Raw genomic sequence first — 57671 nt, 5'->3', positions numbered from 1 at the left:
ACGGGCGCGGCCAGGATCGCCCCGACCGGGTCGGCACGGCCGACTTCCAGCAGGCGACCAAGATCGGCAGCGGCCAGGTTCGGACGTGCGGCGTCGTGCACCAGCACGAAATCGTCCGCGCGCACGTCATCGGGCAACGCCTGCAGGCCGGCCAGCACCGAGCCGGCGCGGGTCGCCCCGCCGATGCAGGTCAGGATGGGTTTGTCCGCCAGTGACTGCCAGCCCGGCCAGTCGGCGTCGTTCTCGGCGACCACCACCATCACCCCGGTCACGACCGGGTGCGAGAGCAGCGCCTCCAGGGTATGGGCCAGCAACACGCGGTCGCCGGCCAGCAGATACTGCTTGGGTGTGGGCCCGCCGAAGCGGGTGCCACGGCCGGCAGCAGGCACCACCGCCCAGATGCCCGCCATCAGGGCACATCCTGGTGCGGCGCATCCGGATCGGTGACGGCCGTCGGCGCACGCGGCGGCGGCACCGGCGCGTCTTCGACCACGCGGTAGAACTTCTCGCCGGGCTTGATCATGCCCAGCTCACTGCGCGCGCGTTCTTCGATGGCGGCCTCGCCTTCCTTGAGGTCCTTGACCTCGGCAGCGAGCGCATCATTGCGCTGCTGCAGGCCGGCGTTGTCCCGCTTCTGGTTCTCGACCTGGGCCTCGAGCGTCATCACTTCGCCCGAGTTGCCCGGTCCAAACCAGAAGCGGTACTGCAGCCATGCGAGCAGCAGCGCGAGCACCAGCAGCAGCCAGCGCCAGTTGCGCATGGGATCAGCGCTTCAGCGACACGAACGCGTCACGACCGGCGTAACGCGCGCCGGCACCGAGGGCTTCCTCGATACGCAGCAACTGGTTGTACTTGGCCACGCGATCGCTGCGGCACAGCGAGCCGGTCTTGATCTGGGTGGCGGTGGTGGCCACGGCGATGTCGGCGATGGTGGTGTCTTCGGTTTCGCCCGAACGGTGCGAGACGATCGAGGCATAGTTGGCCGCGTGCGCCATGGCGATCGCTTCCAGGGTCTCGGTCAGGGTGCCGATCTGGTTGACCTTGATCAGGATCGCATTGGCGGTGCCGGACTCGATGCCTTCCTTGAAGATCTTCGGGTTGGTGACGAACAGATCGTCACCCACCAGCTGCACCTTGCTGCCGATGCGGTCGGTCAGCAGCTTCCAGCCGGCCCAGTCGTTCTCGGCCAGGCCGTCTTCGATGGTCACGATCGGGTACTGCGCGGCCCAGTCGGCCAGGAAGTCGACGAACTGCTCGGAGGTCAGGCGCTTGTTCTCGCCGACCAGGTTGTACTTGCCGTTCTCGTAGAACTCGCTGGAGGCCACGTCCAGGCCCAGCAGCACGTCTTCACCGGCGGTGTAGCCGGCCTTGCCGATGGCTTCCAGGATGGTGTCCAGTGCCTCGACGTTGCTGCGGAAGTCCGGCGCGAAGCCGCCTTCGTCGCCCACCGCCGTGCTCAGGCCGTGGCCCTTGAGCACCGACTTGAGCGAATGGAAGATTTCGGTACCGGCACGCAGCGACTCGGAGAACGAGGTGAAGCCGACCGGCAGCACCATGAATTCCTGGAAGTCGACGTTGTTGTCGGCATGCGCGCCGCCGTTGATGATGTTCATCATCGGCACCGGAAGGGTGACGTCGCGGCCGTTGGCCAGGTGCTGCCACAGCGCCTGCTTCTTCGAGGCGGCCACGGCGTGGGCATTGGCCAGCGAAACCCCCAGCAGCGCGTTCGCGCCCAGGCGGCCCTTGTTCTCGGTGCCGTCCAGATCGATCAGGCGGCGGTCGAGGCCTTCCTGGTCGGCGGCATCGAAGCCCTTCAGCGCGGTCGCGATGGTGGTGTTGACGTTGGACACGGCGTTGCGCACGCCCTTGCCCAGGTAACGGGTCTTGTCGCCGTCACGCAGCTCCACGGCTTCCTTGGTGCCGGTCGAGGCGCCCGAGGGCACGGCGGCACGACCGAAGGAGCCGTCCTCGAGGATGACTTCGGCTTCCAGCGTGGGGTTGCCACGGCTGTCGAGGATTTCACGGGCGTGGATGCTGCGGATCGTGGTCATAGCGGGCCGGTTACCAGTCAGAGAGGGAAGGCGCCGCCAATGCAGCGCCGAATAAAACATGCCGCGTGATTATCCCTGCACACCCGTCACTTGCCAAATCGGCGTGGGCGCGGACAGCCTGCCAACCACACTGGAGGTGCTCGGAACCAGCGACGGGATCACCAGCACCACCAGCAACAACGCCAGCAATGCCAGCGCCACGCCGCCACCGGCCGGTTGCCGGCGCAGCCGGAACGCCAGCACGCTGGCGATCACACAGGACAGCGCGGCGGTGCCGGTCAGCGACAGCGTCACCAGCAGCATCGGCATCACCGAGCGCAATGCGTTGTCGCCATCGCCGGGCGAACCGACGCTGGCGAACATCAGCACGACCTGCAGGAACACCCCGCACCAGACCGCGATCGCCGCGCCCAGCGCGATCCAGCCCCAGGCCCAGCCACGCCAGCCGCGGCGCACCGCGGGTGACGCCGGAACGTCACCCGTCATGCGAAGCGCGAGAACCCGTGCTTCTTGGTGACCGCGTCGAGCTCCATCAGGGTTTCGAGCAGCTCTTCCATGCGGTCCAGCGGCCATGCGTTGGGCCCATCGGACAGCGCCTTGGACGGATCCGGGTGGGTCTCGGCGAACAGGCCCGACACACCGACAGCGACCGCCGCACGCGCCAGCACCGGCACGAACTCGCGCTGGCCACCGGAGCTGTTGCCCTGCCCGCCCGGCAGCTGCACCGAATGGGTGGCATCGAACACGACCGGGCAGCCGGTATCGCGCATCACCGACAGCGAGCGCATGTCGCTGACCAGATTGTTGTAGCCGAAGCTGGCACCGCGCTCGCAGACCATGATGTCCTGGTTGCCGGTGGCTTTGGCCTTCTCCACGACAGGCTTCATGTCCCACGGGGACAGGAACTGACCCTTCTTGATGTTCACCGGCTTGCCGGTGGCGCACACCTTGGTGATGAAATCGGTCTGGCGCACCAGGAACGCCGGGGTCTGCAACACGTCCACCACCGAGGCCACTTCATCCATCGGGGTGTATTCGTGCACGTCGGTCAGCACCGGCACGCCGATCTGCTTCTTCACTTCGGCCAGGACCTTCAGGCCTTCTTCCATGCCCGGACCGCGGAAGGCGGTGCCGGAGGTGCGGTTGGCCTTGTCGAAGCTCGACTTGAAGATGAAGTTGATGCCGAGGCGATCGGTGATCTCCTTCAACTTGCCCGCCACGTCCAGCTGCAGCTGCATCGACTCGATCACACACGGGCCGGCGATCAGGAACAGGGGCTGGTCCAGCCCGACGTCGAATCCACACAGTTTCATGGCATTTCCTTGTTGTCCGGCAAACGCTGGCCAGGCCAGCCGCCGAGGGTGATTAATGAGGCCGCGATCAGGCCGCTGCATCCTGCGCCAGCTTGCCACCGGCCTTGCGCTCGCGCGCGGCACGGATGAAGCCGATGAACAGCGGGTGGCCCTCGCGCGGCGTGGACAGGAACTCCGGGTGCGCCTGGCAGGCCAGGAACCACGGGTGCTGGTCGCGCGGCAGTTCGATGACTTCCACCAGAGTGTCATCCATCGATTTGCCGGCGATCACCAGGCCCGCATCTTCCAGCTGGGTGCGGTAGCGGTTGTTGAACTCGTAGCGGTGGCGGTGACGCTCGGACACCACGTCCTTGCCGTACAGCTCGCGGGCCAGCGTGCCCGGCTTCAGGCGCTGCTCCTGCAGGCCCAGGCGCATGGTGCCGCCCAGATCGCTCTTGTCGTCGCGCTTCTCGACATCGCCGGTGGCGGTGCGCCATTCGGTGATCAGGCCGATCACCGGGTTGGGCGACTGGCGGTCGTTCTCGGTGCTGTTGGCGCCCTCCAGGCCGGCCACGTGGCGGGCGAAATCGACCACCGCGGCCTGCATGCCGTAGCAGATGCCGAAGTACGGCACGTTCTGCTCGCGGGCGAACTGCGAGCTCAACACCTTGCCTTCGAAGCCACGGTCGCCGAAGCCGCCCGGCACCAGGATGCCGTCGACGTCCTTGAGTGCGGCCAGGTCGCTGTCTTCCAGCTCCTGTGCTTCGAGCCACTTCAGGTTGACCTTGGTGCGCTGGCGCAGGCCACCGTGCTTGAGCGCCTCGCCGACCGACTTGTAGGCGTCCTGGTGATCGACATACTTGCCGACCACCGCGATGGTGACCTCGTCCAGCGGGTGCAGCGTGGCATCCACCGCCGCTTCCCACTCGGCCAGATCGACCGGGCCGGCCTTGTCGCCGAGCTTGAGCTGGTTGACGACGATGTCGTCCAGACCCTGCGCGTGCAGGCCCATCGGGATGCGGTACAGCACGTCCACGTCCGGCACGCTGATCACGGCGCGCTCGGAGACGTTGGTGAACTGGGCGATCTTGCGGCGCTCCGAATCCGGCACGACCTGCTCGGAACGGCACAGCAGCACGTCCGGCTGGATGCCGATCGAGCGCAGTTCCTTGACCGAGTGCTGGGTCGGCTTGGTCTTCAGCTCACCGGCAGCGGCGATGTACGGCACCAGGGTCAGGTGCATGAACAGCGCCTTCTCCGGGCCGCGCTCGGTGCGTACCTGGCGGATCGCTTCCAGGAACGGCAGCGACTCGATGTCGCCCACGGTGCCGCCGATCTCCACCAGCGCCACGTCGAAGCCTTCGGTGGCCTCGTCCATGCAGCGGCGGATTTCATCGGTGATGTGCGGGATGACCTGCACGGTGGCGCCGAGGTAGTCGCCGCGGCGCTCCTTGCGGATCACGTTCTCGTAGATGCGGCCGGTGGTGACCGAGTTCTTGCGGCTCAGGCGGGTGCGCACGAAGCGCTCGTAATGGCCCAGATCCAGGTCGGTCTCGGCGCCGTCATCGGTGACGTAGACCTCACCGTGCTGGAACGGGCTCATGGTGCCCGGGTCGACGTTGATGTACGGATCGAGCTTCATCATCGTCACCCGCAGGCCGCGGGCCTCGAGGATGGCGGCAAGCGACGCGGCGGCAATGCCTTTGCCGAGCGAGGACACTACGCCGCCGGTTACGAAGATCAAGGGAGTCATGGCTGGGGGTGTCCTGTCAGGAAGGGGGAAACGGCGCCGGCGCGCGGGGCGACGGACGACGTAAAGGGGGAAATCGAGAGGATCCGGCTGGCGGCGGCGTCTTCACGCGCCAGGACCGGGATCAGGGGGGATACGGTGCGGGAGTGGGTCAGCGACGTCGGGTCAGCCGTGCCGGCCGCTGTCTGGACCGTCACCTCCTGCCTACCCTGCTGGCGATCGCGCACGATCAGGCCAGTCCATTCGCTGATGGATGACACGCACTACTCCCGGAAAGCCATAGTTTACAGATTGACGGCCTCCAGCCCAAGGGGCGGAGGACGGTCTTCACATAAAAAGAAGAGCCCCGGCGCGATACCGGGGCTCATGTTGGATACTTTTTCAGCTCCCCAGGTCTCTCTGGTGGAGAGCCCCCTTGGAGTTCAAGGGGGCGCGCCGACAGGCGCGGGGATGTGGAGGAGGGGGTGAGCGGGGCCCACGGTTTGCCGCGCAAACCGTGGGGAAGCGTCAGCGCGAAGCGCTTATCGCTTCTTCCGCGCTTCTTCCTCTTCCTCCTTCTGCGGGGCCTGCTCGCCCTTGGCCTTCATTTCGGCCGTGGCGGCGGCGCGGCGCTTGGCCTTGGCGTCCGCCTCGGCCTGCGCTTTGTCGGCCTGTTCGCCCTGCTGCGGCGTGGGCTGGCCCTGTCCGGCGTTCTGGGCCAGTGCCATGGGCACGGCCACGACGGCGGCGGCGATGGCAACGATGGTCAGCAACTTCTTCATGGGGTGCTCCTCGCGGTATGGCATGGAATGGGGCGCCGGAGGCTCCGGTTTCCCATCCAGCACAGTCTATCGCGCCCCGGTCGGCCGCCCCCTGAACGTGTGGCGTGCAAAAAACCCGTCCAGACCGCAAACTTCGCCGTCGCATTGCGCTTTATGAAGACAGATGAACGCCCGCTATAACGCCGCCGATATTGAAGTCCTGTCCGGCCTGGACCCGGTCAAGCGCCGCCCCGGCATGTACACCGACACCGCGCGCCCGAACCATCTGGCGCAGGAAGTCATCGACAATGCCGTCGACGAAGCCTTGGCCGGACACGCCCACACGGTCGACGTCACGCTGTTCAAGGACGGCAGCTGCGAAGTCAGCGATGACGGCCGTGGCATGCCCGTGGACATCCACCCCGAGGAGAAGATCCCCGGCGTCGAACTGATCCTGACCCGCCTGCACGCGGGCGGCAAGTTCAACAACAAGAACTACACCTTCTCCGGCGGCCTGCATGGCGTTGGCGTCAGCGTAGTCAACGCGTTGTCCACCCTGGTGGAAGTGCACATCAAGCGCGAGGGGAGCGAACACCGCATCACCTTCCGCAACGGCGACCGCGCCACCCCGCTGGAAGTGGTCGGCAGCGTCGGCAAGAAGAACACCGGTACCCGCGTGCGCTTCTGGGCCGACCCGAAGTACTTCGACACGCCCAAGTACAACCTGCGTGGGCTGCGCCACCTGCTGCGCGCCAAGGCCGTGCTGTGCCCGGGCCTGACCGTGAAGCTTCTCGATGAAGCCACCGGCGAGCAGGACACCTGGTACTACGAGGATGGCCTGAGCGATTACCTCAAGGCCGAACTCGGCGAGCGCGAGATGCTGCCCGCCGACCTGTTCGTGGGTCACCTCAAGAAAGAAAACGAGATCGTGGACTGGGCCCTGGCCTGGATCCCCGAGGGCGAACTGGTCCAGGAAAGCTACGTCAACCTGATCCCGACCGCCCAGCACGGCACCCACGCCAACGGCCTGCGCACCGGCCTGACCGAGGCGCTGCGCGAGTTCTGCGACTTCCGCAACCTGCTGCCGCGTGGCGTCAAGCTGGCCCCGGAAGATGTCTGGGACCGCGTGTCGTTCGTGCTGTCGCTGAAGATGACCGACCCGCAGTTCAGCGGCCAGACCAAGGAACGCCTGTCCTCGCGCCAGGCCGCGGGCTTCGTCGAGGGCGCCGCGCACGATGCCTTCAGCCTGCTGCTCAACCAGAACGTCGCATTGGGCGAGCAGATCGCGCAGCTGGCGATCGAGCGCGCCAGTGCGCGTTTGAAGACCGAGAAGCTGGTGACCCGCAAGAAGGTCACCCAGGGCCCCGCCCTGCCCGGCAAGCTGGCCGACTGCATCAGCCAGGACCTGTCGCGTACCGAGCTGTTCCTGGTCGAAGGCGACTCCGCCGGTGGCAGCGCCAAGCAGGCCCGTGACAAGGACTTCCAGGCGATCCTGCCGCTGCGCGGCAAGATCCTCAACACCTGGGAAGTGTCCTCGGGCAGCGTGCTGGCCTCCGAAGAAGTCCACAACCTGGCCATCGCGATCGGCTGCGACCCGGGCAAGGACGACATCGCCGGGCTGCGCTACGGCAAGGTTGTCATCCTGGCCGACGCCGACTCGGACGGCCTGCACATCGCCACTCTGCTGACCGCGCTGTTCCTCAAGCACTTCCCGGCGCTGGTCGATGCCGGCCACGTGTTCGTGGCGATGCCGCCGCTGTTCCGTGTCGACGTGGGCAAGCAGGTGTTCTACGCCCTGGACGAGGAAGAGAAGCGCACGATGCTGGACAAGATCGAGCGCGAGAAGATCAAGGGCCAGATCAGCGTGACCCGCTTCAAGGGCCTGGGTGAAATGAATCCGCAGCAGCTGCGTGAGTCCACCATCCATCCCGACACGCGCCGCCTGGTGCAGCTGACCATCGATGACGGCGAGCAGACCCATTCGCTGATGGACATGCTGCTGGCCAAGAAACGCGCCAGCGACCGCAAGGGCTGGCTGGAAAAGAAGGGCGATCTGGCTTCACTGGAGGTCTGATCGGCCGCTTGTGATCCTGAAAAAACCCGCCTTCCGGCGGGTTTTTTCTTGACGCGGAAGCACCCCCGGCATGGATGCACGCGGTAGGAGCGGCTACCTTGGCCGCATCACGATCACAGGAACCCGCATGCCGTTCGACCCGACCCTGCAGCTGGACAGCGAACGCTTGGTGCTGACGCCGATCCGCGCGACAGACGCCCAGGCGCTGTTTGCGATCCAGTCCGACCGTGCGGTGATGCGCTACTGGAACCATCCGGCGTGGACCGACCTGAAACAGGCCTACGTGCAGATCCTCGACGATCTGGCCGCGATCGATGCCGGCACGCAGCTCAAACTGGCGATCCGTGAACGTGCGGACGGGCCGCTGCTGGGGGTCGTGGTGGTGTTCGCGATCGACGAAACGTCCAGGCGCGCGGAGATCGGGTATCACCTTGCCCCGTCGGCACAGGGCAAGGGCTACATGCACGAGGCGCTGTCACGGTTCGTGGCGTATCTGTTCGATGTGCTGCACCTGCGGCGCCTGGAGGCGGAGATCGATCCGCGCAACGGGCCCTCGGCGAAGGTGCTGGAGCGGCTCGGCTTCCTGCGCGAAGGGCTGCTGCGGGAACGCTGGCGGGTCGCCGGCGAGGTATCCGATTCAGCCCTCTACGGCCTGCTGGTACGCGAGTGGCAGGATCGGGCCGACCCAGCGCCGCGTTAGAACCGGCGCGACGCCATCCTGCGTGTACCGGCCTCACCCCGCCCGGTCCGGCACGCTCACTCCCACGAAAAAGCCCGCCTTCCGGCGGGCTTTTCGATGTTCAACCGTGCGGACCGATCAGGCCCAGCCGAACAGTTCGAACAGACGCAGGATCAGGTACGCACACCCGCCGGCAGCCGGGATGGTCAGGATCCACGCCCACACGATCCGCTCGATCACGCCGAAGCGCAGCGAACGCGGGTTCTTGGCGAAGCCCACGCCCATGATCGCGGTGGAGATGCTGTGGGTGGTCGAGACCGGCATGCCGAAGTGCGCCGCCACGGTCAGGATCGTGGCCGAGCTCGTTTCCGCGGCGAAGCCGTGGATCGGATGCAGCTTGACCATCTTGTGGCCCAGCGTCTTGATGATCTTCCAGCCGCCCGAGGCGGTACCGGCGGCCATCACCACGGCGCAGGTCAGCACGATCCACATCGCGATGCCGTCACCGGCGCTCGCGTCCGGGTGCATGAAGGCCAGCCAGGACGGCAGGTCGTTCAGCGCACCGGTTGCCTCGGCACCGATCAGGGTCATGGCGATGATGCCCATGGTCTTCTGCGCATCGTTGTGGCCGTGGGCGAAGCCCATGTAGGCCGCCGACACGATCTGCGCCTTGCCGAAGAACGCATTGACGATGCGCGGGCGGGCCAGACGGCCCAGGAAGCCACCGATCTTCGCCATGCCCGCGATCATGCCCCACAGCAGCAGCATCACCGCGATGCCGAGCAGGAAGCCGGCGATCGGCGAGGTGATCATCGGCAGGAACACCTTCCACAGCAGGCCCTTGTTCTGGGCCCAGGTGCCGATGCGCTCGGACCAGATCAGGGCATCCCAGTTGTTGTGGGCAGCGGCCAGGCCAGCGCCGCACAGGCCGCCGATCAGGGCGTGCGATGACGAGGACGGCAGCCCCTTCCACCACGTGATCAGGTTCCAGATGATGCCGCCCAGCAGCGCACACAGGATCACCTGCGGGGTCACATCGACCACGTTGGTGTTGAGCAGGCCCGAGGCGATGGTCAGCGCGACGGCGGTGCCGGTCAGCGCGCCGATCAAGTTCATGAATGCGGCGAGCATCACCGCCCAGCCGGGCGAGAGCACTTTGGTCGCCACCACGGTGGCGATGGAGTTGGCGGTGTCGTGGAAGCCGTTGATGAACTCGAAAACGAGTGCGGCCAGGATCACCACCAGGACAAGGGTCAGCATGCTGTGGCGTCCGTCAGCTGTTCTTCAAGACGATCTGGTACGCCACCACGCCGGCCTCGCGGCAACGATCGATGGCCTTTTCCAGGATCTCGAAGAATTCCTTGAGCAGGAACATCTGCAGGCTGTCCAGGCGGCCGGAGTAGATGTCGCGGTACAGCTCGAGCATCAGGCGGTCGGCTTCGTTTTCCAGCGAACGCAGCTTCTCGTTGAGCGCGGTCATCCGGTCCAGGTTCATGTGGCGCAGGTCGTTGACCATTTCCACCACCACGCTGGCCGCCTGTTCCAGCATCGCCGCGCGCGGCGCGAAATCGATGTGTTCCAGATGCTGGGTGGCCAGCGAATAGCGATCGGCGAACTTCTCGATCTGCTTGGGAATCTTGTACAGCGCCGAGCCCAGCGCTTCGATGTCTTCGCGCTCGATCGGGGTCATGAAGCTGTCGACCAGCGCCTGGCTGATCTTGTCCGAGGCCGCGCGCTCGCGCAGGCGGGCCAGCTTGAAGGCGTCCAGCGCCGGCTGGCGGTCCGCTTCGCGCAGCATGGAGTGCAGCGCCTTGGAACTGTCCTGGGCGGCCTGGGCAGCCTCGTCCAGCAGGGTATAGAACTGTTTGCCGGAGCCAAAAATGGTCTGCAGAGAGAACATTGAGAAACCTATTCGCCGTCGAGGAAGGACGGCACCGGGCGGAATTATGACGGTTTGATGTCTGTTCCGGGTACTCCCCCCCTTCTTCACGCCGGGACGGCCCCGTCTGAACGACTCTGTTTGCACCCCTGCCCCGGCCTTTTGTTAAGATGCGCGGGCACCTTCGGGTGCACTCTATGGACGACGACCCTTACCCCCCGCCGCACCGCCGCGCTTACGCGCCCTCCGGTAGCCGACATCGCTTGAACACGCCCTCCCTGCCACCAACCGGGGAAGTCGCCCGTGTTTGAACTGATTATTGTCCTCGCCCTGATCCTGCTCAACGGCTTCTTCGCCATGTCCGAGATGTCGGTCATGACCTCGCGCAAGAGCCGGCTGAAGCAGATGGCAGGGTCCAGCAAGCGCGCCGAGCGCGCCCTCGCCCTGTCCGAGAAGCCGGAGAGCTTCCTGTCCACGGTCCAGATCGGCATCACCCTGATCGGCATCCTGACCGGTGTGTTCGGCGGTGAGGCGATCGGCCTGGCCATCGCCGAGTGGCTGCACGGCATCGTGCCGGCCTTCGCCTATTCCGCGGAAGTCGGCAAGGCGCTTGCGGTCGCCCTGATCACCTTCCTGACGCTGATCTTCGGCGAACTGGTCCCCAAACGCCTGGCGATCACCCGTTCGGAGGATATTGCCGGGCTGGTGGCATGGCCGATGGGCTGGCTGTCACGTATCGCCTTCCCGGCGGTGTGGCTGCTCTCGCACAGCACCCGACTGGTGCTGCGCGTGCTGGGCCTGGGCAAGGACGAGGCCGCCTCGGTCACCGAAGAGGAAATCCGCATGCTGGTGGCCGAAAGCCACGAGGCCGGCGTGATCGATGCCCATGAGCGCGACATGATGAACCGCGTCATGCGCCTGGGCGACCGCACCGCCGATAGCCTGATGACCCCCCGCAACCGGATTGCCTGGCTGGATACGCAGGCCGATCCGGAGAAGAACATCGCGACCATGCGCGAGAACGAGTTCTCGCGTTACCCGGTGTTCCGCGACAACGACCAGGACATCGTCGGCGTGCTGGAGGTCAAGAGCCTGGTGACGCGCCTGGTGCGCGATGACCATTCGCTGTTCCAGAACCTGCGCGAGCCGCTGTACGTCTCCGAGTCCACCCATGCGATGAAGCTGCTGGAGATTTTCCGCGAGGAACAGCAGTCGATGGCGCTGGTGGTGGACGAGTACGGCGAGATCCAGGGCCTGGTCACCATCAGCGACCTGATGGGCGCGGTGGTCGGCCGCCTGCAGTCGGTGGAGAACGTGGACGAGGACGCGCTGGTCGTGACCCGTGAGGACGGCTCGTTCCTGGTCGATGGCTCGCTCTCGATCGAAGACCTGCGCGAACTGATGGGCAACGCCGAGCTGCCCGATGCCGACGATGGCGACTACTACACGCTGGCCGGCATGTGCATCCACTATTTCGGCCGCATCCCGCATGCGGGCGAGTACTTCGATTGGGCCGGCTGGCGCATCGAGATCGTCGATCTCGACGGTGCCCGTGTCGACAAGCTGTTGCTGCGCACCCTGAGCGAAGACGAGACCGATGACATCACCGGCTGAGCCGACGCCGCCGGACCCGACGCGGCCCCAGTACCGCAACGAGGGTATCCGTACCCTGCTGGCGATGTTCGACCACGGTGACCCGGAGGAACGGCTGCTGCTCGGCCAGATCCTGCAGGATCTGCAGCAGAGCGCGTTCGGTGTGTTCCTGTTCGTGGCGATCCTCCCGGCCTTCATCCCGATCCCCGGGCTGGGCGGCGCGGTCAGTGGACCGCTGGTGGTGCTGATCGGCGCGCAGATGCTGTGCGGCATGCGCCGGCCCTGGCTGCCCGGCTTCATCCGCAACCGCGGACCCAAGCGCGGCACCATGCATCGGTTCCTGGAGCGCATCGACCGTCCACTGCGGCGGCTGGACCGCCTGCTCAAGCCGCGGATGCGCGGCCTGCTGGTACCGCTGCCCGCACATGCCTTCAGCGGCCTGCTGCTGATACTGATCGGCGTGCTGCTGTCGCTGCCGATCCCGCTCACCAATTATCTGTTCGGCTTCCAGCTGCTGCTGTTCGCGCTCGCATTGCTGGAACGCGATGGCGTGCTGATGCTGCTCAACTGGATCGGCGCGGTCGCCGCCGTGTTGTTCTTCGGCGTCAGTTCGGGGCAGCTGGTGGGCTATACGGTGGATCTGTTCCAGCGCTGGTTTGGCTGAGCAGGCGGGGCCGCGTCGAGCGCGGGGCTCGGCTGACCGAGCGAAGCAAGGCAAGAGACCACGTCAACAAAAACGGCGCTGCCCCTTTTCGGGGTAAGCGCCGTTCTTGCGGAGCGAACAGCATCCGGCGCGTGGCCGATGCGTTGAACCTGCTTAAACGCCGGGCTTGAGATCCACCGTACCGGTGTCGGACATGGCGCCCGGATCATCGGTGACCGCCGACAGCACGAAGTACAGTGCCTTGCCGAGCAGGCCACCGGGGCCATCCCAGTACTCGGCCGATTCGGCGCTGACATGGATCAGGCGCAGGTTCGGGTCGTCCTTGCCGCCGGGGAAGAAGATCTTCATCGCCGGGGACCAGAGCTCATCGATCTTGGCGCGGTCATGGACCACGCGCGCGGTGCCCGAGACGGACACATAGGTGTTGCCCGACGGCGAGGCATAGGCCACGTTGACGCGCGGGTTGGCGGTGATCTCCGCGATCTTCGGGCTGTCGGCCCCGGTGGCGAACCACAGGTCGCCATCGAATTCGACTTCCTGCGTGCCCAGCGGACGGCTGAACAAGCGCCCGTCCGCGCCGACCGTGGTGAACATCGCGATGTCCACATCGCGGATCAGTTCAGCCAGTTGTTTGATGTGCTGCTGGCGGTCGAGTTCGGCCATGAGGTGGCTCCTGTAAGGGGAGCCCCATCACAGCCGATCGGCAGCTACGGCGACGTGAACCGCGCGGTCACGCCTTCTTCGCACGCCGCGCCGATGTCACACCTGCAGCGCGCGCCATGCCTGCATCGCCAGACCGAACGAGCGCTTGCGCGCGGCGTGATCGTAGATGTTGGCGGTGACCAGCACTTCATCCGGCTTGTGTCGTGCCACGAATGCGGCGAGGCCTTCCTGCACCTGCTGCACGTCGCCGACCACGGCACAGGCCAGCGCGTTCTGGACGCCGGCCTTTTCGTGCGGCTGCCAGAACGCTTCGATGTCGTCGATCGGCGGCGGGATCAGACCCGGCAGGCCACGGCGAAGATTGACGAAGCTCTGCTGCTGGGTGGTGAACAAGCGCTTGGCCTCGGCTTCGGAATCGCTGGCGACCACGTTCAAGCCCAGCACCGCGTACGGCGCCTGCAGATACTGCGAGGCACGGAACTCGCGGCGGTAGACCGCCAGCGCTTCATCCATCGCGTCCGGGGCGAAGTGCGAGGCGAAGGCGAACGGCAGGCCCATCGCCGCCGACAGCCGCGCACTGAACAGACTGGAGCCGAGCAGCCACACCGGCACCGGGATGCCCGCACCGGGCACGGCGCGCACGGCCTGGCCCTTCTGGGCCGGCTCGAAGTAATGCAGCAGCTCACGCACGTCCTGCGGGAACTGGTCGGCACTGTCGAAGTAGCGGCGCAATGCGCGGGCGGTCGGCTGGTCGGTGCCGGGCGCGCGGCCCAGGCCGAGGTCGATGCGGTCCGGGTACAGCGAGGCCAGCGTGCCGAACTGCTCGGCCACCTGCAGCGGCGAGTGATTGGGCAGCATGATGCCGCCGGCACCAACGCGGATGCGCTTCGTGCCCCCGGCCACATGGCCGATCAGTACGGCGGTCGCGGCGCTGGCGATGCCGGGCATGTTGTGGTGCTCGGCCAGCCAATAGCGGTGGAAGCCCCACCCTTCGGCGTGCTGGGCCAGGTCCAGCATGTTGGCGAAGGCCTGCGTGGTGTCGCTGCCTTCGCAGACCGGCGCCAGATCAAGAATCGACAGCTGCATCATGAATGCTCGTTCCAACCAGGAGATATCCCACTGAGATGGGGCTGTCCGGCCGGTTTGCCACCGCCCACAAGGCGCAGGTGGCAAGACGCTGATTTCCGTCTCGCGACGATTCAGGACAATCAAGGCCGTGAAGACGGCTCAGGCGGCGTCGGCGTCCTGGTCGACCAGCGGCTGCAGGGCCGCATCCAGCGCCACGCGCTCATCGAAGACGAAGCAGCGGCCGTCATAGCCCTCACCACCCACGGCCTCGAAATAGCCCAGGATGCCGCCGTCCAGCTGCAGGACGTTGTCCATGCCATCGTTGCGCATCCACAGCGCCGCCTTCTCGCAGCGGATGCCGCCGGTGCAGAAGCTGACCACGGTGCTGTCCTTGAGCGCCTCGCGATGCGGGGCCAGGGCCTCGGGCAGATCGGTGAACTTGGTGATCGGCAGCACCAGTGCGTCCTGGAAGGTGCCGAATTCGATTTCCTGGGTGTTGCGGGTGTCCAGCATCACCACCGGCTTGCCGGCGTCGTCGTGCCCCTGGCGCAGCCAGCGCTGCACCGTGGCCGGATCGACCGAAGGCGCGCGCGGGTACGCCAGCGGCTGACCGTCGTCGATGCGGAAACTGATGATCTCCGGCTTGACCTTGGCCTTGAGCCGGGCGAACGGCTGCATCTGGCTGTAGCTGGTCTTCACGCGCAGCCCGGCAAACCGCGCATCGGCGCGCAGGGCGGCGTAGAAGCCGTCGATCTGCGGCTCGGCGCCGGCCAGGAACAGGTTGATGCCCTCGCCCGCCACCAGGATCGTGCCGCGCAGCTGCGCGGCGGTCGCCCGCTCCAGCAGGGTCGCGCACAGCGCGTCCGGGTCGGCGACGGGGGTGAAGTGGTAGGCGGCGGTATTGGCGATCATCCCGCCATTTTAGCCGCAGGGCAGGCGCTGCGCCTGACCCGCCCAGGAATCAGCCGCGCAGCAGCACGAACGGCAGCAGCACCAGCGCGGTCGCGACGGCCATGCCGAGCAGCACCGCCACCACGAACACCGGGCGCCGCCGGATCAGGCTGCCGAAGGTCTCGGCGGTGCCGTCGCGCAGCGCGGCCTCACGCTCACCGCGGACGCGCTCGCCGCGTGCCTGCTGGTACTCGCCCATCAGGACCTTGGCCCGAGGGTGATCGGCGTCGTCACGGATCCAGATCCCGCCAAAGGAGATCCCCCAAGGGCTGGGCTCGGTGCGGTAATGGACAATGCCCGCCTTGTCCAACAGGGCGGTGACATCCTGGATTTCATCGTCTGCGACATTGCGCAGGTTGAGCAGCAGTTTCGACATGCACCCATGATAGCGCCCGACGATGCGCTACCCTTGCGTCCCCGTTTTTTGGATCCGGAGCCCGCCCATGCGCCGTCTGCCGCGTTACCTGCTCGCCCCCCTGATGTTGTCGCTGCTGGCCGCCTGCACCCCGCCCGGCCCGCCGCCCGGTGGCAGCATCGCGCAGTTCGAGAAGATCGATACCCAGCCGGGCACCGGCGCGGAGGCCACACCCGGCAGCAAGGTCACCGTGCATTACACCGGGTGGATCTACGACGAGCGCACTGCCGATAAGCATGGCGACAAGTTCGACAGCTCGGTCGACCGCGGCGAGCCCTTCACCTTCAACCTCGGCCAGGGCCAGGTCATCAAGGGCTGGGACGACGGCTTTGCCGGCATGAAGGTGGGCGGCAAGCGCACACTGATGATTCCGGCCGAGTACGGCTATGGCGCGCGTGGCGCAGGGCCGATCGCACCGAATTCCTCGCTGGTGTTCGATGTCGAACTGCTCGACGTCAAGCCGCGTTGATCCTGCCTGCATGAGCATTGCCCTGAACACCCCACCACGCCGGGTCGCGATCATCGGCGGCGGCCCCGCTGGCCTGATGGCGGCGGAGACCGTGCGCGCTGCCGGCCACACCGTCGATCTGTACGAAGCCAAGGGGTCGCCCGGCCGCAAGTTCCTGATCGCCGGCAAAGGCGGCCTCAACCTCACCCACTCCGATGCGCGTGAGGTGTTCGTCTCGCGCTACCGCGAGCGCGCGCAGGCAGTGGGTGGCTGGTTGGCCGATTTCGATGGCGAGGCGCTGCGTGCCTGGGCGCTGGCGTTCGGCGTGGACACCTATGTGGGCAGTTCGGGACGTGTCTTCCCGGTCGACCGCAAGGCCGCCCCGCTGCTGCGCGGCTGGGTGCGCCGACTCAAGGAACAGGGGGTGCGTTTCCACGTACAGCACCGCTGGACCGGCTGGGATGACGCGGGCGCGCTGCGCTTCGAAACGCCCGAGGGCACGACCACGATCACGGCCGATGCGGTGGTGTTCGCGCTCGGCGGTGGCAGCTGGCCGGAGCTCGGCTCGGACGGTGCGTGGGTGGCACCGATGACCGCCAGCGGCATCGACATTGCTCCGCTGAAGCCGGCCAACTGTGGCTTCGACATCGGCTGGACGCCCTACTTCAGCGAGCGACAGGCGGGTGCCCCGCTCAAGCCGGTGGTGGCGCACTGGACCGATCTGCAGGGTGAGCCGCGCTCACTGCAGGGCGAATGCGTGATCACCGCGACCGGCATCGAAGGCAGCCTGATCTATGCGCTGTCGGCCGATCTGCGCGACAGCCTGGCCCGCGACGGCCAGGTGACCCTGCAGCTGGACCTGCTGCCGGGCCAGACCGAAGCGCAGGTAGCGGAGAAACTGCAGAAGCCACGCCAGGGCCGCAGTTTCGGCGAGGTCCTGCGCCGCCAGCTGGGCCTGGGTGGCGTGAAGTCGGCCCTGCTGTTCGAGGTGATGGGTCGCGAGGCCGGGCAATTGCCGCTGGACCAGATCGCGCATGGGCTCAAGCGGCTGCCGTTGGCTCTGCAGCGAGCCCGTCCTATCGATGAAGTGATCAGCACCGCCGGTGGCGTGCGGCTGGAGGCGATGGACGCGCAGTTGATGCTGCGCGAGCGCCCCGGCACGTTCTGCGCCGGCGAGATGCTGGACTGGGAAGCGCCGACCGGCGGCTACCTGCTGACGGCCTGCTATGCCAGCGGGCTGCGCGCCGGGCGTGGCGTGGTGGCGTGGCTGGCGCAAGCGTGAATCGAGAGGTGCCGGCCAGCGGCCGGCACTACCGAGGTAGTGCGCACCGTGGCGTGCCGGACCGCCTGTCAGGACATGCAATCGGTAGTGCCGGCCGCTGGCCGGCATCAGCGCCTGCGCTGCATCCGCACCGAGGCGAGCGACACGCCGCTGGGGTGCGGATAGCTTTCCTCGCGCAACGCTTCAAAGCCACAGCGACGATAGAACGGGACCGCATTGAGCGAGGCCGAGAGCACCAGCGGCCGCGCCGGATCCGCCATCGCCTGCATGGCCTGCATCAAGGTCAGGCCAATGCCACGGCCGCCACAGTCGGGATCGACGAACAACGCATCGATTTCGTTGCCGGCCAGATCGATCACGCCATAGCCCAACAGCACGCCGTCAGTGTCTTCGGCAATCACACAGCCACCGGCCGCCAACAGCGCACGGTAATGTCCCGGCGGCGGTGAGGCCGACCACGGCGCGATCACCTCCGGCGGATAGGCCACGCTGCACAGCTCACGAACGCACCGCGTGCGCAGCTCCCACAGTCTGTCCGCCTCCTCGGCACGGCCAACGCGCAAGCGCACGTCGCGCGCTGCGGTCATCGCGACTTGCTTGTCCGCAGCGCCTGGATGCGCGCTGGCGGCTGGAACGAATCACTGCGCGCATCGGCCCAGTAGTCGTGAAAGACCGCGTGGTCCGGCACTTTGCGCAGCAGCTCGCCCGGGGCCAGATAGCGGTATAGCGAGGCCAGTGAGCGGATCTCCACCGGCGAGACGCGGCGCAGGATGTGCTCCGGGCCCAGCTCGGAGGGATCGTTCAAGCCGGCCGCACACAGCAGGTCGCGCAGCGCGCGCAGGGTGTTCTCGTGGTAACTGTGCACGCGCGTGGCCTTGTCGGCCGCGTCCAGGTGACGCCAGCGATGCGGGTTCTGCGTGGCAATGCCGGTCGGGCATTTATCACTGTGGCAGCTCAGCGATTGGATGCAGCCCAGCGCGAACATGAAGCCACGCCCGGCATTGCACCAGTCCGCGCCCAGCGCGATGGTGCGTGCGATCTCGAAGGCACTGGTGACCTTGCCCGCCGCGCCCACGCGGATGCGATCGCGCAGGTCCAGTCCGACCAGGGTGTTGTGCACCAGCAACAGCGCTTCGTGCATCGGCACACCCACGTGATCGATGAATTCGGCCGGCGCCGCACCGGTACCGCCCTCGGCACCATCGACGACGATGAAATCCGGCAGCAGCCCGGTTTCCTGCATCGCCTTGGCGATACCGAACCACTCCCAGGGATGGCCGATGGCCAGCTTGAACCCGACCGGCTTGCCGCCGGACAGCTCCCGCAGCCGCGCGACGAACTGCAGCAGTTCCACCGGCGTGTTGAACGCGCTGTGCTTGGACGGCGATACGCAATCCACGCCCATCGGCACGCCACGGGTGATCGAGATCTCTTCGCTCACTTTCGCCGCCGGCAGCACCCCGCCATGGCCGGGCTTGGCGCCCTGCGAGAGCTTGATCTCGATCATCTTGACCTGATCATGGGTGGCGTTGGCGACGAACGTCTCTTCGCTGAAACCGCCGGCATCGTCACGGCACCCGAAGTAGCCCGAGCCGATTTCCCAAACCAGGTCGCCGCCCATTTCGCGGTGATACGGCGAGATCGAGCCTTCGCCGGTGTCGTGATAGAAGCTGCCACGGCGCGCGCCTTCGTTGAGGGCGCGGATCGCGTTCGCCGACAACGAGCCGAAGCTCATCGCGGAGATGTTGAACACACTGGCCGAATACGGCTTGGCGCAGTTCGGGCCGATCTGGATGCGGAAATCGTGGTGGCCGATCTCGGTCGGCGCCAGCGAATGGTTGATCCACTCGTAGTCCACCGCATAGGTGCTGCGCAGCGTGCCGAACGGCACCACGTCCATTTCATTCTTGGAACGCTGGTAGATCAGCGCACGCTGCTGGCGCGAGAACGGCACATCCTCCAGATCGCTCTGCACGAAGTATTGGCGGATCTCCGGTCCGATCGATTCCAGCCCGTAGCGGAAGTGCGCCATCACCGGATAATTGCGTCGCAGCGTGCTGCGCTTCTGCAGCAGATCCCAGGTGCCCAGCACCACCAGCAACGCCGTCACGCCGACGCCCCAGTACCAGGCGGGCCAGATCGTGGCCAACCACAGGCAGACCGGGAACAACAGGATGGCGAGCAGATACGCGAGATAGCGATGCATGGCTTTCCTCAATCAATAGCTGCCCCCGAGTCTACAGGCGGTCGTCCACCACTTCCCGGGGCCACACGGATTTGACGTCGTACACCACACCCTGCGGCTTGAGCAGCGCGCGCACCTGCGCCGCATCGAAGGCGCGGAAACGATCATGCGCCACCGCCAGCACCACGGCGTCATAGCCATCCGGATCGGGCGAGGCGACCCACCGTACATCGGCATCGGCAAGCGCCGCCGGCCCGACCCACGGATCCTGCACGTCCACCTGCGCCCCGGTGGCCTGCAGGCGCTGCGCCAGCTCCAGCGCGCGGCTGTTGCGCAGGTCCGGGCAGTTCTCCTTGAAGGTCACGCCCAGCACCAGGACGCGTGCCTGGGCGACGGCGATGTTGCGCGATGCCAGCAGCGCCAGCACGCGTTGTGCGACGTGCTCCCCCACCCGGTTGTTGACCTGGCGCGCGGTGTGGATGAGATCGGGGTGATACCCCATGCTCTCGGACTTGTGCAGCAGGTAGTACGGATCCACCCCGATGCAGTGGCCGCCGACGAGGCCGGGGCGGAACGGCAGAAAGTTCCACTTGCTGCCCGCCGCAGCCAACACGTCCTGGGTATCGATGCCAAGCCGATCGAAGATCAGCGCGAGTTCGTTGACCAAGGCAATGTTGACGTCGCGCTGGATGTTCTCGATCACCTTGGCCGCTTCGGCCACGCGGATCGACGGCGCCGGCCAGGTCCCGGCGGTGATGATGCGTTGGTACAGCGCATCCACCACCGCCGCCGCCTCGGGCGTCGAGCCGGAGGTGATCTTGCGGATGTCCGGCAGCCGGCGCTCGCGGTCACCCGGGTTGATCCGCTCCGGGCTGTAACCGCAGTAGAAATCTTCGTTGAAGCGCAGCCCCGATCCAGCCTCCAGCAAGGGCACGCAGACTTCCTCGGTGGTGCCGGGGTACACGGTGGATTCGTAGATCACCAGGTCGCCCGGCGCCAGCAGTCCGGCGATCAGCGTGCTTGCACTGCGCAGCGGCCCCAGATCGGGCTGCTCATGCGCATCGATCGGCGTCGGCACGGTCACGATGTAGACGTTGCACTCGGCCAGATCCGAGGGGTCGGCGCTGTAGCGCGCATGCACGGCGGCAGCCAGTTCGTCTGCATCCAGCTCGAGCGTGTGGTCATGGCCGCGCTGCAGCTCGGCGACGCGCGTGTGGTCGATGTCATACCCCAGGGTCGGCTGCTGCTGACCAAAGGTCACCGTCAATGGCAGCCCGACGTACCCCAGCCCGATCACACCGATGCGCGGCGTTGCCGATGCGGAAATGGCGCGCGTCATCGCTGCGCTCCACGCAGCGGAACCGGGCCGGCGATCAGCCGGGGCGTCATCAGGGAGGGCTTCATGCGATACAGGCGCCGGGGATACAGGTGTTGCAAGCCTAACGCGCCGGGCGCCGCCCCACAAAGAACAAAGCCGCCGCCCGCGGAGAGTACGGACGACGGCCAAAGGAATGATGGTCCAGCTGCGGTTACTACCCTTTCAGACAGCCTCCAAGGGCAAACCCCGCAAGACTGGTCACAGCTGGTAGGCAAAGGATAGGCGCACAACCGTGATCATTGTGTTACGGCCAACGGTGTTTTGCGTTACGAACCCAACGTGACTGCCGCCGGTTCCAACTCGCCGGAGACACCGGTCCACGCATCCAGCAGCGCCGCAAATCCGGTGGGCGACGTACCGTCCACCGACAACCGCAAGGCGAAGCCTTCCCACGGCAGGTCGATCAGTCGCGCCAGCGCGTCCGGTTCAACGGCGGCTGACGCCATCGTCCAGCGTGCGAAGTGCCGCACCTCCACCTTATCGCGGGCCAGCTCACGCAGCCCCTGATGGATGCGCGCATTGAGCACGCGCTGGAACACCGAATCCACGCCGTCTTCCGGGCCTTCGAAGTACTGCAGGAAACGACGCCCGTCGAACATCAACACGCCGGTCACGCCGGCCACTTTGTTGAAGCCCATTGCCGCACGCAGAATCTGATCAATGTCAGACGTCTCGATTCCTTCGATAGCGTCGCTGACGTAAGCGACCGCATGCAGCGGCATGGAGGCTTTCCATAGTGAACCGGAACTGACTATGCCATGAAGGCATCGCAGTGGGTAGCCGTGGCGTCAGGCTGCAGTGCCTACCGCCGTCTAGTGCCACTCACTGCTCAATCAGGCGCCTGCACCTCATAGCCCCGCGCGCGCAGCTGCTCCAGGTAGCCGCCTGGAGAGACGAGGGATGACACAGGCACGGTAGCGAACGTCACTGCATTGCGCCCGAGTGCATCGCTGGCCATGCCCAACCACTTTCGCTGCGCCTGGGCATCCACGTCGGTCAGTCCACGGCGGCGACCGAAGTCGCTGTTGGCAACGGCATCCACACAGGCCACGTATTGCCCTTCCACGGCCAGGCGCTGCAACGCCTCCACATCCCCCACCGACCAGGCGTTAGCGCGTTCGGCCAGCAGCGGCAGCCCGTGCTCGACCACGTCCAACGTGCGGCGGAAGCACTCCAGGTCCTGCAGTGCCGTACCGCGCACTTCCTTGAGCGCTTGCCGGGGGTCGGCGATCTTGATCTCGACCCGGGTCGGCACCGGCTTCAGCCCCCGCGCTTTGGCGGCCTTCTCCACCACCTTGGACACCGGCGAGGAACGGCCCAGGCCGACATCCTTCAGTGCGGCGGCATACAGCTGTGTGGCCGCCACCAGCGGGCGATCCTTCTCGATACCGCCATCGCGACCGATGTGGCGCTGTTTGAGCCGCTCCCAGCGCGCGTACAGATCCGGCGGCAGCACCTCGCGCAGTGTTCGCCCGTCCGGATCGCGGGCAGCCTTCAACGCCGAAGGCACCAGCGTCAGCCGACCGAAGAAGCCGACATCAGCATCGAAGCCCCACCCGGGTGAGCCAAGCACCTGCTGGGCACTGCCGATCACCGCCTGCACTTCGTCGGCCCGCCACTCCAGCTTGGCCGGCAGCGGCGACACCGTGCCCAGAATCCACAGCGTGTGGCCGGCGCTGTTGCGGACCTGCCACATGCCCGGGCCGGGCTGCTCGCCAGAGACCACCACCGGAGCCAGATCGATCACGTCCCCCGCCGCGGGCGTCGGCGTCGGCGCCTGCGCCTGTGCCGCGCCGCTCAGCAGCAGCGCCAGGCTCACCATCAGTGCTGTCCGTGCACGTACCGAGTTCGCCATGTCACTTGTCTTTGTCCGGGATGGTGCGCAGCGTAGGGCGGCGCGCAAAGAAATGCGTAAAGTTTGCGTTGCCCGGATCGCCGCTCCGGCAGCGACAACGAACGAGGGCAGCCCCATGGCTGCCCCCGTCTCATCGCCGCACGCCTTGATCAGGCGAGTTGCCTGCTCAGAACTCGCGCCAGTCACCGTCCACCGTGGCCGCCGGCACCTGCCGCAGCGGGGTCACCGTACCGCTGCCGGAACGCGGCTTGGCGGCGGCGGGCATTGATGTCAGTGGCGAGGCGGCACCACGCGGTGCGGCCATCGGCTGCGTCTGCACGCCGCTCTGGGTTGCCAGGCGGAAGCGCGCCACCGCACCGGTCAGGGCCATGGCCTGCTCCTCCATCGAGCGCGCCGCAGCCGTTGCCTCTTCCACCAGCGCCGCGTTCTGCTGGGTGGTTTCGTCCAGCTGCACCACTGTCTGGCTGACCTGCTCGATGCCGGCCGACTGCTCCTGCGATGCCGACGAAATCTCGGCCATGATGTCGGTGACCTTCTGCACCGAGGTGACGATCTCGGTCATGGTCACGCCGGCCTTGTCGACCAGACCCGCACCGATGGCCACTTTGTCCACCGAGTCCTCGATCAGCTCTTTGATCTCCTTGGCCGCACCGGCCGAGCGCTGCGCCAGCGTGCGCACTTCACTGGCGACCACCGCAAAGCCCCTGCCCTGCTCCCCGGCGCGTGCCGCTTCCACGGCCGCGTTCAAGGCCAGGATATTGGTCTGGAACGCGATGCCGTCGATCACCGTGATGATGTCGGCGATCTTCTTGGACGAGGCTTCGATGCCGCGCATCGTGACGACCACGTCCTGCACCACCTGGCCGCCTTCGGAGGCCACCGCACCGGCACCGATCGCCAGCTGGTTGGCCTGGCGCGCGTGCTCGGCGTTCTGCCGCACGGTGGAGGTCAGCTCCTCCATCGAAGCCGCCGTCTCCTCAAGGTTGGCAGCCTGCTGCTCGGTACGCCGCGACAGGTCATTGTTGCCGCTGGCGATTTCCACCGCCGCGGTGTTGATGCTGCCCGCCGCGACCTGGATGCTGCCGATGATGCCGGTCAACTGGCCGACCGTGGTATTGGCATCGTCGCGCATCCGGGCAAACACGCCCTGGAACTCGCCTTCCATGCGCACGGTGAGGTCGCCCGAGGCAATCGCCTTGAGCAGTTCCGAAAGCTGGCGAAGATTCTCGTCGCTGATCTGCATCATCGTGTTCAGGCGCTCGATCATCACCTTGAACTCGTGATCGAAGGCACCCGCATCGCCTCGCTGGCTGAAATCACCTGCCGCAGCCGCAGAGGCCAACCGGTGGATCTGGCCGTTGATCGCCGCCAGATTCTGCTTGGTGATGGCCATCGCCTCGGTGAAGCGCGCCTTGTCACCCGGCAGCGCTTCCAGATCCTCGGCCAGATCGCCGACCGCATAGTTGCGCACCACATCGATGATCTTCTGGGTCAGCGCGATGCTGCTGCCGACCAGTGCATTGGTGCCCGCAGCGATGCGACCGAAATCACCGGGGAATGCCGATGCATCGATACGGTAGGCCAGTTCACCCAGATCATGACGGTGCGCCATGTCCTGCTGTGCAGCGGAGAAGGACCGCAGGCGCGCGCCCATCTGATCCATGCTAGCCAGAAGCTGGCCGGTCTCATCACGGCTGGGGCGTCCCACGCTGGTGTCGAAGCGGCCGTCGGCAATCGCGCGCGAGACGTCCATGGCCCGGCGCAACGGGCCCACCAGGCTGCGCGTGATCAACCAGGCCAGCAACCCGCCGGCCACCAAGGCCAGCAGCGCGAACCCGATCAACAGCGTCCGCGAGGTCCGGATCGATGCATCGATCATGGCCGCGCTCTCTGCATTACGCCGTTCCTGCAGCGACACCGCGGCCTGGAGTGCCACAGCGCGCGCGTCCATCAGCGGCTCGGCTTCGCCGTACAGCAGGCCGATGGCGGCCGTGTCGTCGTTGGCGGTCGCATGCTCGATGATCCGGTTGTGCGTGGCCACCGAGGCGGCCTGCGCATCGGCAATAGCCTGCAGGGCCTGCTTGCCTTCCGCATTGCTGGGAAGCGCGTCCAGCGCCGCACGCGCTTCGGCGTAGCCAGCACGCGTCTTCTGGATCCGCTCCAGGATCAGGGGGCCGTTGTCAGTTCCATCCAGGATCAGATCGCGCAGATTCCGCTCGTTCTGGAAATTGGACCCCCGCATCGTCGTCAACAACGACAGCTTTTTGCCATTGGATTCGATCTCCGCCACCTGCCGACCAATCGCAGACGCCTGATACAACGCCAGCGAGGATGAGCCGATCAGCAGCACCAGAAGAATCCCGAAGCCCACGCCGAGCTTCGAACCGACGTTCATGTTTCTGACGTATTCCATTTCATTACATCCGCTATATCGTCACGTTGTGACACCGGAACCCAATGACGGCGGCATGATCGATTGCTTGAGTCAATAGCTTGCGGTATCGACTGAGCAAATACGTGACCCAGTTCGCTGCGAAACGCGAGAGGCAAGGTACTGAGCAGCAGCCCGCGCCAAACTTCCGGCGGCTGACACAGGGCACCCCTTTTTTGCTGCGGCGCAGCAAGATGTCCACCGGCGACAGAAACCGTCAGCGAACCGACACTGTGACGACCGTCCACGCTCACTTCCGAGACATTTTTCTCACTGACATCTCAGTTATGTGACCCAGTTCAAGATTCCAGGCCGTAGCGCCATGCGCCTGCGTACGTGCGTCTCCGCCGCGGAGACAATCGCCAGCGCATCGGAAAAGACGTGTGCGCAACGCTACCCACCCTCACCGGCATGAACGGCAACGACCAGCGTAGGGAATCGCGTGGGCGGCCACGCGTGCGCGTCCTGCGGGTTACGCAGCGGCGTCGATGCGATCAGCAGTCCCGCCTGACCATGTGCACTGCACAGACACTGCACAGGCCACTTCCTGTGCAGGAGGGATGACAGGCTGAACGCCTTGGTGCCCGGGGCCGGAATCGAACCGGCATGGGGTTGCCCCCGGCGGATTTTAAGTCCGATGCGTCTACCAGTTTCGCCACCCGGGCAACGGCGGGCATAGGGTGCCTGATCGCGCTCGAATTTGGAATGCGCACGCACCGCGCGCGCCGCTCAGATCGCTCTGGAGTAGCGCACCGGCTGGTCAGGACGGGCCAGGTACCGATCAAAGCACATCGCCAACAGGCGCAGCAGCGGCCGCCCGTGCGAACTCGCGCGCACCACACCGTGTTCGTATTCGGCCAGGCCATCGGCCTGCAGTGCCGCCAACGCCGGCAACGCGTCGGCAAAGTAGTGCTCGAACTCCACACCGTGGCGCGCAGCCAATGCGGCAGCGTCCACTTCGCCCTGGCACATCAACTGGCCGATCAACTCGGCGCGCAGCACATCATCCTCGTCCAGTTGCAGACCCCGCCAGACCGGCAACCGGCCGGCATCCACCGCCGCTTCCCACGCGGGCAGTTCGCGTGGATTCTGGCTGTAGGTGCTCCCGATATGGCTGATCGCACTGGCACCGAGGCCGACCAGATCGGTGTCGGCGTGGGTGGTGTATCCCATGAAGTTGCGGTGCAGCTGCCCGGCACGCTGCGCGCGCGACAGGTCCTCTTCGGGCAGGGCGAAATGGTCCATGCCGATGTACTGATACCCCGCATCGGACAGGCGCTGCACCGCCAGACCCAGCAGCGCCAGTTTCTGCTCGGGGCTGGGCAGCTCCGCATCGGCGATCTGGCGCTGCGCGCGGAACAGATGCGGCAGATGCGCATAGCCATACACCGCCAGGCGATCCGGCCGCTCGCGCAGCACCGTCTCCAGCGTCTGCGCGAACCCGGCGAGCGTCTGCCTGGGCAGGCCATAGATCAGATCGACATTGACCGACCGCAGCCCGTACTCGCGGCACGCACGCAGGATGTCCAGCGTCGCTTCCACGCCCTGCTCGCGGTTGATCGCTTTCTGTACGTCCGGATCAAAGTCCTGCACGCCGAGGCTGGCGCGGTTGAAGCCGAGCTCGGCGAGCACGGCGATGTCCGCGCGCGTGACAAAGCGCGGATCCAGCTCGATCGAGAAATCGCGCGAGGCGGCCGTGCTGAAATGGAAGCGCTGGCGCAGCCCATCGATCAGCTCGCGCATCTGCGCCGGGGCGAGGAAATTCGGTGTACCGCCGCCGAGGTGCAGCTGGATCACCTCGCGCGCCGGATCAAACAGCGGGGCCATCAGGTCGGCCTCGCTCAGCACCCGTGCCACGTAACCGATGCCCTTGCTGTGGTCGCGGGTGATGACCCGGTTGCAGCCGCAGTAGAAACACGGGCTGCTGCAGTAGGGCACATGCACGTACAGCGACAGCGGACGGCCCACCTCATTGCTGTCCGCAATCGCCTGGCGCAGCGCAGGCTCACCGTAGCCGTCATGGAAGTGCGGCGCGGTGGGATAGGAGGTGTAGCGCGGGCCGGGTCGGTCGTGCCGACGCAGCAGCTCGGGATCGAAGTGCCAGGCGAGCCCGGCGGCGGCAGGCGAGAAGGTATCCATGACGCCAGCTTGCGCGTGCATGCGTGCGCGCGCATTGCGTCAGATCAATTCAGGCCCGGGCGCCCCGCCATCGGCAGGCTCGGCCAGCGAAGCATCTGGAAGCGACGCCAGAAGGTATCGGCGATCCGCTCGGCGACATCATCGGCCAGCCGCTGCATCGGTACGTTGCCGCCCTCGGCCGTGGTCTGCCGGAACAACGCCAGCCAGCGGTCGAACAGGTCCCGGTCCAGCTCGTCCATGGCCATGTGCTTGGGCATCGGCGCACCTTTGAAGCGCCGCGTGCCGCGCAGCATCGCCGACCAGAAGTCGACCAGCTGTGCCAGATGCGCCTCCCAGTCGTGGATCCGTGCCGTGAACACCGGTCCCAGCCGCGGCTCCTCGCGCACCCGCGCGTAGAAGTCGTGCACCAGCCGGGTGACCTCGTCTTCGCTGCACAGGTCAGGCGCAGGGAGCGGAAGCGCGTTGTCGGTGGGATCGGGCATGAACATCCTCGGGCGGCAATGCCCAGCATCGGCGGCAGCGCCTGCCGCTGCCTTGATCAGGATCAATGAAGCCGGTGGCGAAGCCTTCTAGTCTGGGCGCTCGACAGGACGTGCGCACCCGCGATTCCGGCCCCCGGTCGGCGCGAAGTATAGCCGCGCCCTGCCCCTCCCTCCTGACCGTGGCCGCAATGAACGACCTGCACGACCCGCCCGACGGCAGCCGCCGACGGCTGATCCAGCAATGGGGCGCCATTCTGTGGCCCAGCTTCGTCGCGGCCGGTCTGGCCAGCGTGGTGTTCTTCGCGTTCGTCGATCCACTGCGCCTGCGCGACATCAGCTTCCCGCAGCATGCGATCAGTCGCGAGCTCGGCTATACGCTCGGCTTCTTCATGTTCTGGGGCGTCACCGCCGCCGCCAGCACCATCACCTGGTATCTGCTGCGCCCGATGCCCGGTGATGATGACGATGTGCCATTGGGCTGAGCATGGCGGATCGTCTGTCACTGCATCTGGTCCCACCACCGCCTCCGCAGCCTGCCCGGCAGCGACGCGTGCTGCGTTGGCGAGCGTGGCTGTCCGCCATGCTGCTGGCCAGCTTCTATCTGCTGCCGTGGCTGCGCTGGGACGGCCGCCAGGCATTGCTGTTCGATCTGTCGGCACGCCGCTTCGATCTGTTCGGCTGGACGCTGTGGCCGCAGGATGTGGGCGTGCTGCTGGGCTTGATCGCCGTGCTGGCCACCGCGCTGGTGCTGCTGACCAACCTCGCCGGCCGGGTGTGGTGCGGGTATGGTTGCCCGCAGACGCTATGGAGCCGGCTGTTCCGCTGGATTGAGCAAGGCACTACGCGCTGGCTGCCCTCGCCCGGTGCCGCCCGGCTCGCCAGGCACGCGCTGTGGGCACTCGTGGCGGGATGGACCGGCATCACGTTCGTCGGGTTCTTCAGCCCGATGCACGGCCTGGTCGGCAACCTCTGGCCCCTGGCCTGGAGCGGCGGGGAAACGTTCTGGATCGTGTTCTATGCGGCAGCCACCTGGGGCAATGCCGGCTTCCTGCGCGAGCAGGTGTGCCGCGATCTCTGTCCGTATGCGCGCATCCACGGCGCGTTCTGCGACAGCGATACGCCGCGCATGCAGTACCACGCCCGGCGCGGCGAGCCGCGCGGTCCGCGCGTGGCCGGCCTCGGCGGGATCGATGCGCGGGGGCGTGGCCTGCTCGACCCGACCAGTGCGAGCGACTACGCCTTCCGGGCCGCGCACGAAGACATCGCCGGGCCGATGCCGCACTTCAGCGCTGATCGCCTCGGCGATTGCCTGGACTGTGGCGCATGCGCCAGCGCGTGCCCGATGGGCCTGGACGTGCGCGCAGGGCCGTACCCGGACTGCATCGGCTGCGGTGCCTGCGTGGAGGCCTGCGATGCGCGCCTGCAGGCCTGGCAGTTCCCGACGGGGCTGCTGCGCTACGCCAGCGACAACGCCCTGCAGCAGCGCCCCCGGCGCTGGCTGCGGCCGCGCACACTCGCAGCCGCCGGCACCCTGCTGGTGCTGCTGGGTATCGGTGTTCATCACATCGTGTAATGCCGTTACCCCAACGGCGCCCTGCCGCTACCCGATCCCCCCGACCGGTCTCAGCGCATGCGGGTGCGCGCACTCCTGGGCGGCACCAACTGCGCACGCCGCACGATGCCGAGCTGTTCGATGACCAGGGCCAACTCATTGGTGACACGCGTTCGCGCGGTGCCTTGAGCAGGCGGTACCAATCGCTCGAGCACACGCTGGTAAGTGGACCAGAATTCCGGGCCGCAGCCATGCTTCACGTAACTGGCTTCCAGCTCGGTTCGCACTCCGTCAGCCAAGTCATGTTCGCCGTATTCCATACGACCTCCGTGGGACTTGCTCTGCTTCAGGGACGACAGACACCCTCGGCGATAATGATTCACTTCGGGTTCACTTAAAATTTGCACGGTCGTCGCAGTAAGTCAATTACTGAAACAACCCGCATTCACCTAATGCTGAATGGTTCAGCAAACCCCTGCACATTCAATCGCATCATGCGATCGCACTGATGACAGCACCATGTCAGGCGTTATGTCAGGCGTTCGGTGGCATCGCCTGCACTGATCGAAGGCTGATGTGGCGCGACAAATCGCAGCAGTCGCTCCATGCCGCCGTGCGGGGGGGGCCCGCCCTGCACCGGATCGGCAAATGCCTGCCAATCGCCGGACGCCAATTGTTCGATCGTTGCAGGCTCCACGCCCAGCCAGCGCATGCTCCAATAGGGGAAATACCGTTTGGGCACGCGCGCGTGACCCAACGCCACAATGGCTCTGTGGCTGCGTGCCTGCAGCACCCGCTCGTGCACCGCCGATACGCCGTCATCAGGCCCTTCGAAGTACTGCAGGAAGCGGCCACCATCGAAGAGAAGCACGCCGGTGACACCCGCCAGGCTGTTGAATCTCACCGCATCATCGACCAGTGCATCGAGTTGTTCGGCGGACAGCGGGCCCGCAACGTCGCTGACATACGCGACTGCGCAGAGGGGCATGGGACAAACTCCAACGGGTGCAAAGTGAATATGCTGGCACTTTCAGGTATATAAATAAAATCTGTTGCCTGAAGCGTTCAGAACATCACGGGCAATCGCAAGGAACCGTGCCGCTTTCTTTCGTCTGCGTGCGCCAAGACTCGCCCCGGGATTACGGCCGCGACGCTGCCATGGCACTGCGTACCGCCTCGCTGAAGGCATCCAGCAGGAAGGGTTTGGCGATCATCGCCATGCCATTGTCGAGGAAGGCCGACCGCTCCTGGGCTTTCTCCGCATAGCCGGTCATGAACAGCACCGGCAACGTCGGGCGGGATTGACGCGCGATCTCTGCCAACTGGCGGCCATTGAGCCCCGGCAGCCCGACGTCGGTGATCAACAGATCGATCTTCTTCGATGAAGCAAGGATGGGAATGGCGCCATCGGCATCCTCCACCACCTCGGCGGTGTAACCCAGGTCTTCAAGCACCACCGTGACCAGCATCCGCACCTGCTCATCGTCCTCCACCACCAGGATCGACTGACCCGCACCCAGCGATACCGGCTGCACAGCGGGGACCTCTTCATCGGTGGCGGCGTCATGCACCACGGGCATATACAGCGACACCGTGGTGCCCTGCCCCGGCGTGGAATCCACGGTGATGTGGCCGCCGGACTGCTGCATGAAGCCGTAGATCATCGACATGCCCAACCCGGTTCCCTTGCCGATCGGCTTGGTGGTGAAGAACGGCTCGAAGATCCGTTCCACCACTTCGGGCGGCATGCCGGTGCCGGAATCGGACACGGCGACGACGGCATACTCACCCGCCGGCACCGCAAGAATCTGGTGTTCTGCAACGTGCACCTGCGAGGTCCGCAGGATCAGCTCGCCGCCATCGGGCATCGCGTCGCGTGCATTGATGGCCAGGTTGAGCAGCGCGCTCTCGAACTGGTTGCTGTCCAGGTTGGCGCGCAACGGCGTGTCGCTGAGTGCGGTGCGGATGCGGATCGTCTCGCCCAGCGTGCTGCGCAGCAGATGCTGTGTCGAGCCGACCAGCTCGTTGAGATCGACCGTCCTGGAATCCAACGACTGCCGGCGGGAGAACGCCAGCAGCCGCTGGGTCAAGGCCGCTGCACGCTGGCTGGAGGCGGTGGCCGCATCCAGAAAACGCTCCAGGCCATCCATCCGTCCCATCTCCAGGCGCATGCGCACGATATCCAGCGAGGACAGGATGCCGGTCAACATGTTGTTGAAGTCGTGCGCGATTCCGCCGGTGAGTTGTCCGATCGCGTCCATTTTCTGCGACTGACGCAGGGCCGCTTCGCTGGCTTCGCGGGCGGCCATCTGGCGCTCCAACTCGGCGGTGCGCTCGGCCACCATCGCTTCCAGATCCTGCGCGCGCTGCTGGCTGGTCTCCAGGGCGAGTTTGGACGCGGTGATATCGGTCACGAACACATGGAAGCCGTCGGGCTCGCCTGCGGTGTTGAAGCGCGGCGAGTAGCGGATTTCACTGTCGCGCCGGCGGCCGTCACTGAAGGGCCAATTGACCTCGAAGACGACGTGTTCACCCGCCATTGCACGCTCGATCATCGGCCGGCGCGTCGCCCATACGTCTTCTCCGAATACCTCCGGCACGCGCTTGCCGATCACCTCCGAGACGGGACGCTCGAACCAGGATTCATACGCTTTGTTCGCAAAGCGATACTGGAGATCACGGTCGATGAAAGCGATCAGGACTGGCATCGCGTCGGCGACCAGGCGCAGCTCGGCGTCGCTGCGCTCCAGGGCTGCACGGCTGTCGGCCAGCGCCCGCATCTGATCACGGACCAGGAACTGCTTGTCGCGCGCACGCAGTGCACTGAGCACGGAACTGAGCAGCGAACTGCGACCCAGCGGGCGATCCAGCTCGATGGTGTTGATCGCCAGTTGCAGGTCGGGGTCGGCCAGCGGCCGCTTTTTCGAGCGGGGCGACCGCAGCAGGATGAACGGTATGTCCGACCAGGACGGCTGCCGGGCCAGTGGCTCCAGCAATGCACCTGCGCCCTTGGCGACCGCCTCCTCGGTCATCACCACCGCGCCCACGTCATCATCGAGCGCATCGGCCAACCGCGACAGGCTGTCCTGGATCGTGGTCCTCAGGCCGGAGGCGTTGAGCACGGTGGCGATGCTCTGCGCATCACGACCAAACGGCGCAAAGATGTGGACCACGCCGGAAACCGAGTCACTGCGCACTGGTGTGGCCCAGCAGGTGCGCCGTGTTGCCGACGAACTCTGGCGTGCCGGTCAGGATTCCCTTGAACTCATTGAGTGGCGCACTGAGCGAAATGCCCTTGCCGTCGATCTTCAGCTCGCGGATCGTGTTCTCGTGCGCACCGCCGCGATTCTTGATGACCGAGATCGCCTTGCGGATGCGCCCCTGCGATTCGAAGAAGCGGAACAGCACGACCGAATCGGCGATGTAGGAAACGTTGAGGTTGCCGGTCGACATGGTGCCGACCAACCCGTGTTGCGGATTGATCAGGATGGTCGCCACGCCCTTCTGGTTGAGATAGGACAGCATCTCGTGCAGCTGGAGCATGAGCTGCTTCTCCTGCGGCATCGCCGTGACGTAGCCGTTGAGGCTGTCGATCACCAGCAGCCGGCACTGACGCTCCTCGACCGCACGCCGCATGTTCCAGGCGAACTCACCTGGCGAAATTTCGGCCGGATCGACCTGCTGGATTTCCAGCAGACCCGACGCCAGGTGTTTGCTGAGATCGATGTCCAGCGATTCCGCGCGCGCCAGCAGGGTACCGATGCGCTCATCGAACTCGAAGATGCAGCAGTGCTCACCGCGCTCGCAGGCGGCCCAGACATACTGAAGCGCCACGTTGGTCTTGCCACTGCCGGCGGGGCCGGTGAGCAGGGTGCTGGTGCCCCGCAGCGGGCCTCCGCCGAGCAGGCTGTCGATCTCGGCCACCCCGCTGCTGATGGGCGCACCGACGAACTTGGCATGGTGGTCCGAGGCAATCAACCGCGGGAAGACCTCCAGGCCGCCTTCGCGGATGGTCATGTCGTGATAGCCGGCGGTGAAGTTCACCCCACGCAGTTTCTGCACATGCATGCGGCGGCGCGCGGGACCGAAATCCAGCGTCAGGCGTTCCAGTGACACCACGCCGTGGCAGAGGCTGTGCAACTGGCCATCGCGCTCTTCACCGGTGGCGGTCATATCGTCCACCAGTACGACCGTTGCACTCTTCGGGGCGAAGAACTGCTTGAGCGACAGAATCTGGCGACGGTACCGAAGCGGATCCTGCGACAGCAGCCGCAGTTCGGACAGCGAATCGAACACCACCCGATGCGGCTTGATGCGTTCCACCTCGCCCAGGATCAGCTTCACCGTCTCGTCCAGCTCCACCTCCCAGGAGTGCAGCACGGACTGCATCCGTCCGTCGCCCAGCGCTTCCTCGGCCGAGGCCAGCTCGAACAGGTCCAGCCCATCCAGGGACCAGCCGTGCGCATTGGCAACTTCGCGCAGCTCGTCAGCCGTCTCGGAGAGCGTGATGTACAGGCAGCGCTCCCCCTTGCTCAGGCCATGCAGCAGAAACTGCAGGGACAGCGTGGTCTTGCCCGATCCCGGCGGCCCCTCGAGCAGGTAAAGCCGCCCCTGGGGAAAGCCTCCGCCAAGAATGCTGTCGAGCCCTTCGATCCCGGTTGCTACGCGCGCTTTTTGTGTCTGCATAAGGCTGCCAAAGTGGACGGCCGCAGCATACGAAGCGCGTTGTGTAGGTCCTGTCGGCTATGGCCTCCGAAACTGAATGGAGGCCCACAACGCACAAAGCCCGCTTTCGCGGGCTCTGGGCTACTTTCTATTTGGAGGCCTGGGTCGGAATTGAACCGGCGTACGCGGATTTGCAGTCCGCTGCATGACCACTCTGCCACCAGGCCGGTGACCCTACGATCATCGAAGGCGTGTTGCGTGCCCCGATAAAACAAGACCCCGAGAACGGGGCCTGGTAAGGATTTGGAGCGGGAAACGAGACTCGAACTCGCGACCTCAACCTTGGCAAGGTTGCGCTCTACCAACTGAGCTATTCCCGCAAAATCAAGCGTGTATGTTACCGAAACCACTCGAAACACACCAGCTTTTTCACACTTTTTTTCACATCCCGGCCGATGCGTCCGGACCGGATGCCCGCGTGCCACCGCGGAGAAAAACAAGGCCCCAAGGGGGCCCTGTCGAAATCTGGAGCGGGAAACGAGACTCGAACTCGCGACCTCAACCTTGGCAAGGTTGCGCTCTACCAACTGAGCTATTCCCGCAGACTTTCGCTTGCCCCGACGGCACCGCACCCTGAGGCGCTGGAGGCTGTCGGCCCCTCGACCTGCGTCGAAGGAGCGCTATTCTGTCGGAATTCCTTCACGTCGTCAACATCCTTTTCGCCGCAGCGTGGTGTGGTTTCCCACCGGGCGGGCACGGCGGCCTCCGACATCTTCCCCCGTTCACCTCCCGCACAAAGTCCCCATGTCCGGCTTGCCAGACGTTGACGCGCCGAAGCGCCCCCCGCACTTGCACGTCCAGTGCAGCGCAACGCCCTCGCGCAGCCGGCGCCCGTCGAATACCCCCTTCACCCTGTCCTGGGCGAAGGACGGGTGCAGCTGCAGGCCCCCTCCACTGGCGCGCAGCTGACCGGCGAGCGCCACAGCAGGTTCGGCGTTTGGTTGCACGTTTCCAACAAGTTGTATTGTCAAAGGGAGTGCAACGCCGTCTGATGCATGCAATGCAGCGGACCCCACACCTGAAGACTCCGACACCCATGGCACACACCTCTGGCAGCAGCACCAGGCTGATGCTGTCTGCACTCCATTACATTCAATGGTGCCCTGCGCGCATGGCCGCCACCTGTACGGGGCTGCTATTGAGCGCGTCGGCGATAGCCGCCCCCGTGACACTCGTATTCCCGCTGCCCGATGGCCACCACCTGAGCATCTCGGCCAGCGACAAGCACGTACACGCGCAGCGGATGTCGGGGAGACGTCGGGCCATTTCCGTGGATGACGACCTGCGACGGGTGCTGATGCAGGCAGATACCGTGTTTCCGATCAACCGCAGCGCCTTCATGCTGGAGGGTGGTCCGGGCGTAACGCTGTTCGTACGCACGCCATCCAATCCCGCCCATCCGATGGCCTACTGCGGTTCGGGGCGGGAAGACCAGGTGCTGCTGATCGAAGTCCGCGCGAACCGACTGGCCTTGCTCGACCGACTGCTGCTCGACAGCTGCTTACGTTCCATTGCAGTGATCGCAGACCTGGGCGACTGGCCACAGGAAGCCGTGGAACCAATGGCACATCCGTGGGTGGCTCGATTTCAGGCGCTCAACATGGATGGCCCTTATCCCCGCTGCGTTCGCATCGCACAACAACGACTCTGGGTAGACGACTCCTGCGAGACACGCGAGCGGCCTCAGCCTGAGTAGTCGCCCGGCCCGTCATGGCCGACCGCGCTGCGGTGCTGACGGAGTGAACCCATGATGCAGATGCATGCGCGAGGCACGGCACACAAACGAAAAAAGCGACCGGAAGGTCGCTTTCTTCGTTGCATCGCATCGGGACGAATCACGATGGAATGCGGTATCTGGAGCGGGAAACGAGACTCGAACTCGCGACCTCAACCTTGGCAAGGTTGCGCTCTACCAACTGAGCTATTCCCGCTTGGGAGGCGAAATTCTACAGCCAAATGCATCCCTGTCAACAGCCCTCACGCATTCTTTTTTGCTTTGGCATTCTCACGCGCGAGGCGCTCGTCTTCGCGCAGGCTCGGCCACGCGGCGTGCAGGTATTGCAGGCCCGACCACAGCGTCAGGATCGAGGCGATCGCCAGGGTCCAGTCGCCGATGTGGAAGACCTCTGTGCCCATCCAGATGTCCTGCATCGGGGTGTGCGGTGCGACCGAATACAGCAGGCACAGCAGCGCGACCATCTGCGCGGTGGTTTTCACCTTGCCGATCACGGCCACACGCACCTTGGCACGCTGGCCGATTTCCGCCATCCATTCGCGCAGTGCCGACACGGCGATTTCACGGCCGACGATCACGGCCGCCCAGACCGCCATCCACGCGGTGGGATGGCCCTGCACGATCAGGAACAGAGCAACGGCCACCATCAGCTTGTCCGCGACCGGGTCGAGGAAGGCGCCGAATGCGGACTGCAGGTCGTAGCGGCGGGCGATCCAGCCGTCGAGCCAGTCGGTGAGCGCAGCCAGGCCGAAGATCGCCGCCGAGGCGAAATTGGTCCACTTGTAGGGGAGATAGAACACCAGCACCAGGACCGGGATCATCACGATCCGCAGCAGGGTCAGCCAGGTGGGGAGGGTCAACTTCATTGCGTCTCTCTACTCGCCCGCCGCGTCGGGCGTGGGCAGTCCATGAAGGTTAGCGTAGATACGCGCAGCGAGGGCGTCATTGATGCCGTCCACTTTCGCGATTTCCGCTTCGCCGGCGGCTTTCAGGCCGACCAGGCCGCCGAAATGTTTGAGCAGGCTGGCGCGCCGGCGCGGGCCGATGCCAGGAATATCTTCGAGTTTGCTGGTCATCCGGGCCTTCTGGCGGCGCCCGCGGTGGCCGGTGATGGCGAAGCGGTGGGCCTCGTCACGCACCTGCTGGATGAACTGCAGCGCCGGTGAGGCTGCGCCCGGGCGCAGCTCGCGGCCGTCCGGCATGACCAGGGCTTCATGCCCTGCCCTGCGCTCCACGCCCTTGGCCACGCCGACCAGCATCACCCCTTCCACGCCCAGATCGGCCAGCGCGGACTGCGCCTGGGCCAGCTGGCCGGCGCCGCCGTCGATCAGCAGCAGATCCGGCAGTACGCCGTCCTCTTCCACCGCGCGGCGGAAGCGCCGCTCGATCGCCTGGTGCATGGCCGCGTAGTCATCGCCGGGCTCGATGCCGCTGATATTGAAACGGCGGTACTGGCTGCGCACCGGGCCCGCCGCATCGAACACCACGCACGAGGCCACGGTGGCCTCACCCATGGTGTGGCTGATGTCGAAACACTCCACGCGCTTGACCTGCTCGGTCAGGCCGAGCATCTGCCGCAGGTCTTCGCTGCGCGCGTGCTGCGCGGTGCGGCTGCCCAGTTCGGTCACCAGGGTGATCTGCGCGTTGCGCGCGGCCAGTTCCACATACCCGGCGCGCTCACCGCGCACGTTCCAGCGCAGCTGTACCTTGTGCTCGGCCGAGGCACTCAAGGCCGATTCGATCAGGCTGGCATCGGGAATCTCGCGGTCGAGCAGGATCTCGCGCGGCGGCGCGTGCTCGGCGTAGTACTGGGACACGAACGCGCCCAGCACTTCATCGGCACTCTCTTCGCCATTGGTGCGTGGGAAGAATGGGCGCGTGCCCATGTTGCGGCCATCACGGAACGCCAGCAGCAGCACGCAGGCACTGGCGCCCTGGGTCGCGCAGGCGAGCACGTCCAGATCCGCCGCGCGGCCATCCACGTATTGGCGGGTCTGCATGCTGCGCAGCGAGGCGATCAGATCACGCAGGCGCGCGGCCTGCTCGAATTCCAGTGCTTCGCTGGCGGTCTGCATCTGGGTGCCGAGCTCGCGCGCAAGCTGGTCGCTCTTGCCTTCCAGAAACATCGAGGCGCGGCGTACCGACTCGGCGTAATCGTCCGGCGCCACCAGCTCCACGCACGGCGCGCTGCAGCGGCCGATCTGATACTGCAGGCAGGGCCGCGAGCGGTTGCGGAACACGCTGTCTTCGCAGCTGCGCAGCTTGAACAGCTTGTGCATCAGGTTGAGCGTTTCACGCACGGCGGTGACGCCCGGGTACGGCCCGAAGTACCGCCCGGGCACCGCACGCGGGCCGCGGTGCAGCGCGATGCGCGGCCATTGCTCGCGGGTCAGCAGCACGTGCGGGTAGGTCTTGTCGTCGCGCAGGGAGACGTTGTAGCGCGGCGAGAGCGACTTGATCAGCTGGTTTTCCAGCAGCAGCGCCTCGGCCTCCGAGCGGGTCACGGTCACGTCCATGCGCGCGACCTGCGACAGCATCGACATGATCCGCGTGGTCTTGGGCGTGCCGTTGAAATAGCTCCCCACGCGGTTGCGCAGCGCACGCGCCTTGCCGACGTACAGCAGGGTGTCGTCGGCCGCGTACATGCGGTACACGCCGGGGGCGGTGCTCAGGTGGGCCGCAAATGCCTTGCCATCGAAGGCGGGGGCGGAAGAAACAGTCATTCGTTGATCGGCACGTCGCTCAGGACACCACTGACGGGGTCGAAGCGCAGCACGGCGTGGGCATCGGTCTCGGCAATCCAGACCGCGCCGCCGCCCAGCGCCAGGCCAGCCGGGCCATGCAGGCGGCGCGGCAACTCCAGCGTGCTCAGCTCGCCGCCGCCCAGGCGCAGCGTGCGCAGGCGGCCGTTGCCGGCATCGGCGATCCACAGCAGCGGCGCATCCGGACTCAGCGCGATCGCCTGCGGGTACTGCAGCAGCGCAGACGCGCGTGCGCCGTCCTGCTCGCCAAAGGTCCACAGACCCTGCCCGACCAGCGTCTGCACCAGATCGCCACGCAGCTGCATGGCCCGGATCGACGAGCCCAGCGCATCGCAGACGTACAGCACCTGCTGGACCGCGGCGACCGAGCACGGTTGCGCGAACGCGGCCATGTGCCCACTGCCGTCGCGCTCGTCGATCGCCCCACTGCCGGCGCGCCACTGCAGGCTGCGCTGGCCGAGGTGATAGCTCCAGATGCGGTTGTCGCCGGCCATCGCGATGTGGATCTGGTTGTCGGCGACCGCCAGCCCCTGCGGATGGTTGAGCGCGGTACGACGCGGGTCGGCGACCGGCCCTTCGATGGGCTCACCGGGGCGGCCGGTGCCGCACAGCGTGTCGACCTGGCCGGAGAGCAGATGGATGCGGCGCAGGGCATGGTTGCCGGTGTCGGCCACGTAGAGCCATTCGCGCTCCAGCGCGAGGCCCTGGGGATGGTGGAAGGCCGCCTGGGCCTGGTCCCCATCCATGAAATCGGCGGTGCCCATACCGAACTGGCGCAGCACGCGGCCACCATGACTGCACTCCAGCACGCGGTGATGGCCGGTGTCGGCGATGTACAGGCGCTCGGTGGTCACCGCCAACCCGGTCGGGAAGCGCAGCGGCAGGCGCGGCTCGGGGCTCAGCTCACGGGCGCCGTGCAGGTCCTCATCGGACGGCCGCGAGCTGCCTTCGCACAGCGCAGCAAGGGAGCGTTCCAGTTCCCCGCCGAGACCGACCAGACGCTCGCGCTCGCGCCCTTGGGCATCGAGCAGGACCAGGGTCGGCCATGCGGTCACGCCGAAGCGTCGCCAGCCATCCCATTCCGCGTCCAACAGGGCCGGTGCGTTCAGCCCCTGGCGGCGCAGCAGCTTGAGGGACTGATCGGGATCGCGCTCGCCATCAAAACGTGGCACCTGCAGCACCAGCAGCTGCAGCTTGCCCGGGTGGCGCGACTGCCACTGGGCCAGCTCGGCCAGCCGCTGCGCGCACCATACCGAGGCGGCGTTGACGAAGGCCAGCACGACCGGCCGACCCTGCAACTCGGCCAGGGTGGTCGGTTTGGCGTTGAGCCAGGTGGCGAATTCGGGAAGATCCTGGACGGGCTGGACGTTCATGCCCCGATTATGCCGGACTCGGCGTCATGCAACCGTCGTGCCACGGTCACGGGTGTGCTGCCCACCAGGCCTCGGCACGCGCCAGATCGTCCGGGGTGTCGATGCCGGGCGGGAACTCGGCCGGGGTCAGCGCCACGCTGATGCGGTGCCCCGCTTCGAGCACACGCAGCTGCTCCAGCGACTCCAGCTGCTCCAAGGTGCCGGCCGGCAACGCGGCGAACTGGCGCAGGAAGCCGGCGCGGTAACCGTAGATGCCGATATGGCGCAGCCAGTGCGGGCCGGACAGCGTGTCGCGCGAGCGCGCGAAGGCATCGCGGTGCCACGGAATCGGCGCGCGGCTGAAATACAAGGCATCCAAATTCTGCTTGCGCACCACTTTGACCACGTTCGGGTCGAACAGGGTTTCAGCGTCTTCCACCGGCGTAGCCAGCGTGGACATCTCCGCACCGCTGTAGACCAGGGCTTCGGCCACCGCGCGGATCCCTTCGGCCGGGGCGAAGGGCTCATCGCCCTGCAGGTTCACCACCAGGGTGTCATCGGACCAGCCGGCCTGTGCGGCGCACTCGGCCAGCCGATCGGTGCCGGAGGCGTGCTCGGTGGAGGTCATCGCCACGCGCACTTCGGCCAGGCCCTGCAGGGCCTCGGCGATGCGCTGATCGTCGGTGGCGACCCACACCTCGCGCGCGCCGGCGAGCAGCGCGCGTTGCGCCACGCGCAGCACCAGCGGCTCGCCGCCGAGCAGGCGCAGCGGCTTGCCCGGCAGCCGCGAAGCGGCATAACGGGCGGGAATGGCGACGACGAACTCGACGGAAGCGCTCATGGGGAATGACCTGTACGAAAGGGATGCAGTCCGGGCGTCAGTGTGCCGCAACCGGCACCAGGCCCGTCAACGCTTGCCGAGCTTCTCGACGCGGTCCAGCAGGCTGATCCAGAACGCCGCCGGCAACTCGGCCGACAGCGGCACGGCGAAGTGCCATTCGGTCGCGAAGGCCTTGCACTTGACCGCGTCCTTCTCGGTCATCAGCACCGGCAGTTCACTGCCGAAGCGCAGATCCGCTGGCTGGTAGGCATGGTGATCGGCGAAGGCATGCGGCACCACACCGATGCGATGCGCGCGCAGCATGTCGAAGAAGCGCTGCGGATTGGCGATACCGGCCACGGCATGTACGCGCTGGCCCTGGAAATGCGAGAGGCGCCGCGCGCGGCCGCCCTGCAGCGGCTGTGCGCTGTCGATACGCAGCGGCATGGGCCATTCGCCGAAGCCGCAGGCGGTCTGCGCTTCGGTGCCGTCGCTGGCCTGGCCCATGTTGACCACGCGGAAATCGCAGTCGCGCGCACGGCTGGCCGGCTCGCGCAGTGGGCCGGCGGGAATCAGCCGACCGTTGCCGTAGCGGCGCTGTGCGTCGACCACTTCAATTTCGATGTCGCGCGCCAGCCGGTAGTGCTGCAGGCCGTCGTCGCAGACGATGATGTCGCAGCCCGCATCGACCAGCGCCTTGCCGGCCGCCACACGGTCCGCATCCACCCGCACCGGCACGCCGGTTTTCCAGGCGATCAGCACCGGCTCGTCGCCGCCGACGGCGGTATCGGTACTGGCCAGCACCCAGCGCGGGGTGCCCGCATCGTCGCGACCATAGCCACGGCTGGCGACCCCCGGCTTCCAGCCCGCTTCGCGCAGGCGGTTGACCAGCGCGATCGTCAGCGGGGTCTTCCCAGTGCCACCGGCGGTGACATTGCCGACCACCACCACCGGCACCGGCAGCGAATGCCGTTTCAGCCAGCGACGCCGATACGCCATCCGGCGCAGCGCGACCGCCGCACCGTACAGCGGTGACGCCAGGCGTGCCAGGAACGGAATGGCGCTGCCGTCATACCAGTACGACGGCGTGTGGGTGCCCTTGCCTGCCATCAAGGCTGCCTTTCGCGGAACTGCATCTTGTGCAGGTGCTCGTACAAGCCACCCAGCGCCAGCAGTTCGTTGTGCGTGCCACGCTCGACGATGCGGCCATGGTCCATCACCAATACCTGATCGGCATGTTCGATGGTGGACAGACGGTGCGCGATCACCAGCGTGGTGCGCTCGGGCATCAGCCGCTGCAACGCATCCTGCACCAGACGCTCGGACTCGTTATCGAGCGCGGCGGTGGCTTCATCCAGGATCAGGATCGGCGCATCGCGCAGGATCGCGCGGGCGATCGCCAGGCGCTGACGCTGACCGCCCGAGAGCAGCGCACCGTTCTCGCCGACGGGGGTCTGCAGCTGCTGCGGCATGCGCGCGATGAACTCCCACGCATTGGCCGCTTCGGCCGCAGCGCGGATCTGCGCTTCGGTCGCATCCATGCCGTAGGCGATGTTGGCGCCCACGGTGTCATCGAACAGCATGACCTTCTGCCCGACCATCGCCACCTGGCGACGCAGGTCGGCCAGCGGGTAATCATCCAGCGCCACGCCATCCAGCGTGATGCGGCCACCGCTGGGTTCGTAGAAGCGCGGGACCAGCCGGATCAGGCTGGTCTTGCCGCTGCCGGAACGGCCGACAATCGCCGTCACCGTGCCGGGTTTGGCCACGAAACTGATGTCGTCCAGCGCGATGCCGGTGTCTTCGCGATAGCGCAGCATCACGTGCTCGAACGCAAGCTCGCCACGTGCACGGCCGATCCGCTGGATGCCTTGATCCCGCTCGACCGGCATATCGAGAATCCCGAACAGGCGCTCGGCCGCGGCCACCCCGCGCGAGATCGAGGTCTGCACACTGGTCAGGCGACGCAGCGACGGAATGATCGCCATCATCGAGGTCATCAGGCCCATGAACTGGCCTGCGTTGAGCTTGCCGGCCAGCGCCTCGCGGGTGGACACCCACACGATCACCGCCAGCGCCAGGGCCGCCAGGAACTGCACCGTGCTGGAGGCCAGCGCGCGCGTGGTTTCGACCTTCATGTTCAGGCCGAGCATGCGGTTGGCGAGCTTGGAATAGCGCGAAATCTCGTGCGCCTGGGTGCCATGCACTTTCACTTCCTGCTGCGCAGCCAGGGACTGTTCGGCGGTCTGCGCCATGCCGCCCATGCCGTCCTGGATGCCGCGGCTGATCCGGCGGTAGCGCTTGCCCACGATCGAGACGATCACGCCGATCAGCGGCACCACCACCAGCATCGCCATGGTGACCTTGACGCTCATCTGCAGCATCACCACCAGCATCGCAATGATGGTGAGGGTATCGGCCACCAGGGTCTTGAGCGCATCGGCGCTGGCCTGGGTGACCTGCTCGGTATCGAAGTTCAGGCGGCTGACCATCACCGGCGTGGCCTCGGCATCGAAATGCGAGGACGGCAGATGCAGGTACTTTTCCAGCACCTGCTCACGCAGATCGCGCACCACGCTGCGCCCGGTGCGGGCCAGCGCGTAATCACTGACCAGGGTCGCCAGGCTGCGCATCATGAACAACCCGAGGATGGTCAGCGGCAGGATCACCGCCATGCGCGGCTCCGGGTTGACGAAGCCCCGGTTGACCAGCGGCTCCATCAGCTTGGTGAAGCTGTAACCGGCCAGGGCCTCGACCACCATCGCGACCACGGCAGCGACCATGAACACCCAATAGGCACCGGTATACCCGAGCAGGCGCTTGTAGATCGGCCAGACGGGGGAATGTTTCTTGCTCATGGACGCACCTCCGGCGCGGTAGCGATGGCGATGCGGCGGAAGCCCAGCTGGCCCAGAGCATCCTGGGCCGTGACGACAGCCTGGTAAGGCGTGCGCGCGTCGGCGCGCAACAGTACGGTCTGTTCCCGATCGCTGCCGGCGACGGCGGCAATGGTCTGCTTGACCGACTCGACGTCGGTGCGCAGCACTTCCTGGTCGTTGATGAAGTAACGCCCTTCGGCATTGACCAGCACGCTCAGCGAGCGCGGCGGCTCGGTGGTGTCCTGCTGGCTGGCGGTCGGCAACTGCAGCTGCAGCGTGGAGCGCGCATCGAAGGTGGTGGTGACCACGAAGAAGATGATCAGGACGAGGATCACATCGATCAGGGGAACCAGATCGATATGCGGCTCGTCCTGGATCCGGTCATTGCGGATGCGCATCCGTCAGCCCTTGACCGTGACCGGTGCCGCACCCGCCTGCGCACCCGCACCGCGCGGCGCGTTGTTCATCACGCCGGGGCGACCATCAAGCGCATCCAGCAGCGCCGACGCCTCCTGTTCCATCTCGATCACGTAGCCGGCGATGCGGCCTTTGAAATAGCGATGGAACATCAGCGCCGGAATCGCCACGATCATGCCGGTGGCGGTGCAGACCAGCGCCTTGCCGATACCGCCGGCCAACTGGTTCACATCGCCCACGCCGTGGTCGAGGATGCCCATGAACATCTGGATCATGCCGACCACCGTGCCGAGCAGGCCGAGCAGCGGGCCGGCCGAGGCGATCGTGCCGAGGGCATTCAGGAACCGCTCCATGCGGTGAACCAGATGCCGGCCGGCATCTTCGATGCGCTCGCGGATCTGATCGCGCGGACGGTTGCGCGCTTCCAGCGCCGTCGCCAACAGTGCGCCCAGCGGCGAGTTGCCGCGCAGCGATTGGATATGACTTGGGTCGAGCTTGCCGCGCGCGGCCCAGTTGCGCACTTCCTGACCCAGCCCGGGGGGCAGGACTTCATTGCGCCGCAGGGTCCAGAAACGCTCCAGGACGATTGCCAAAGCCAGTACGCCCAACAGCAGCAGCGGCAGCATCGGCCAGCCACCGGCCTTGACCAGTTCCCACACGTTTCAATCCTCCGGCCCAGCGGCCGCCTGTTTGATCGCCGATAGGATAGCAGCCGGCCGGCTCCGCTCCGCGGCATCCCACCAACGCCGCTCGAAAACCCGTTGTTCACGCACCTGCAGGCCTTCACGCCCGAGCCAGACGCGAACCGCGCCGCTCTCGGCCGTGTTGAGCACTTCGGCGCCCACGGCCTGCCAGCGCTCCACCACCTCGGCACGCGGATGGCCGAACCGGTTGCGATGACCTGCCGAGACGATCGCCAGCCGCGGCGCGACCGCCGCCACCCAGGCTGGCGTGGACGAACTGGCACTGCCATGGTGCGGAACCACGACCGCCTGGGCCGCCAGCAGCGCGCCTGCGTGCCGGACCAGCAGGGCCTCGCTGCGCTTCTCGATGTCCCCGGCCAGCAGAATCGCCCCCTGGTTGGTTTCCAGCCGCAGCACGCAGCTGCTGTCGTTGGTCGGCTGCGGCACGTCACGCGGGGGATGCAGCACCCGGAACGTCACGCCATCCCACTGCCAGGCTTGCCCGGCATGGCAGGCCGATGCGCGGCCACGCAGGGCGCCGGGCGGCGCCTGCAGCGTCGCGCCGGGAAAGCTGCGACGCACGCCGCGCAGTCCCCCGGTGTGGTCGCGATGGTCATGGCTGATCATGATCCGGTCCAGCCGCCCCTGCCCCAGCGCACGCAGGGTGGGTACCACGATCCGCTCGCCCGCGTCGAAGCCATCGTCGGCACCGGGGCCGGTGTCGTACAGCAGCGTGTGGCGGCGCGTGCGCACTGCTACCGCCAGGCCCTGCCCCACATCCATCACAAGGAGTTCCACCTCGCCCTCAGCCGGCCCATGCCGCGCCGGCCACAGCAGCGGCAGGCACAGCAGCAGTGCGGGGACCCGGCCACCACTGCCACGCGGCAGCAGCAGCCAGAACACGCCGAACACGGCCGAGATCAGCGCCCAGCGGTTGGACTGCGGCAGCCACCACAGCGACAGCTCGCTGCGCGCGGCATACCCGAACAGCCACCAGCTCGCCTCGAAACACCACGCGGCCAGCTGCCACGGCCAGCGTCCGGCGCCATCGATCAGCGCCTCCAATGCAGTGCCCAGCAGGGCCAGCGGCACGACCACCATCGTCCACCAGGGAATCGCCACCAGGTTCACCAGCGGCCCCGCACGCGAGGCCTGCCCGAACAGCGCCACGGTCAACGGCAGCAGCGCCACGGTCGCCACGCCCTGCGCGCTCAGGAACCCCCGCAACCAGCCCTGCTCACGCCCTGGCAGGCACCAGATCAGCCACAGCACGCCGGCGAAGCTCAGCCAGAAGCCGGGTGCAAGGACGGCGAGCGGGTCGAACAGCAGCATGGCCAGCGCCGCCAGGGAGAGCGACTGCGCCACGGTTGCCCGCCGCCGGTTGCAGCGCGCGGCAGCCACCACCGCGATCATCAGCACCGTGCGCACCGTCGGCAGCGCGAAACCGGCCGCTGCGGCGTACAGCGCCGCGCCTGCGACGGCCGCCACCGCGGCCCCCATCGGACGCGGTACGTACAGGCCGAGCATCGGCAGGCACCGCCAGACCCCGCCCGCCAACAGAGCAGCGACGCCGGCCACCACGCCGACATGGAAGCCGGAGATCGCCACCAGGTGGGTCACCCCCAGCGCGCGCAGGTCGTCCCAGTCGGCCTGGCTCAGGCCGCGGGTATCGCCCAGTGCCAGCGCCTGGACGAAGCGACGACCATCGCTCTGGACCGCCCTGGCGATCGCGTGGGCCATCCGCTCGCGCCATGCGGGCAATCCGGTCGGCTCACCCAGCGGATGCGCCTGGGCAGGCTCCCGTACGTGCCCGCTGCCAGCCAGCCGTTGCCGCAACGCATAGCCCTCGGCATCGAACCCGCCGGGGTTTATCCGCCCGCGCGGTGGCCGGGCACGGACCGTGAGCGACCAGCGCTCACCGGCCCGGAGGGTGCGCCTTCGATCATCGGCTGCGCCGCGAAAACCGTCATACCAACCCAGTGCCAGGTCACGGCCGCGGAGCTCGGCGGGCATCGCCGGAGCATCATCCACCCGGAAGTGGAAGCGGGTACCGCCGGGGCCGTGGTGAGGCAGGCTGATCACGCGCCCGTGCAGCGCATGGTCCACCGGCGGACCACCGGGGGGCAGCTGCTGCGCCAGCCCGGCGTGGGCATGCACGGCGGCCCAGCCGAGACCGACGAGGGCAGCGCCGAGGAGGCGGAGGCGGGAGGGCAGGATCCAGAACAGGAAACCGGACGCTGCCGCGGCAACGCCCCACCCCAGTGGCAGCAGCCGGGGCGAGAAGACAATCGTGCAGATGCCTGCCAGCAGCGCGACGACACACGCCTTGCCGAAGATCGGCAGAGACGCGTGTGCAGCCACGTTGCCGGTGTGTCGCACTCGTCGCATGGGCAGCACCCAGGAAACCCTGAGTGTCGACGGCGGACACAGTGCGGGGTATCAGTGCGGCATGCAGGCCGTTGTCAGGAAACGCACATAGCAAAAAAGCCAACCCGAGGGCTGGCTTTTCTGTTGTGCCACGACAGTCTCCGGGACTGAAGTGGTGGGCGGTACAGGGTTCGAACCTGTGACCCCTACCATGTCAAGGTAGTGCTCTACCGCTGAGCTAACCGCCCGTTTTGCTTTCCTGCCCCGCTGCGAATGCGTCGGTGCAGGCCGCGTATATTACGGACGCCCCCTGGAAAGCGCAACACTTTTGTGAAGATATTTCACAACGGGGTGTTCAGCCCAGACTGGCCTCCTTCAACTGGCGAATCTGATCGCGCACGCGGGCCGCATCTTCGAACTCCAGATCGCGGGCGTGCTGGTACATCTGCTGCTCCAGGGCCTGCAGGCGCTTGGCGATCTGGGCCGGCTCCATCGTGCGGTAGTCGGTGGACTCTTCGGCCACGCGCCCGCCCTTGCCTTTGCCCTTCCCTTTGCCGCGCGACTCTTTCTCCGCCGCTTCCGAACGCGCACCTTCGAGCACATCGGTGATCGGACGCAGCACCGACTTGGGCACGATGCCGTGCAGTTCGTTGTATTCGACCTGCTTGGCGCGGCGGCGGTCGGTCTCGTCGATCGCGGCCTGCATCGAGCGGGTCATCTTGTCCGCATAGAGGATCGCCTTGCCGCGCAGGTTGCGCGCGGCGCGGCCGATGGTCTGGATCAGCGACCCGGTCGAACGCAGGAACCCTTCCTTGTCGGCGTCGAGGATCGCCACCAGCGATACCTCCGGCATGTCCAGGCCTTCGCGCAGCAGGTTGATGCCGACCAGCACATCGAACTTGCCCAGGCGCAGATCGCGGATGATCTCCACACGCTCGACAGTGTCGATATCCGAGTGCAGGTAACGCACGCGGATGCCGTGTTCGGTCAGGTACTCGGTGAGGTTTTCGGCCATGCGCTTGGTCAACGTGGTGACCAGCACGCGGTCGCCGAGCTTGATGCGCTCGTTGACCTCGGACATCAAGTCATCGACCTGGGTGCCGACCGGACGGATCTCGACCACCGGATCGATCAGGCCGGTCGGGCGCACCACCAGCTCGGTGATCTCGCCTTCGGTTTCGCGCAGCTCGTACGGCCCCGGCGTGGCCGAGACATAGATGCTGCGCGGGCAACGCTCTTCCCACTCTTCGAAACGCAGCGGGCGGTTGTCCAATGCCGACGGCAGGCGGAAACCGAACTCGACCAGGGTTTCCTTGCGCGAGCGGTCGCCTTTGAACATCGCGCCGATCTGCGGAATGGTCACGTGCGATTCGTCGATCACCAGCAGCGCGTCCGGCGGCAGGTAGTCGAACAGCGTTGGCGGCGGATCGCCGGCGTTCTTGCCGGTGAGATGGCGCGAGTAGTTCTCGATGCCGTTGCAGTAGCCGACCTCGGCCATCATCTCCAGATCGAACTGGGTACGCTGCGCCAGGCGCTGCGCTTCCACCAGTTTGTTCTGCTCATACAACTGCTCAAGGCGGACCTTCAACTCGGCCTTGATCGTGTCCACCGCCGACAACACGCGCTCGCGGGTGGTCGCGTAGTGGGTCTTGGGATAAATCGTGTAGCGCATCATCTTGCGCAGGCTTTCGCCGGTCAGCGGATCGAACATGCTGATCTGCTCGACTTCGCCCTCGAAGAGTTCGATGCGCACTGCTTCACTGTCCGATTCGGCCGGGAACACATCGATCACTTCGCCGCGCACGCGGAAGGTGCCACGGTGCAGCTCGAACTCGTTGCGGGTGTACTGCAGCTGGGTCAGGTGCTTGATCAGATCGCGCTGGTCGATCCGCTCACCGGTGGAGAGGATCAGGCGCATCGACAGATAGTCTTCGGGCGCGCCCAGGCCGTAGATCGCCGACACCGTGGCCACCACGATCGCATCCGGGCGCGACAGCAGTGTCTTCGTCGCCGCCAGGCGCATCTGCTCGATGTGCTCGTTGATCGAACTGTCCTTCTCGATGAAGGTGTCCGACGAAGGCACATACGCCTCGGGCTGGTAGTAATCGTAGTAGCTGACGAAATACTCGACCGCGTTGTGCGGGAAGAACGATTTGAACTCACCGTACAGCTGCGCCGCCAGCGTCTTGTTCGGCGCCATCACCAGGGTGGGTTTCTGCACCCGCTGGATCACGTTGGCGACCGTGTAGGTCTTGCCGGAACCGGTGACGCCGAGCAGGGTCTGCTTGGCGATGCCCGCCTCGAAGTTGGCGGTCAGTTTCTCAATGGCCGCCGGTTGGTCGCCCGCCGGCGAATACGGGGATTCAAGTTGGAAACGATCGCTCATGGTGCCGCCACTGCCGGGAAGCCTCCAGTATAACGGCCGGGTTGGTGACGGCCGGTTGAGGGGAGTGCCGACAGCAAAACGCGGCATGAACCGGCGGCGAGCAGGCCTCCGGACCGCCAGAGTGAAGATCGCCCGCACCCCGGACCGTCACCGTGGAACACGCCCGCCCCCTGCCCCGTCCGGCCGCCTGCGCCGGCGTGACGCTGATCCAGTCACTGATCGCCATGGCGATCCTGGCCATCCTCACCGGCATGGCCCTGCCGGCCATGCAGCAGACCCGGGACCGCCTGCAGGCCGACAGCCTGCGCATGCAGCTTGCCTCGGCCTTGGCGACCGCGCGCAACACGGCGATCACCGAACGGCGCCGGATCGCAGTGTGCCCGACCGACGACGGCGTCCATTGCGGCCGGGACTGGAGCCGCGGCTGGATGCCGTATCGGCATGGTGAGCCAGCCGCAGGCCAGACCCTGCCACCCGCGCCGATTCTGGTTCATCAGCACACGCGCACTCGGCTGAGCGCCTTTGGCAGCACCCATAAACCCACGATCCAGTTCCGACCGGATGGTCAATTGAACGGCAGCAACCAGTCGGTCATTTTCTGCCTGGAAGGCCTGTCCCAGGGCAAGGTCGTGGTCAGTCGGACGGGCCGGGTGCGGAGCGAGCGTCCGCGGCGGCCCACGGCCTGTTGAATCCACCCCGGACCTGGGATCCGCATCCTGGAAAAAACAAAAGCCGCGATTGCTCGCGGCTTTTGCAGATCTGGCGCCCGAAGTTGGACTCGAACCAACGACCCCCTGATTAACAGTCAAGTGCTCTAACCGGCTGAGCTATTCGGGCGGGGTGCGCATTCTAGCCAGCATCGGCGGTGGGATGCAAGTAGTCCACGACGCGCGCTCGCCGAGAGACGTCACCAGCAACCTGACACCACCGTTTCAGCCGGTGTCTTGCGCCCCGCCTGATCCAGCGACAACGTGCCGCACTTGTCGTTGGCCTGGCTGCCGCCCTCGACCGGAACAGCCTGGATACCGAACGTGCTGGCCGTGGGATCCTTGTCGAAACCCAGCGTGTAACGTGCCGTGCCTTCGCGCGGCGACTGGGCAAACGCAAGCGTGGCGGCGGCGTAGGTATTCTGCACCGTGTGATAGCGCTCCAGGTTCTGGGCCAGTTCGACCAGATCGGCCTTGGCCTGCGCCCGCCGCGACTTGCGCACGGAGTCCTGGTACGCCGGTAGCGCCACGGTCGCCAGGATGGCCACCACGGCCACCGTGATCATCAGTTCGATCAGGGTGAAGCCGGTGACACGGCGGCGGTAGGCTGTCTGCATGGGTGCTCTCGTCATGAAGGTCATCAGCGCACCTGCCGCCAGGACTGGCGTCCGCAAGGGCGCGGCATGTACAACGGATCGGCACTGCCCGTACGCAGCACGTAGGTGCAGATGTCGGATTTGAGCAGGTCATCCAGACCACAGGCCGGATCGGCCGGGTCGCATGCCTGCAGCTTGTTGTTCGGCAGGAAAATGTTGTTGTCGCGCATCGGCGGCCCATTGCTGTCCTTGCCGCCACTGGTCAGCTTCGCGCCACCGCAGTTGCCGGTGCACAGCGGATCTCCTCCGGGCGTGTCACTGAGCCCGCCGAGTGCACCAGCACCGGTAAGCAGGCTCAGCGAATAGCGCCAGTTGATGCCGCCACCGCCACCGCAGACCGCCTGACCGGGTACGTAGCTGTTGAAGAACACCGCACCGCTCTGAATGCGCGGATTGCCGATGAAGCGCTCGCCATCAACGACGCCTCCAACGATCAGGTCGACGTACCAGCCCCGCTTGCTCACGTAACTGACCGCGTTGGCGCTGACGTAACGGTAGCCATCATCCGCCAGGCTGATCTGCTGCGCGACAAGATCGTCGCGACTGCCGACGGTGGTGGCCAGGTTGTCCCATACGCTGTACAGGGACTGGACGGGAGAGTTGGAGCTGACCGCATTGTCGTCGCTGGCGAAATACTGCCCCGTGCCAAACAGAATGTTGTAGCCACGACCGGCGGCGCGGGTGACCTCAAACCCACCGGTAATCGGCTGGGCCACGCCATTGCGGCTCGCGGTGAACAACGGCGCGCCGCTGTAGGCGACCGCCCAGTTAGCCGGGTCGGGATCGCGTAGATCGAACTTCCAGAGATTACCCTGCATGTCACCACCGTAGACCGTATCGGCGATGCGGTTGTTGTTGCTGGCCGCCACCGCCACGACGTTCATCAGACCGTTGCGCAGCGCGTAGCCCCCACCGCTTGGCGAAAGACGGTTGAGCACCTGACCGGTCTGGATATCGACCACGAACAATACCGGCTTGCCACTGGAGGAGTTGATGCCGTTACCGAAGATCGCCACGAAACGCGGTGCGGCATTGGCATCCGCCCCGCTGACCGGAACGATGATCGGCTTACCCAGTGCGAAGCCCATATCCGAATCGGTTTTGCCGGACAGCTCCCACAGCACATTGTCCTTGGTGAATCCGGTGGGGTTGCTCACGTTCAGCGCGAACATCGACCCGTTGCCCACTGCGGCCGCATTCGGCGCGCGGTTGGCGCCGCCGGCACCGGTCGAACCGACCAGCACGGTGTGCCAGGCATCGCCGTAATAGACATCCGAGGAGGTCAGCGCGCCATCCACGTAGTACCGGTGGGAGTAGCTGGGGTTGGCCAGTTCCGCCATGTGCTGCAGCGACGACGACGGGATGAAGGCCAACACCTCACTGCCTGCACTGGCGCCCGTGGACGCGTCGAAGCCGTGCAACATGCCGTCATTGGCGCCAACGTACAGCATCGTCGGCGGCCCCCCCGCGGCCTTCTTGGCCGCGAGGTATGCGCGGTAGCGACTGCCCAGCGTGGCCTTCCACGTCGGTGTGGCCGTCCAGGATCCGTAGCCGAAATTATCGGCCGTGGAGACGATTTCGGTGGTGGAATTGACGATGTCGCCGAGAATGGCGCTTCGCGAACGGAAGCCACTGATGGCCGAGCCCTTCAGGTAGTTCACCAGATCGGCCACGGTATGCGAGCCGAACCAGCTGGGCACGGAACTGCTGAAGCCCAGGTTGCCCAACTGCGCTGCTCGATCGGCGCCGGGGATGTTGTTGGCCTCGAACGGGGCCGCCGCCACCGGCACCAGCGTGCCACTGCCACTGACCGTGGTCGGCGCGGTGGACATGACGATGTTGCGGCCACTGGAACTCATCTTGGTCGACGCGCGCCACAGCACATCGCCATCGGCACCCAGCGCGCCCACCTTGGTGGCCACTACATCACCGGTCCAGTCGTTGGTTCCCGAGGGAACCTTGTAGCTGGCCGATACCGTGAACGAGCCGGTGCTGATGCGCGAACCGGTGCCACCACCGCCGACCGGGGCGTCACCCTCGGCGGCGCTTTCAAAGATCGCCTCCAGCGCCGCCTTCAGCTTGGCCGGGTTGCGGGCCAGGAAGTAATTGTCCGGCACGCCGGCCTCCCGGGTGTCCCATTTGCCACTGGGCACGCCGTACTTGGCCGCGTACCACAACGGACTCTGCAACTGGTTGGCCTGGGCGCCGCTGAGCTTGTAGCGGACCACCGAAGGCTTGGTCCAGTCATTGGGGGGATTCTCGGTGGAGCTGATCACAGACCCGTTGCTGTTGCCGGGACGCAGCAGCAGGCGCTGCACGTTGCTGGCCGCGTTGGAGCCGACGATGGTGTAGCCGGTCAGCATCGCATTGCCCGCATACGCCGACAGATTCTCAAGGCGGACAAGTACCTCGTCCTCACCGATGGTCGCATTCAACAACTGGTTGGAGCAGACCGCGTTGTTGGGTGAACGCCAGCACATGTCGGCGATGCCGGCCTTGTCGCCACACGCCGCGCCGACGCAGTAGCTCATCATCGTCACGACGTCATTGTCATGATCGTTGCCCCACAGCGAATCCTCCCAGACCAGCGAGAAGCTGCCGGACTTGCCATCGGCACGGTACGGGCGGCCATAGATGTGTTTGGGCGCCACCGACGCTTCCTTGGTGCCGATGCCGACCGAGCCAAGGAAACAGCTTCGCCACCCGGCATCGGCCGCCTTGGCGCCACCGGTGTTGTTGGCCTGGCACAGCGGCGACAGCGAGATGGTGCCGCCGGCAACGCTGATGTCGAACTTGGGCAGGTTCTCGGCCATGGCCACGGTGTACGTGGTCGCAGTGACCTTGTAGTCCGCCGGCTTGCCGGCCAGGCCCGGACGCAGATCAGTTTCCGCCGCCGCCTTGGACAGACCGGCGAGGAGGTAGCTGCCCTCCGTGGACGGAATGTCCGGGCAGATGCCGCGGACCAGACTGAGCTGGTTGACGGTCAGCGCCTGACAGATGTCTTCGTGGGTATTGATGGAGGCATAGCGGGCGGTGGCGCCGACGCGACCGGCCAGATAGCTTTTCCCATTGATGCCCTCCGCCGCGCCCAGCGCATCGGTGGCCGACTCCGCCGTAGCAAGGTGGGGCACGGCTCCGACGTTGTCGCTGTCGAAGGACGGCAGGCCCGACGACATCACCAGAATGTTGCAGGTTGCACAGTACGAGTTGCCACCCTGGGCAGGGCTGCGGTAGGGATCCTTCCATTCCACGCCCACCGGCAGCCCGGACAGATCGCCGGTATCGCCGTACACCTTGGTGCCGGCACCCACGTAGCGGAGCGCTTCGGCGTACATCTCGGCCAGCGGGTTACCCCAGGCGCTGCACTTTTTCGCCTTGTCACCCGATGCACCGGGATCCAGCAGATTGCCGCGGTCGCCGAAGCCCTGGCGATTGAGAATGCTGTAGTCGTTGCAGTCGTTCCAGTTATTGCTCCAGTTCCACTGATCAATGCGGAAATTGGACATCGTATTGATGATGCCCTCGGTGCCGCTGTTGCGCGCCAGACACAACTGACCCGTGGCGAGATTGATTTCATCACCGGTATCGCACAGCTTGGCGCCATTGCCGGCGATCTTGCCGATGTTCCGGCGCAGGACGCCGCCATCGCGCGGGCTGGAGTAGGTGCCGCTCACCAGGCCGAAGCGCAGGCGACCACTTTCACCATAGGTCTGCAGCAATCCACTGGGCTTGTAATGATCGGTGGTGCCGTCGTTGTACTTGCGGCAGAAGCTCTCACGATGGCTGTTCTGGCCGGGATCGCAGACTTCCACGCGCACGGTGTAATCCACCACGGCCTTGGGCGTATCCGCGCTACCCTCGCCACTGCGGTTGACACCACACTGATACGACGCCGTCGACGCCCATTCGGACCAGTTGCCGCCGGCCACACGCATCAATGGAGCCCCACCGGCACTGATGCTGGCGTTGCAGAACGAGGCGCTCGCGGTCAGCGGCGTGAACTTGCCGATGTCCGAACCGGTGTAGACCTTGACCCACGCATGCAGGTCATTGGGGATCTGCGCACGCTCGATCACGGTCTTGTTGGCGTCGTCGGTGGAACGCTGTCCGCCATAAAGCACGTAGCGCATGACGTCCAGCCGGCTCATCGTGACCCAGTTGAGGAAGTTCCCCGACCACGCACCACCGCACTCATGCTTGTTGGTACCCGTCGCTTCACCCGACGCCTTGAACACGCTGCTCGCGTAGCCGTAGCAGAGGTTCGAGTCGAAGTAACCGGAATAGGAGAACTTGTCCTGGTAGGTGGTATCGATGATCTTGTCATCGTCCAGATCGCTGTAGTCGCTGTAGGCCTTGTTGAACAGCTGCTCGTCGCGCGACATCACCATCATCATCAACGGCGGCTGGCTCTGCTTGGTGTAGAGCGGCTCCTGCGCAATGTCGTAATCACCGAGCGCGGCGCGCAAGGGCACCACGCGGCTGAGCAGGAAGCCCACCGCGAGCACGACGAAGCCGATGCGCAATCCGTTGATGGCGCGCTTGCTGAGAGGGAAGCGGTCAGAGGTCATGGGATATAGATCGTGTCGACGACCGCACTGGCCGAGGGATTGTCCGGGTCATCACTGGCCAGCGCCGTGATCTGATAGATGTTGCCGGTGTCTTCGTTCTCGCGACCGCCGAGGCCGCCGCCACTGCCCGCGGTTACGCATTTGTCCATGCGTCGGGTATAGCTGGCCTGCGCATCGGTAGTGCCGTCGGCCCAGGTCAGCGGATCGAAAATCGGGCTGCACTCTTCCTGATCGGCGCTGTAGGTTCCACCTGCCGCCAGTTGCGTCTCGATCGTGCTTTCCATCGAGCGCGCATCCGCTTCGGCATTCTGGAAGGCCAGGTTGGTACGCAGATAGTTGGCGGCCATGCGCTCCTGCATGCCGGTCACCTGCATCCCGGCAATCCCGAGCAGGGCCAGCAGGATCAGGATGATCAGGGCCACGTACAGCACGGCGCCGTTCTGACGACGAGGTGCGGTGAAAGGCTTGCGACGCGATGCCATGATGACCTCAGTTGCCATAGAGGCGGTTACGTACCGCGATCGTGGTCTGGTAAACCGTACGGAACCTGCCGTCCCTGGGGGTCGTGAACGTCACGCCCACCGCGGTGAGCGCCGCATCGGCCGTGGCCTGCGCAGCCGCCGACGGGTCCGGGCTTTCCAGCAACAGCCCCAGCTGCACCGCACCGACGCGGCGCCAGGCTGCATCCGCTGGCGCGAGCGAATCCTGCACGTCCGCTGCGGTGCCCTGACGGTCGATGAAGCCGCTGGGCGCCGCCGTGGCACTCAGCGAGTGATCCTGACCATAGAGCAGCTGCATGTTGCGCACGCCCTCAACCAACGCTTCCGGCGCCTCTGCAACCAGTGCAGCACCCGGCTTGGCACTGAAGCGCACCCGATACAGCGAACTCTGCCGCGTCGTCGCATCGTATCCAATGTAATAGACCACGCTCTCGGCCCGATACAGAACGGCCTGGCCGGCCGTATAGATCGAGGTGAAGCTGGTGGTGTTGTTGGGCGCGGTGTTGAAGGTGACCGAGCCGCCGGTGCCGCTCACGGCACTGGCCTGGAACAACGTGGCCGACGTACAGTCGGCGACACCAAACAGCCCCGGCTCCTTCACTCCGCTCTGCAGAACGGCCCACCGCGTACTGTCGAAGGAGAACCCGGGCTTGTCATCGGTACCGGTGATCGCAGTCACCGGCACACCATCGGGAACGAGGAAACGCAACGCAACGATGTCGCTGCCGTCGACACGGTTGGTGAGCGCGTCGGCATATTCGGACGGCAGTGCAGGGCTGTAATCCACGCTGCCGGTCGTCGGTGTCGCGGTCAGCGTCAGCGGGTCGCCCGGTTTGGTATCGATGGCCTCGAATCCCTGGATGGACTGCGCGAAGTCCAGCGCCGGGTGCCCCGCCGCGGCAAATGTCGTGTGCAACGAGCCGGGATTCCGGGTGTTGTGACTCTGGTCATTCACGCAGCCGAAATGGCCGGCCATGCGCAGATCGCGCTGCAGGAAATCCATGGCGAAGCGCCCGTTCTCCTGCACGCGCGCCAGGCCTTCGGACAGGCGCGAAGCGGTGCGCGACGCAGCGAATACCTGCATCAGCCCCAGCAACAACACCAGACCGATGACCATGGCGATCATCAGTTCAACCAGCGACAGACCCACGCTGGTACGTTGAAAAGCAGGCGGGCGCATCACAGCCGGGTCCTCGCCGAGAAGGTGGTATCGGCTGCATCGAGCCAACGCTCGTCACCCCAGCTCACGTTGACCGTGATCTCGTCGCCATCGCGGGTCACGCTGGCACTGGCCTCATCGCCGAGCGCCTTCCCCAGCCGGCAACGCCAATCGGTCATGTACATGTCCTTGGTGATGTCCGCACCGGTGGGCGACACGCAATCGGCGGCCTTGGTCGTTGCCGCGTAGGTGCCTACGAAGCCGTCGGCGGTGATCCGGTTGATGCGGATTTGATCCAGCAGCTCGTAACTGAGGTTGGTTGCCTGGGTGCGGAAATTCGCGCTCTGCACGAACCGCACGTTCATGGTCTGCAGCAGTGCAAAC

General features: G+C 66.0%; 49 protein-coding genes, 7 tRNA genes and 2 pseudogenes (2 of these 58 running past the window's edge). 10 read left to right on the top strand and 48 right to left on the bottom strand.

Annotated features, from left to right (window positions below; all coding sequences use genetic code 11):
* The 8 genes from ispD to ACWV8V_RS03215 form a co-directional block, all read right to left on the bottom strand.
* Positions 1-413, bottom strand: partial view of a 2-C-methyl-D-erythritol 4-phosphate cytidylyltransferase gene (ispD, locus tag ACWV8V_RS03250; RefSeq protein ID WP_455899600.1) — the 5' portion only. The gene continues 286 nt to the left of window position 1, outside the view; only the first 413 of its 699 coding nucleotides appear in the window; its start codon is at positions 411-413; the stop codon falls past the left edge of the window.
* On the bottom strand, positions 410-760 hold the full coding sequence (gene ftsB, locus ACWV8V_RS03245) for a cell division protein FtsB (RefSeq protein ID WP_259260283.1): 351 nt from the start codon (positions 758-760) through the stop codon (positions 410-412). The genes ispD and ftsB overlap by 4 nt, the downstream gene beginning before the upstream one ends.
* A 4-nt stretch (positions 761-764) precedes the next feature.
* A complete protein-coding gene (gene eno, locus ACWV8V_RS03240; protein WP_179459257.1) occupies positions 765-2051 on the bottom strand; it encodes a phosphopyruvate hydratase in 1287 nt (428 codons plus the stop codon).
* Positions 2052-2120: 69 nt separating this feature from the next.
* A complete protein-coding gene (locus tag ACWV8V_RS03235; protein WP_259260282.1) occupies positions 2121-2537 on the bottom strand; it encodes a hypothetical protein in 417 nt (138 codons plus the stop codon).
* A complete protein-coding gene (kdsA, locus tag ACWV8V_RS03230) occupies positions 2534-3364 on the bottom strand; it encodes a 3-deoxy-8-phosphooctulonate synthase (RefSeq protein ID WP_088433181.1) in 831 nt (276 codons plus the stop codon). Before kdsA ends, ACWV8V_RS03235 begins: the two co-directional genes overlap by 4 nt.
* Positions 3365-3431: 67 nt before the next feature.
* Positions 3432-5096: a CTP synthase gene (locus ACWV8V_RS03225; protein WP_123728895.1), complete on the bottom strand. Its 1665-nt coding sequence runs from the start codon at positions 5094-5096 to the stop codon at positions 3432-3434.
* Positions 5093-5353: a hypothetical protein gene (locus ACWV8V_RS03220; protein WP_455898931.1), complete on the bottom strand. Its 261-nt coding sequence runs from the start codon at positions 5351-5353 to the stop codon at positions 5093-5095. The genes ACWV8V_RS03225 and ACWV8V_RS03220 overlap by 4 nt, the downstream gene beginning before the upstream one ends.
* Before the next feature lie 261 nt (positions 5354-5614).
* Positions 5615-5854: a hypothetical protein gene (locus tag ACWV8V_RS03215; RefSeq protein ID WP_088433184.1), complete on the bottom strand. Its 240-nt coding sequence runs from the start codon at positions 5852-5854 to the stop codon at positions 5615-5617.
* Positions 5855-6017: 163 nt separating this feature from the next.
* Between ACWV8V_RS03215 and parE the strand changes: the two genes are divergently transcribed.
* Together parE and ACWV8V_RS03205 are read left to right on the top strand one after the other, a co-directional pair.
* Complete coding sequence (gene parE / locus ACWV8V_RS03210; protein ID WP_123728894.1) at positions 6018-7907, top strand: DNA topoisomerase IV subunit B; 1890 nt, start codon at positions 6018-6020, stop codon at positions 7905-7907.
* A gap of 127 nt (positions 7908-8034) precedes the next feature.
* Complete coding sequence (locus ACWV8V_RS03205; RefSeq protein ID WP_455898930.1) at positions 8035-8607, top strand: GNAT family N-acetyltransferase; 573 nt, start codon at positions 8035-8037, stop codon at positions 8605-8607.
* A 117-nt stretch (positions 8608-8724) separates the two neighbouring features.
* Here the strand turns inward: ACWV8V_RS03205 and ACWV8V_RS03200 are convergent, their stop codons facing one another.
* Positions 8725-9846, bottom strand: a complete 1122-nt coding sequence (locus tag ACWV8V_RS03200; protein ID WP_259260276.1) for an inorganic phosphate transporter — start codon at positions 9844-9846, stop codon at positions 8725-8727.
* A gap of 13 nt (positions 9847-9859) precedes the next feature.
* Positions 9860-10486, bottom strand: a complete 627-nt coding sequence (locus tag ACWV8V_RS03195) for a DUF47 domain-containing protein (protein ID WP_121041743.1) — start codon at positions 10484-10486, stop codon at positions 9860-9862.
* 282 nt (positions 10487-10768) lie between these two features.
* Here ACWV8V_RS03195 and ACWV8V_RS03190 point away from each other — a divergent pair, with 282 nt between their 5' ends.
* Together ACWV8V_RS03190 and ACWV8V_RS03185 are read left to right on the top strand one after the other, a co-directional pair.
* Positions 10769-12079: a hemolysin family protein gene (locus ACWV8V_RS03190; RefSeq protein WP_123728891.1), complete on the top strand. Its 1311-nt coding sequence runs from the start codon at positions 10769-10771 to the stop codon at positions 12077-12079.
* A complete protein-coding gene (locus ACWV8V_RS03185) occupies positions 12063-12722 on the top strand; it encodes an exopolysaccharide biosynthesis protein (RefSeq protein WP_455898929.1) in 660 nt (219 codons plus the stop codon). The genes ACWV8V_RS03190 and ACWV8V_RS03185 overlap by 17 nt, the downstream gene beginning before the upstream one ends.
* 153 nt (positions 12723-12875) lie before the next feature.
* Here the strand turns inward: ACWV8V_RS03185 and ACWV8V_RS03180 are convergent, their stop codons facing one another.
* From ACWV8V_RS03180 to ACWV8V_RS03165, 4 genes are all read right to left on the bottom strand, one after another.
* The gene (locus ACWV8V_RS03180) at positions 12876-13385 is read right to left on the bottom strand and encodes a pyridoxamine 5'-phosphate oxidase family protein (RefSeq protein ID WP_259260274.1); all 510 of its coding nucleotides are present in this window, start codon (positions 13383-13385) and stop codon (positions 12876-12878) included.
* A 96-nt stretch (positions 13386-13481) separates the two neighbouring features.
* The gene (locus ACWV8V_RS03175; RefSeq protein WP_346465493.1) at positions 13482-14474 is read right to left on the bottom strand and encodes an LLM class flavin-dependent oxidoreductase; all 993 of its coding nucleotides are present in this window, start codon (positions 14472-14474) and stop codon (positions 13482-13484) included.
* A gap of 138 nt (positions 14475-14612) precedes the next feature.
* Positions 14613-15365, bottom strand: a complete 753-nt coding sequence (locus ACWV8V_RS03170) for a sulfurtransferase (RefSeq protein ID WP_455898928.1) — start codon at positions 15363-15365, stop codon at positions 14613-14615.
* 49 nt (positions 15366-15414) lie between these two features.
* Positions 15415-15780 (bottom strand): DUF6164 family protein, encoded by a 366-nt coding sequence (locus tag ACWV8V_RS03165; protein WP_455898927.1) that lies wholly within the window; start codon positions 15778-15780, stop codon positions 15415-15417.
* Positions 15781-15847: 67 nt separating this feature from the next.
* Between ACWV8V_RS03165 and ACWV8V_RS03160 the strand changes: the two genes are divergently transcribed.
* On the top strand, positions 15848-16288 hold the full coding sequence (locus ACWV8V_RS03160; protein WP_455898926.1) for an FKBP-type peptidyl-prolyl cis-trans isomerase: 441 nt from the start codon (positions 15848-15850) through the stop codon (positions 16286-16288).
* 10 nt (positions 16289-16298) lie between these two features.
* Positions 16299-17549, top strand: a complete 1251-nt coding sequence (locus ACWV8V_RS03155; protein WP_455898925.1) for a TIGR03862 family flavoprotein — start codon at positions 16299-16301, stop codon at positions 17547-17549.
* A gap of 107 nt (positions 17550-17656) precedes the next feature.
* Here ACWV8V_RS03155 and ACWV8V_RS03150 read toward each other — a convergent pair whose 3' ends face one another.
* From ACWV8V_RS03150 to ACWV8V_RS03110, 9 genes are all read right to left on the bottom strand, one after another.
* Positions 17657-18136 carry a GNAT family N-acetyltransferase gene (locus ACWV8V_RS03150; RefSeq protein WP_455898924.1) on the bottom strand — a complete coding sequence of 160 codons (480 nt, stop codon included), beginning with the start codon at positions 18134-18136 and terminating at the stop codon, positions 17657-17659.
* The gene (locus ACWV8V_RS03145) at positions 18133-19755 is read right to left on the bottom strand and encodes an FMN-binding glutamate synthase family protein (protein WP_455898923.1); all 1623 of its coding nucleotides are present in this window, start codon (positions 19753-19755) and stop codon (positions 18133-18135) included. The genes ACWV8V_RS03150 and ACWV8V_RS03145 overlap by 4 nt, the downstream gene beginning before the upstream one ends.
* 31 nt (positions 19756-19786) lie before the next feature.
* Positions 19787-21073: a nucleotide sugar dehydrogenase gene (locus ACWV8V_RS03140; RefSeq protein ID WP_259260266.1), complete on the bottom strand. Its 1287-nt coding sequence runs from the start codon at positions 21071-21073 to the stop codon at positions 19787-19789.
* Positions 21074-21378: 305 nt separating this feature from the next.
* Complete coding sequence (locus tag ACWV8V_RS03135; RefSeq protein ID WP_259260265.1) at positions 21379-21834, bottom strand: BLUF domain-containing protein; 456 nt, start codon at positions 21832-21834, stop codon at positions 21379-21381.
* Between the two features lie 107 nt (positions 21835-21941).
* Positions 21942-22967, bottom strand: coding sequence for a TraB/GumN family protein (locus tag ACWV8V_RS03130; protein WP_455898922.1), 1026 nt, complete (start codon positions 22965-22967; stop codon positions 21942-21944).
* A 166-nt stretch (positions 22968-23133) separates the two neighbouring features.
* Complete coding sequence (locus tag ACWV8V_RS03125) at positions 23134-25380, bottom strand: methyl-accepting chemotaxis protein (protein ID WP_455898921.1); 2247 nt, start codon at positions 25378-25380, stop codon at positions 23134-23136.
* Between the two features lie 596 nt (positions 25381-25976).
* Positions 25977-26063 (bottom strand) — tRNA-Leu (locus tag ACWV8V_RS03120).
* Between the two features lie 64 nt (positions 26064-26127).
* Positions 26128-27537, bottom strand: coding sequence for an oxygen-independent coproporphyrinogen III oxidase (hemN, locus tag ACWV8V_RS03115; protein ID WP_455899599.1), 1410 nt, complete (start codon positions 27535-27537; stop codon positions 26128-26130).
* A gap of 44 nt (positions 27538-27581) precedes the next feature.
* On the bottom strand, positions 27582-28025 hold the full coding sequence (locus ACWV8V_RS03110; RefSeq protein WP_346467530.1) for a group III truncated hemoglobin: 444 nt from the start codon (positions 28023-28025) through the stop codon (positions 27582-27584).
* 182 nt (positions 28026-28207) lie between these two features.
* Here ACWV8V_RS03110 and ACWV8V_RS03105 point away from each other — a divergent pair, with 182 nt between their 5' ends.
* Together ACWV8V_RS03105 and ACWV8V_RS03100 are read left to right on the top strand one after the other, a co-directional pair.
* Positions 28208-28501: a hypothetical protein gene (locus ACWV8V_RS03105; RefSeq protein WP_259260261.1), complete on the top strand. Its 294-nt coding sequence runs from the start codon at positions 28208-28210 to the stop codon at positions 28499-28501.
* Between the two features lie 98 nt (positions 28502-28599).
* On the top strand, positions 28600-29592 hold the full coding sequence (locus ACWV8V_RS03100; protein WP_455899598.1) for a 4Fe-4S dicluster domain-containing protein: 993 nt from the start codon (positions 28600-28602) through the stop codon (positions 29590-29592).
* Positions 29593-29642: 50 nt separating this feature from the next.
* Here the strand turns inward: ACWV8V_RS03100 and ACWV8V_RS03095 are convergent, their stop codons facing one another.
* From ACWV8V_RS03095 to ACWV8V_RS03065, 7 genes and pseudogenes are all read right to left on the bottom strand, one after another.
* Positions 29643-29891, bottom strand: a complete 249-nt coding sequence (locus ACWV8V_RS03095) for a hypothetical protein (RefSeq protein ID WP_123728874.1) — start codon at positions 29889-29891, stop codon at positions 29643-29645.
* Between the two features lie 209 nt (positions 29892-30100).
* A complete protein-coding gene (locus ACWV8V_RS03090) occupies positions 30101-30559 on the bottom strand; it encodes a BLUF domain-containing protein (protein WP_259260260.1) in 459 nt (152 codons plus the stop codon).
* Positions 30560-30710: 151 nt separating this feature from the next.
* Positions 30711-32744: an ATP-binding protein gene (locus ACWV8V_RS03085; RefSeq protein WP_455898920.1), complete on the bottom strand. Its 2034-nt coding sequence runs from the start codon at positions 32742-32744 to the stop codon at positions 30711-30713.
* A 13-nt stretch (positions 32745-32757) separates the two neighbouring features.
* A pseudogene (locus ACWV8V_RS03080) lies at positions 32758-34263 on the bottom strand (ATPase domain-containing protein); the annotation flags it as partial.
* A gap of 126 nt (positions 34264-34389) precedes the next feature.
* Positions 34390-34463, bottom strand: a tRNA-Cys gene (locus tag ACWV8V_RS03075).
* A gap of 77 nt (positions 34464-34540) precedes the next feature.
* Positions 34541-34616, bottom strand: a tRNA-Gly gene (locus ACWV8V_RS03070).
* A gap of 146 nt (positions 34617-34762) precedes the next feature.
* Positions 34763-34838, bottom strand: a tRNA-Gly gene (locus ACWV8V_RS03065).
* 494 nt (positions 34839-35332) lie between these two features.
* Between ACWV8V_RS03065 and ACWV8V_RS03060 the strand changes: the two genes are divergently transcribed.
* Positions 35333-35992, top strand: coding sequence for a hypothetical protein (locus ACWV8V_RS03060; RefSeq protein WP_455898919.1), 660 nt, complete (start codon positions 35333-35335; stop codon positions 35990-35992).
* Between the two features lie 159 nt (positions 35993-36151).
* Here the strand turns inward: ACWV8V_RS03060 and ACWV8V_RS03055 are convergent.
* From ACWV8V_RS03055 to uvrB, 12 genes and pseudogenes are all read right to left on the bottom strand, one after another.
* Positions 36152-36227: transfer RNA gene (locus ACWV8V_RS03055), tRNA-Gly, on the bottom strand.
* Positions 36228-36273: 46 nt separating this feature from the next.
* Positions 36274-36897 carry a CDP-diacylglycerol--glycerol-3-phosphate 3-phosphatidyltransferase gene (gene pgsA, locus ACWV8V_RS03050; protein ID WP_123728870.1) on the bottom strand — a complete coding sequence of 208 codons (624 nt, stop codon included), beginning with the start codon at positions 36895-36897 and terminating at the stop codon, positions 36274-36276.
* Positions 36898-36906: 9 nt separating this feature from the next.
* Entirely contained in the window at positions 36907-38754 is a 1848-nt protein-coding gene (gene uvrC, locus ACWV8V_RS03045; RefSeq protein WP_259260256.1) for an excinuclease ABC subunit UvrC, read from the bottom strand.
* Positions 38751-40166, bottom strand: a complete 1416-nt coding sequence (locus ACWV8V_RS03040; RefSeq protein WP_259260254.1) for a redoxin domain-containing protein — start codon at positions 40164-40166, stop codon at positions 38751-38753. The genes uvrC and ACWV8V_RS03040 overlap by 4 nt, the downstream gene beginning before the upstream one ends.
* 46 nt (positions 40167-40212) lie before the next feature.
* Positions 40213-40986 carry a 3-deoxy-manno-octulosonate cytidylyltransferase gene (gene kdsB, locus ACWV8V_RS03035; protein ID WP_121041692.1) on the bottom strand — a complete coding sequence of 258 codons (774 nt, stop codon included), beginning with the start codon at positions 40984-40986 and terminating at the stop codon, positions 40213-40215.
* A gap of 66 nt (positions 40987-41052) precedes the next feature.
* Positions 41053-42075 carry a tetraacyldisaccharide 4'-kinase gene (gene lpxK / locus ACWV8V_RS03030; protein ID WP_455898918.1) on the bottom strand — a complete coding sequence of 341 codons (1023 nt, stop codon included), beginning with the start codon at positions 42073-42075 and terminating at the stop codon, positions 41053-41055.
* A complete protein-coding gene (gene msbA / locus ACWV8V_RS03025) occupies positions 42075-43823 on the bottom strand; it encodes a lipid A export permease/ATP-binding protein MsbA (RefSeq protein WP_259260250.1) in 1749 nt (582 codons plus the stop codon). Before msbA ends, lpxK begins: the two co-directional genes overlap by 1 nt.
* Positions 43820-44242, bottom strand: coding sequence for an ExbD/TolR family protein (locus ACWV8V_RS03020; protein WP_019183376.1), 423 nt, complete (start codon positions 44240-44242; stop codon positions 43820-43822). Before ACWV8V_RS03020 ends, msbA begins: the two co-directional genes overlap by 4 nt.
* Positions 44243-44245: 3 nt before the next feature.
* The gene (locus tag ACWV8V_RS03015) at positions 44246-44920 is read right to left on the bottom strand and encodes a MotA/TolQ/ExbB proton channel family protein (RefSeq protein ID WP_259260249.1); all 675 of its coding nucleotides are present in this window, start codon (positions 44918-44920) and stop codon (positions 44246-44248) included.
* Positions 44811-47332, bottom strand: a pseudogene (locus ACWV8V_RS03010) (DNA internalization-related competence protein ComEC/Rec2). The gene ACWV8V_RS03015 and the pseudogene ACWV8V_RS03010 overlap by 110 nt, the downstream one beginning before the upstream one ends.
* Positions 47333-47484: 152 nt before the next feature.
* Positions 47485-47559: transfer RNA gene (locus ACWV8V_RS03005), tRNA-Val, on the bottom strand.
* A 107-nt stretch (positions 47560-47666) separates the two neighbouring features.
* Positions 47667-49697, bottom strand: coding sequence for an excinuclease ABC subunit UvrB (gene uvrB / locus ACWV8V_RS03000; RefSeq protein WP_259260246.1), 2031 nt, complete (start codon positions 49695-49697; stop codon positions 47667-47669).
* 152 nt (positions 49698-49849) lie between these two features.
* On the opposite strand from uvrB, the gene ACWV8V_RS02995 reads away from it, so the two are divergent.
* Complete coding sequence (locus ACWV8V_RS02995) at positions 49850-50386, top strand: GspH/FimT family pseudopilin (RefSeq protein WP_259260244.1); 537 nt, start codon at positions 49850-49852, stop codon at positions 50384-50386.
* Between the two features lie 71 nt (positions 50387-50457).
* Here the strand turns inward: ACWV8V_RS02995 and ACWV8V_RS02990 are convergent.
* The 6 genes from ACWV8V_RS02990 to pilV all read right to left on the bottom strand — a co-directional run.
* A tRNA-Asn gene (locus ACWV8V_RS02990) sits at positions 50458-50534 on the bottom strand.
* A gap of 70 nt (positions 50535-50604) precedes the next feature.
* Positions 50605-51021 carry a type IV pilin protein gene (locus ACWV8V_RS02985; protein ID WP_455898917.1) on the bottom strand — a complete coding sequence of 139 codons (417 nt, stop codon included), beginning with the start codon at positions 51019-51021 and terminating at the stop codon, positions 50605-50607.
* 23 nt (positions 51022-51044) lie between these two features.
* Positions 51045-55628 carry a pilus assembly protein gene (locus ACWV8V_RS02980; RefSeq protein ID WP_455898916.1) on the bottom strand — a complete coding sequence of 1528 codons (4584 nt, stop codon included), beginning with the start codon at positions 55626-55628 and terminating at the stop codon, positions 51045-51047.
* Positions 55625-56110 carry a pilus assembly PilX family protein gene (locus ACWV8V_RS02975; protein WP_259260239.1) on the bottom strand — a complete coding sequence of 162 codons (486 nt, stop codon included), beginning with the start codon at positions 56108-56110 and terminating at the stop codon, positions 55625-55627. The genes ACWV8V_RS02980 and ACWV8V_RS02975 overlap by 4 nt, the downstream gene beginning before the upstream one ends.
* Positions 56111-56117: 7 nt before the next feature.
* On the bottom strand, positions 56118-57308 hold the full coding sequence (locus tag ACWV8V_RS02970) for a PilW family protein (protein ID WP_259260236.1): 1191 nt from the start codon (positions 57306-57308) through the stop codon (positions 56118-56120).
* Positions 57308-57671 carry the 3' portion of a type IV pilus modification protein PilV gene (gene pilV, locus ACWV8V_RS02965; RefSeq protein WP_259260235.1) on the bottom strand. 101 nt of this gene lie beyond the right edge of the window, so 364 of the gene's 465 nt are visible here — the last part of the coding sequence; its start codon lies beyond the right edge, outside the window; the stop codon is at positions 57308-57310. The genes ACWV8V_RS02970 and pilV overlap by 1 nt, the downstream gene beginning before the upstream one ends.

The sequence above is a fragment of the Stenotrophomonas sp. Ker107b genome, assembly GCF_053847245.1.
This window is presented reverse-complemented; position numbering and strand designations above follow the sequence as displayed.

Coding starts and splice junctions, on each gene's coding strand:
- ftsB (WP_259260283.1), bottom strand. CDS start 760: ATGCGCAACTGGCGCTGGCTGCTGCTGGTGCTCGCGCTGCTGCTCGCA.
- eno (WP_179459257.1), bottom strand. CDS start 2,051: ATGACCACGATCCGCAGCATCCACGCCCGTGAAATCCTCGACAGCCGT.
- ACWV8V_RS03235 (WP_259260282.1), bottom strand. CDS start 2,537: ATGACGGGTGACGTTCCGGCGTCACCCGCGGTGCGCCGCGGCTGGCGT.
- kdsA (WP_088433181.1), bottom strand. CDS start 3,364: ATGAAACTGTGTGGATTCGACGTCGGGCTGGACCAGCCCCTGTTCCTG.
- ACWV8V_RS03225 (WP_123728895.1), bottom strand. CDS start 5,096: ATGACTCCCTTGATCTTCGTAACCGGCGGCGTAGTGTCCTCGCTCGGC.
- ACWV8V_RS03215 (WP_088433184.1), bottom strand. CDS start 5,854: ATGAAGAAGTTGCTGACCATCGTTGCCATCGCCGCCGCCGTCGTGGCC.
- parE (WP_123728894.1), top strand. CDS start 6,018: ATGAACGCCCGCTATAACGCCGCCGATATTGAAGTCCTGTCCGGCCTG.
- ACWV8V_RS03205 (WP_455898930.1), top strand. CDS start 8,035: ATGCCGTTCGACCCGACCCTGCAGCTGGACAGCGAACGCTTGGTGCTG.
- ACWV8V_RS03200 (WP_259260276.1), bottom strand. CDS start 9,846: ATGCTGACCCTTGTCCTGGTGGTGATCCTGGCCGCACTCGTTTTCGAG.
- ACWV8V_RS03195 (WP_121041743.1), bottom strand. CDS start 10,486: ATGTTCTCTCTGCAGACCATTTTTGGCTCCGGCAAACAGTTCTATACC.
- ACWV8V_RS03185 (WP_455898929.1), top strand. CDS start 12,063: ATGACATCACCGGCTGAGCCGACGCCGCCGGACCCGACGCGGCCCCAG.
- ACWV8V_RS03180 (WP_259260274.1), bottom strand. CDS start 13,385: ATGGCCGAACTCGACCGCCAGCAGCACATCAAACAACTGGCTGAACTG.
- ACWV8V_RS03175 (WP_346465493.1), bottom strand. CDS start 14,474: ATGATGCAGCTGTCGATTCTTGATCTGGCGCCGGTCTGCGAAGGCAGC.
- ACWV8V_RS03170 (WP_455898928.1), bottom strand. CDS start 15,365: ATGATCGCCAATACCGCCGCCTACCACTTCACCCCCGTCGCCGACCCG.
- ACWV8V_RS03165 (WP_455898927.1), bottom strand. CDS start 15,780: ATGTCGAAACTGCTGCTCAACCTGCGCAATGTCGCAGACGATGAAATC.
- ACWV8V_RS03160 (WP_455898926.1), top strand. CDS start 15,848: ATGCGCCGTCTGCCGCGTTACCTGCTCGCCCCCCTGATGTTGTCGCTG.
- ACWV8V_RS03155 (WP_455898925.1), top strand. CDS start 16,299: ATGAGCATTGCCCTGAACACCCCACCACGCCGGGTCGCGATCATCGGC.
- ACWV8V_RS03150 (WP_455898924.1), bottom strand. CDS start 18,136: ATGACCGCAGCGCGCGACGTGCGCTTGCGCGTTGGCCGTGCCGAGGAG.
- ACWV8V_RS03145 (WP_455898923.1), bottom strand. CDS start 19,755: ATGCATCGCTATCTCGCGTATCTGCTCGCCATCCTGTTGTTCCCGGTC.
- ACWV8V_RS03140 (WP_259260266.1), bottom strand. CDS start 21,073: ATGACGCGCGCCATTTCCGCATCGGCAACGCCGCGCATCGGTGTGATC.
- ACWV8V_RS03135 (WP_259260265.1), bottom strand. CDS start 21,834: ATGCCGCTGCATGCGGTCGCTTACGTCAGCGACGCTATCGAAGGAATC.
- ACWV8V_RS03130 (WP_455898922.1), bottom strand. CDS start 22,967: ATGGCGAACTCGGTACGTGCACGGACAGCACTGATGGTGAGCCTGGCG.
- ACWV8V_RS03125 (WP_455898921.1), bottom strand. CDS start 25,380: ATGGAATACGTCAGAAACATGAACGTCGGTTCGAAGCTCGGCGTGGGC.
- hemN (WP_455899599.1), bottom strand. CDS start 27,537: ATGGATACCTTCTCGCCTGCCGCCGCCGGGCTCGCCTGGCACTTCGAT.
- ACWV8V_RS03110 (WP_346467530.1), bottom strand. CDS start 28,025: ATGTTCATGCCCGATCCCACCGACAACGCGCTTCCGCTCCCTGCGCCT.
- ACWV8V_RS03105 (WP_259260261.1), top strand. CDS start 28,208: ATGAACGACCTGCACGACCCGCCCGACGGCAGCCGCCGACGGCTGATC.
- ACWV8V_RS03100 (WP_455899598.1), top strand. CDS start 28,600: ATGCTGCTGGCCAGCTTCTATCTGCTGCCGTGGCTGCGCTGGGACGGC.
- ACWV8V_RS03095 (WP_123728874.1), bottom strand. CDS start 29,891: ATGGAATACGGCGAACATGACTTGGCTGACGGAGTGCGAACCGAGCTG.
- ACWV8V_RS03090 (WP_259260260.1), bottom strand. CDS start 30,559: ATGCCCCTCTGCGCAGTCGCGTATGTCAGCGACGTTGCGGGCCCGCTG.
- ACWV8V_RS03060 (WP_455898919.1), top strand. CDS start 35,333: ATGGCACACACCTCTGGCAGCAGCACCAGGCTGATGCTGTCTGCACTC.
- pgsA (WP_123728870.1), bottom strand. CDS start 36,897: ATGAAGTTGACCCTCCCCACCTGGCTGACCCTGCTGCGGATCGTGATG.
- uvrC (WP_259260256.1), bottom strand. CDS start 38,754: ATGACTGTTTCTTCCGCCCCCGCCTTCGATGGCAAGGCATTTGCGGCC.
- ACWV8V_RS03040 (WP_259260254.1), bottom strand. CDS start 40,166: ATGAACGTCCAGCCCGTCCAGGATCTTCCCGAATTCGCCACCTGGCTC.
- kdsB (WP_121041692.1), bottom strand. CDS start 40,986: ATGAGCGCTTCCGTCGAGTTCGTCGTCGCCATTCCCGCCCGTTATGCC.
- lpxK (WP_455898918.1), bottom strand. CDS start 42,075: ATGGCAGGCAAGGGCACCCACACGCCGTCGTACTGGTATGACGGCAGC.
- msbA (WP_259260250.1), bottom strand. CDS start 43,823: ATGAGCAAGAAACATTCCCCCGTCTGGCCGATCTACAAGCGCCTGCTC.
- ACWV8V_RS03020 (WP_019183376.1), bottom strand. CDS start 44,242: ATGCGCATCCGCAATGACCGGATCCAGGACGAGCCGCATATCGATCTG.
- uvrB (WP_259260246.1), bottom strand. CDS start 49,697: ATGAGCGATCGTTTCCAACTTGAATCCCCGTATTCGCCGGCGGGCGAC.
- ACWV8V_RS02985 (WP_455898917.1), bottom strand. CDS start 51,021: ATGCAGACAGCCTACCGCCGCCGTGTCACCGGCTTCACCCTGATCGAA.
- ACWV8V_RS02980 (WP_455898916.1), bottom strand. CDS start 55,628: ATGACCTCTGACCGCTTCCCTCTCAGCAAGCGCGCCATCAACGGATTG.
- ACWV8V_RS02975 (WP_259260239.1), bottom strand. CDS start 56,110: ATGGCATCGCGTCGCAAGCCTTTCACCGCACCTCGTCGTCAGAACGGC.
- ACWV8V_RS02970 (WP_259260236.1), bottom strand. CDS start 57,308: ATGCGCCCGCCTGCTTTTCAACGTACCAGCGTGGGTCTGTCGCTGGTT.